This window comes from Streptomyces sp. NPDC002870, assembly GCF_042888505.1.
GTDB lineage: Bacteria > Actinomycetota > Actinomycetes > Streptomycetales > Streptomycetaceae > Streptomyces.
Map to the genome: position 1 here is coordinate 57672 of NZ_JBIAPW010000029.1, position 44274 is coordinate 101945.

Annotated in this window: 43 protein-coding genes; 27 read left to right on the top strand and 16 right to left on the bottom strand. The window is 68.9% G+C overall.

Going from position 1 to position 44274, the window contains the following annotated elements; translation table 11 throughout:
• Nucleotides 1–38 precede the first annotated feature (38 nt).
• Both ACFYWY_RS28545 and ACFYWY_RS28550 read left to right on the top strand, forming a co-directional pair.
• The gene (locus tag ACFYWY_RS28545; protein ID WP_389191014.1) at nt 39–707 is read left to right on the top strand and encodes a DUF1707 domain-containing protein; all 669 of its coding nucleotides are present in this window, start codon (nt 39–41) and stop codon (nt 705–707) included.
• 151 nt (nt 708–858) lie between these two features.
• Nucleotides 859–1212 carry a WhiB family transcriptional regulator gene (locus ACFYWY_RS28550; RefSeq protein WP_389191017.1) on the top strand — a complete coding sequence of 118 codons (354 nt, stop codon included), beginning with the start codon at nt 859–861 and terminating at the stop codon, nt 1210–1212.
• Between the two features lie 130 nt (nt 1213–1342).
• On the opposite strand, the gene glpX is transcribed toward ACFYWY_RS28550, so the two are convergent.
• The gene (gene glpX, locus ACFYWY_RS28555; RefSeq protein WP_389191020.1) at nt 1343–2374 is read right to left on the bottom strand and encodes a class II fructose-bisphosphatase; all 1032 of its coding nucleotides are present in this window, start codon (nt 2372–2374) and stop codon (nt 1343–1345) included.
• A 132-nt stretch (nt 2375–2506) separates the two neighbouring features.
• Between glpX and ACFYWY_RS28560 the strand changes: the two genes are divergently transcribed.
• Nucleotides 2507–3016, top strand: coding sequence for a DUF4245 domain-containing protein (locus tag ACFYWY_RS28560; RefSeq protein WP_389191127.1), 510 nt, complete (start codon nt 2507–2509; stop codon nt 3014–3016).
• A gap of 110 nt (nt 3017–3126) precedes the next feature.
• On the opposite strand, the gene ACFYWY_RS28565 is transcribed toward ACFYWY_RS28560, so the two are convergent.
• From ACFYWY_RS28565 to xseA, 3 genes are all read right to left on the bottom strand, one after another.
• On the bottom strand, nt 3127–3717 hold the full coding sequence (locus ACFYWY_RS28565) for a malonic semialdehyde reductase (RefSeq protein ID WP_389191023.1): 591 nt from the start codon (nt 3715–3717) through the stop codon (nt 3127–3129).
• A 125-nt stretch (nt 3718–3842) separates the two neighbouring features.
• Nucleotides 3843–4097 (bottom strand): exodeoxyribonuclease VII small subunit, encoded by a 255-nt coding sequence (locus ACFYWY_RS28570; RefSeq protein ID WP_389191026.1) that lies wholly within the window; start codon nt 4095–4097, stop codon nt 3843–3845.
• A 10-nt stretch (nt 4098–4107) separates the two neighbouring features.
• Nucleotides 4108–5322, bottom strand: a complete 1215-nt coding sequence (gene xseA / locus ACFYWY_RS28575; protein ID WP_389191029.1) for an exodeoxyribonuclease VII large subunit — start codon at nt 5320–5322, stop codon at nt 4108–4110.
• A 187-nt stretch (nt 5323–5509) separates the two neighbouring features.
• Here xseA and ACFYWY_RS28580 point away from each other — a divergent pair, with 187 nt between their 5' ends.
• Both ACFYWY_RS28580 and ppgK read left to right on the top strand, forming a co-directional pair.
• Complete coding sequence (locus tag ACFYWY_RS28580) at nt 5510–6502, top strand: 4-hydroxy-3-methylbut-2-enyl diphosphate reductase (protein ID WP_389191032.1); 993 nt, start codon at nt 5510–5512, stop codon at nt 6500–6502.
• 30 nt (nt 6503–6532) lie between these two features.
• Nucleotides 6533–7273, top strand: a complete 741-nt coding sequence (gene ppgK / locus ACFYWY_RS28585; protein ID WP_389191034.1) for a polyphosphate--glucose phosphotransferase — start codon at nt 6533–6535, stop codon at nt 7271–7273.
• A gap of 126 nt (nt 7274–7399) precedes the next feature.
• On the opposite strand, the gene ACFYWY_RS28590 is transcribed toward ppgK, so the two are convergent.
• Nucleotides 7400–7870 carry a DUF6542 domain-containing protein gene (locus tag ACFYWY_RS28590; protein WP_389191037.1) on the bottom strand — a complete coding sequence of 157 codons (471 nt, stop codon included), beginning with the start codon at nt 7868–7870 and terminating at the stop codon, nt 7400–7402.
• A gap of 308 nt (nt 7871–8178) precedes the next feature.
• Between ACFYWY_RS28590 and ychF the strand changes: the two genes are divergently transcribed.
• The 4 genes from ychF to ACFYWY_RS28610 all read left to right on the top strand — a co-directional run bounded on the left by ychF (nt 8179) and on the right by ACFYWY_RS28610 (nt 12197).
• Nucleotides 8179–9267 carry a redox-regulated ATPase YchF gene (ychF, locus tag ACFYWY_RS28595; protein ID WP_389191040.1) on the top strand — a complete coding sequence of 363 codons (1089 nt, stop codon included), beginning with the start codon at nt 8179–8181 and terminating at the stop codon, nt 9265–9267.
• Nucleotides 9268–9459: 192 nt separating this feature from the next.
• Complete coding sequence (locus ACFYWY_RS28600; RefSeq protein WP_389191043.1) at nt 9460–10896, top strand: ATP-binding protein; 1437 nt, start codon at nt 9460–9462, stop codon at nt 10894–10896.
• A 283-nt stretch (nt 10897–11179) separates the two neighbouring features.
• Nucleotides 11180–11716, top strand: a complete 537-nt coding sequence (locus tag ACFYWY_RS28605) for an ATP-binding protein (protein ID WP_389191045.1) — start codon at nt 11180–11182, stop codon at nt 11714–11716.
• Nucleotides 11717–11747: 31 nt separating this feature from the next.
• Nucleotides 11748–12197 carry a Fur family transcriptional regulator gene (locus ACFYWY_RS28610; RefSeq protein WP_389191048.1) on the top strand — a complete coding sequence of 150 codons (450 nt, stop codon included), beginning with the start codon at nt 11748–11750 and terminating at the stop codon, nt 12195–12197.
• An 87-nt stretch (nt 12198–12284) separates the two neighbouring features.
• Here ACFYWY_RS28610 and ACFYWY_RS28615 read toward each other — a convergent pair whose 3' ends face one another.
• The 3 genes from ACFYWY_RS28615 to ACFYWY_RS28625 form a co-directional block, all read right to left on the bottom strand.
• Nucleotides 12285–12641 carry a DUF4326 domain-containing protein gene (locus tag ACFYWY_RS28615; protein ID WP_389191050.1) on the bottom strand — a complete coding sequence of 119 codons (357 nt, stop codon included), beginning with the start codon at nt 12639–12641 and terminating at the stop codon, nt 12285–12287.
• Between the two features lie 18 nt (nt 12642–12659).
• Nucleotides 12660–13226, bottom strand: coding sequence for a PaaI family thioesterase (locus ACFYWY_RS28620; RefSeq protein ID WP_389191053.1), 567 nt, complete (start codon nt 13224–13226; stop codon nt 12660–12662).
• A gap of 116 nt (nt 13227–13342) precedes the next feature.
• Nucleotides 13343–13639: a putative quinol monooxygenase gene (locus tag ACFYWY_RS28625; RefSeq protein WP_389191057.1), complete on the bottom strand. Its 297-nt coding sequence runs from the start codon at nt 13637–13639 to the stop codon at nt 13343–13345.
• 114 nt (nt 13640–13753) lie between these two features.
• Between ACFYWY_RS28625 and ACFYWY_RS28630 the strand changes: the two genes are divergently transcribed.
• Nucleotides 13754–14725, top strand: coding sequence for a GlxA family transcriptional regulator (locus ACFYWY_RS28630; protein WP_389191060.1), 972 nt, complete (start codon nt 13754–13756; stop codon nt 14723–14725).
• Nucleotides 14726–14779: 54 nt separating this feature from the next.
• Here ACFYWY_RS28630 and ACFYWY_RS28635 read toward each other — a convergent pair whose 3' ends face one another.
• Together ACFYWY_RS28635 and ACFYWY_RS28640 are read right to left on the bottom strand one after the other, a co-directional pair.
• Nucleotides 14780–15700 (bottom strand): alpha/beta fold hydrolase, encoded by a 921-nt coding sequence (locus ACFYWY_RS28635; RefSeq protein WP_389191063.1) that lies wholly within the window; start codon nt 15698–15700, stop codon nt 14780–14782.
• Nucleotides 15701–15714: 14 nt separating this feature from the next.
• The gene (locus ACFYWY_RS28640) at nt 15715–16947 is read right to left on the bottom strand and encodes a cytochrome P450 (protein ID WP_389191066.1); all 1233 of its coding nucleotides are present in this window, start codon (nt 16945–16947) and stop codon (nt 15715–15717) included.
• A gap of 182 nt (nt 16948–17129) precedes the next feature.
• Between ACFYWY_RS28640 and ACFYWY_RS28645 the strand changes: the two genes are divergently transcribed.
• The 3 genes from ACFYWY_RS28645 (at nt 17130) to ACFYWY_RS28655 (ending at nt 19342) form a co-directional block, all read left to right on the top strand.
• Complete coding sequence (locus tag ACFYWY_RS28645) at nt 17130–18293, top strand: thiolase family protein (RefSeq protein WP_389191130.1); 1164 nt, start codon at nt 17130–17132, stop codon at nt 18291–18293.
• Between the two features lie 141 nt (nt 18294–18434).
• Nucleotides 18435–18884 carry a winged helix-turn-helix transcriptional regulator gene (locus ACFYWY_RS28650; RefSeq protein WP_389191069.1) on the top strand — a complete coding sequence of 150 codons (450 nt, stop codon included), beginning with the start codon at nt 18435–18437 and terminating at the stop codon, nt 18882–18884.
• A 113-nt stretch (nt 18885–18997) separates the two neighbouring features.
• Entirely contained in the window at nt 18998–19342 is a 345-nt protein-coding gene (locus ACFYWY_RS28655) for a hypothetical protein (RefSeq protein WP_389191072.1), read from the top strand.
• Between the two features lie 202 nt (nt 19343–19544).
• On the opposite strand, the gene ACFYWY_RS28660 is transcribed toward ACFYWY_RS28655, so the two are convergent.
• Nucleotides 19545–20648 carry a threonine synthase gene (locus ACFYWY_RS28660; protein ID WP_389191075.1) on the bottom strand — a complete coding sequence of 368 codons (1104 nt, stop codon included), beginning with the start codon at nt 20646–20648 and terminating at the stop codon, nt 19545–19547.
• A gap of 192 nt (nt 20649–20840) precedes the next feature.
• Here ACFYWY_RS28660 and ACFYWY_RS28665 point away from each other — a divergent pair, with 192 nt between their 5' ends.
• Nucleotides 20841–22415: a S8 family peptidase gene (locus tag ACFYWY_RS28665; protein ID WP_389191077.1), complete on the top strand. Its 1575-nt coding sequence runs from the start codon at nt 20841–20843 to the stop codon at nt 22413–22415.
• A 238-nt stretch (nt 22416–22653) separates the two neighbouring features.
• Here ACFYWY_RS28665 and ACFYWY_RS28670 read toward each other — a convergent pair whose 3' ends face one another.
• On the bottom strand, nt 22654–23988 hold the full coding sequence (locus tag ACFYWY_RS28670; protein ID WP_389191079.1) for a glycoside hydrolase family 18 protein: 1335 nt from the start codon (nt 23986–23988) through the stop codon (nt 22654–22656).
• A gap of 207 nt (nt 23989–24195) precedes the next feature.
• Here ACFYWY_RS28670 and ACFYWY_RS28675 point away from each other — a divergent pair, with 207 nt between their 5' ends.
• The 6 genes from ACFYWY_RS28675 to ACFYWY_RS28700 all read left to right on the top strand — a co-directional run bounded on the left by ACFYWY_RS28675 (nt 24196) and on the right by ACFYWY_RS28700 (nt 29268).
• A complete protein-coding gene (locus ACFYWY_RS28675; protein ID WP_389191082.1) occupies nt 24196–24948 on the top strand; it encodes a GntR family transcriptional regulator in 753 nt (250 codons plus the stop codon).
• Between the two features lie 40 nt (nt 24949–24988).
• The gene (locus tag ACFYWY_RS28680; protein WP_389191138.1) at nt 24989–25240 is read left to right on the top strand and encodes a hypothetical protein; all 252 of its coding nucleotides are present in this window, start codon (nt 24989–24991) and stop codon (nt 25238–25240) included.
• Between the two features lie 72 nt (nt 25241–25312).
• Complete coding sequence (locus ACFYWY_RS28685) at nt 25313–25492, top strand: SPOR domain-containing protein (RefSeq protein WP_389191085.1); 180 nt, start codon at nt 25313–25315, stop codon at nt 25490–25492.
• 113 nt (nt 25493–25605) lie between these two features.
• Nucleotides 25606–26028 carry a (deoxy)nucleoside triphosphate pyrophosphohydrolase gene (locus tag ACFYWY_RS28690; RefSeq protein WP_389191088.1) on the top strand — a complete coding sequence of 141 codons (423 nt, stop codon included), beginning with the start codon at nt 25606–25608 and terminating at the stop codon, nt 26026–26028.
• A 124-nt stretch (nt 26029–26152) separates the two neighbouring features.
• Nucleotides 26153–26569, top strand: a complete 417-nt coding sequence (locus ACFYWY_RS28695; protein WP_389191133.1) for an ATP-binding protein — start codon at nt 26153–26155, stop codon at nt 26567–26569.
• Between the two features lie 164 nt (nt 26570–26733).
• Entirely contained in the window at nt 26734–29268 is a 2535-nt protein-coding gene (locus tag ACFYWY_RS28700) for a SpoIIE family protein phosphatase (protein ID WP_389191091.1), read from the top strand.
• Between the two features lie 108 nt (nt 29269–29376).
• Here ACFYWY_RS28700 and ACFYWY_RS28705 read toward each other — a convergent pair whose 3' ends face one another.
• The 4 genes from ACFYWY_RS28705 to ACFYWY_RS28720 are packed head-to-tail and all read right to left on the bottom strand — an operon-like array spanning nt 29377 to nt 33192.
• Nucleotides 29377–30153, bottom strand: a complete 777-nt coding sequence (locus ACFYWY_RS28705; protein ID WP_389191094.1) for a succinate dehydrogenase/fumarate reductase iron-sulfur subunit — start codon at nt 30151–30153, stop codon at nt 29377–29379.
• The gene (locus tag ACFYWY_RS28710; protein ID WP_389191097.1) at nt 30150–32105 is read right to left on the bottom strand and encodes a fumarate reductase/succinate dehydrogenase flavoprotein subunit; all 1956 of its coding nucleotides are present in this window, start codon (nt 32103–32105) and stop codon (nt 30150–30152) included. Before ACFYWY_RS28710 ends, ACFYWY_RS28705 begins: the two co-directional genes overlap by 4 nt.
• A 1-nt stretch (nt 32106) precedes the next feature.
• The gene (locus tag ACFYWY_RS28715) at nt 32107–32928 is read right to left on the bottom strand and encodes a hypothetical protein (protein ID WP_389191101.1); all 822 of its coding nucleotides are present in this window, start codon (nt 32926–32928) and stop codon (nt 32107–32109) included.
• A gap of 9 nt (nt 32929–32937) precedes the next feature.
• Nucleotides 32938–33192, bottom strand: a complete 255-nt coding sequence (locus ACFYWY_RS28720) for a hypothetical protein (RefSeq protein WP_389191104.1) — start codon at nt 33190–33192, stop codon at nt 32938–32940.
• A gap of 320 nt (nt 33193–33512) precedes the next feature.
• Here ACFYWY_RS28720 and ACFYWY_RS28725 point away from each other — a divergent pair, with 320 nt between their 5' ends.
• The 7 genes from ACFYWY_RS28725 to ACFYWY_RS28755 all read left to right on the top strand — a co-directional run bounded on the left by ACFYWY_RS28725 (nt 33513) and on the right by ACFYWY_RS28755 (nt 44138).
• A complete protein-coding gene (locus ACFYWY_RS28725; RefSeq protein ID WP_389191106.1) occupies nt 33513–35678 on the top strand; it encodes an ABC transporter family substrate-binding protein in 2166 nt (721 codons plus the stop codon).
• Between the two features lie 274 nt (nt 35679–35952).
• Nucleotides 35953–37827: a translational GTPase TypA gene (typA, locus tag ACFYWY_RS28730; RefSeq protein ID WP_389191109.1), complete on the top strand. Its 1875-nt coding sequence runs from the start codon at nt 35953–35955 to the stop codon at nt 37825–37827.
• Nucleotides 37828–38225: 398 nt separating this feature from the next.
• Nucleotides 38226–39863, top strand: a complete 1638-nt coding sequence (locus ACFYWY_RS28735; RefSeq protein ID WP_389191112.1) for an ABC transporter substrate-binding protein — start codon at nt 38226–38228, stop codon at nt 39861–39863.
• 170 nt (nt 39864–40033) lie between these two features.
• Nucleotides 40034–40966 (top strand): ABC transporter permease, encoded by a 933-nt coding sequence (locus tag ACFYWY_RS28740; RefSeq protein ID WP_389191136.1) that lies wholly within the window; start codon nt 40034–40036, stop codon nt 40964–40966.
• Complete coding sequence (locus tag ACFYWY_RS28745; protein WP_389191115.1) at nt 40959–41912, top strand: ABC transporter permease; 954 nt, start codon at nt 40959–40961, stop codon at nt 41910–41912. The genes ACFYWY_RS28740 and ACFYWY_RS28745 overlap by 8 nt, the downstream gene beginning before the upstream one ends.
• Nucleotides 41913–41926: 14 nt before the next feature.
• On the top strand, nt 41927–42985 hold the full coding sequence (locus ACFYWY_RS28750) for an ABC transporter ATP-binding protein (protein ID WP_389191118.1): 1059 nt from the start codon (nt 41927–41929) through the stop codon (nt 42983–42985).
• Nucleotides 42978–44138 carry an ABC transporter ATP-binding protein gene (locus ACFYWY_RS28755; protein WP_389191121.1) on the top strand — a complete coding sequence of 387 codons (1161 nt, stop codon included), beginning with the start codon at nt 42978–42980 and terminating at the stop codon, nt 44136–44138. The genes ACFYWY_RS28750 and ACFYWY_RS28755 overlap by 8 nt, the downstream gene beginning before the upstream one ends.
• The last annotated feature ends 136 nt before the right edge of the window (nt 44139–44274 follow it).

Here is a 44274-nt window from a genome sequence, read left to right on the forward strand (position 1 = left end):
ACTAGTCGCGATCTATCGCGTTTCGCTACCCTGGCTCCGTGGACCTCGACAAGCACCCCCAGAAGCCGGTCGCCCACGCGGAACCCGGCGCTGCCATCCGTGCCTCCGATGCCGACCGCGACCGGATCGCGGACATCCTCAGGGACGCCCTGGCTGAGGGCCGGCTGGACGCCGAGGAGCACTCCGAGCGGATCGAGGCCGTCTACCGCGCCAAGACCGTCGGCGAGCTCGAACCGATCGTCCAGGACCTGCCGGCGACCCGGAGGCGACCGGACGCCACCTCGTACGCGTACGGGCCAGAAGAGTCCGCCGGAGCCGCCGGCCCCGCCGACAACCTGATCGCCGTCTTCTCCAGCTCGACCCGCAAGGGCCGCTGGCGCGTCGGCCGCCGCACCAACGCGTTCTCGCTGTTCGGCAACATCGAGATCGACCTCACAGAGGCGCTCTTCGGGCAGCGGCTGACCGTGATCAACGCGACCTCCATCTTCGGCAATGTCGAGGTCCGGGTCCCGGAGAACATCTCGCTGCGCGGCAGCGGCACCGGCTTCTTCGGCAACTTCGAGGTCCTCACCATGGAGGCCGAAGACCCCGAGGCCCCGGTCGTCGTCGTGAACGGCTACTCGGTTTTCGGCAATGTCGAGGCCAAGCCCAAGCGCGGCCGGCGCATCTCCGATCTCCATGACCGCCTGCGCAGACACTTCGGCTGACGGCCGCGCTCCGGAGCGTTTTCCGGCCGCGAGCGCCGGTGCGCAATTCCGTACGTCGGAACTGAGTGCCACTCAGTGAATAGGAGTGCGCACAGCGGGTAGGGAGTGCTGCATCGTCTCTCGCTCGCGAAGCCGTCGTCAGGAGTAGACCGTGCTGCAACTGCCGCAACAGTCCTTGCAGGTCGCCGCCCTTCCGCCCCAGCGAATTCCCGCTCGGGAAGATCAGGCCGGACCCTGGCACGCGGAGGCGGTGTGCCGCCGGGACGAAGCCGGACTGTTCTTCGCCCCGTCCAAGGAGCCAACGGCCGCGAGGCTGGCGCGCGAGGAGGCTGCCAAGCGGGTCTGCGCCCGCTGTCCGGTGATGGTCGAGTGCCGGGAGCATGCCTTGCTCCAGCCCGAGCCGTACGGCGTGTGGGGCGGGCTCACCGCGGCCGAGCGCCGCGTGGTGCTCGCCCGGCGCAGGCGGCGCGAGGTCGAGCTCAAGAAGTCGGCGTCGGCGGCCTGACGGTCCGCGAGGCGTCGGACGCGTAGACACGGGAAAGGGCGCCCCACCGCACCTGGGGGCGCCCCTTCCCGTACCTACGGCCGACTCCTCCGTGCCTACGGTTCCTGCTTCCGGTTCCTGCTTCCCGCTCCTACTTCGCGCGGTCGAAGTCGATGGCGCTGTACGCGCGCAGCTTCGACAGTCGGTGTACCGAGTCGATCTGGCGGATCGTGCCGGACTTGGAGCGCATCACCAGCGACGAGGTGGTGGCGGTCTCGGCGCGGTAGTGGACGCCGCGCAGCAGCTCGCCGTCCGTGATGCCGGTGGCGACGAAGAACACGTTGTCGCCGCTGACCAGGTCGTTCGTGTGGAGCACCCGGTCCAGGTCGTGCCCGGCGTCGATCGCGCGCTGCCGCTCGGCCTCGTCCTTGGGCCAGAGCTTGCCCTGGATGGTGCCGCCGAGACACTTTATGGCGCAGGCGGAGATGATGCCTTCCGGAGTGCCGCCGATGCCCATCAGCATGTCGACGCCGGTGCCTTCGCGCACGGCCATGACCGAGCCCGCGACATCGCCGTCCGAGATGAACTTGATGCGCGCGCCGGTCTCGCGGATCTCCTTGACGATGCCCTCGTGGCGGGGGCGGTCCAGGATGACGACGGTGACGTCCTCGGGCGAGGAGTTCTTGGCCTTGGCGACCCGGCGGATGTTCACCGAGACGGGGGCGTTGATGTCGACGAAGTCGGCGGCCTCGGGACCCGTGACCAGCTTGTCCATGTAGAAGACCGCGGACGGGTCGAACATGGTGCCGCGGTCGGCTGCCGCGAGGACGGCGATGGCGTTCGGCATGCCCTTGGCGTTGAGCGTGGTGCCGTCGATCGGATCCACGGCGATGTCGACCTCGGGGCCGGTGCCGTCGCCGATCCGCTCGCCGTTGAACAGCATCGGGGCTTCGTCCTTCTCGCCCTCGCCGATGACGACGATGCCGTTCATCGAGACGGTGGAGACGAGGGTCCGCATGGCCTTGACAGCTGCGCCGTCCGCGCCGATCTTGTCGCCGCGGCCGACCCACCGGCCCGCGGCCATGGCGGCGGCCTCGGTGACCCGGACGAGCTCCAGGGCCAGGTTGCGGTCGGGGGCCTCGGGGGAGACCTCAAGCTGGGACGGCAGATTGTGCTCGGTCATCGGAGCGCACCTTTCTGTACGACGACGGCCGGAAAAGAGGGTGATGCGACTCTATCCGCCCGTCGACAGATTGAGCAGAGGGGGCCACGTTTGAGCACGCCACCTTGATGCGAATATGGGGGCGTGGCAGGTATGCGAGGCAGACAGACGGTGCGCGACATGATGCTGTCGATGGCGGTCATTGGGGCCGTCGTCGCAGTGATCTACATCTTCATTCCGCACAATGACAAGGCCGACCCGATCAAGGCGGTCGACTACCGGGTGGAGTTGCTGACGGCACGGCGCGCGGCGCCGTACCCGGTGGCTGCGCCACAGGGCCTTGCGAAGGGGTGGAAGCCGACGTCCGTCTCGTACAAGGGGACCGACGGCAGCGCCTGGCACCTCGGCTTCCTGGACCCGGACGGTGAGTACGTCGCGGTCGAGCAGTCCACGGCGCCGGCCGGCAAGTACATCCCGCGGGTCAGCCAGCAGGCCACGAAGACGAACCGCACGCAGCAGATCGCGGGCGCGGCCTGGGAGCGCTGGGAGGGGCCGAAGTACGACGCCCTGGTGCGTCACGACAAGGGTGCGACGACGGTCGTCACAGGCACGGCATCGCCGCAGCGGCTCGCGGAGATGGCGGCCGCGCTGCGTACGTCATGACGTCGTGCGAAGGCCGCCGCACCCGGACCGGGTGCGGCGGCCTTCGCACGATGGCTGCGTGATTGCTGCCCGACGGCCGTCTGACGGCTGCGAGACGGCTGCGTGACGGCTCAGACGGCGGTGATGACCTCTTCGTACGCCAGTCGCGGGGAGCGCGGGAACGGGGTGTCCTCACCCGGCTTGCCGATGTTGACGACCATCAGCGGGGTGTGGTCGTCGTCCAGGAACTCCTTCTGGACGCCCGCGAAGTCGAAGCCGGTCATCGGACCCGCGGCCAGACCGGCGGCGCGGATGCCGACGATGAAGTACGCGGCCTGCAGCGCGGCATTGAGACCGGCGGCCTGCTCACGGGCCTGGCGCTCGGCGAAGAACACGTCCTTGGCCTGCGGGAAGTGCGGGAACAGGGTCGGAAGCTCCTCGTGGAACTCGTTGTCCGCGGCGAGGATCGCGGTCAGCGGCGCGGAGGCGGTCTTCGCCTGGTTGCCCTCGGCCATGAGGCCGACCAGGCGCTCGCGGGCCTCGTCGGAGCGGACGAGGACGACACGCAGCGGGCTCTGGTTGAAGGCGGTGGGTCCGAACTTGACGAGGTCGTAGATCGCCTGGACCTGCTCATCGGTCACCGGTTCGTCGGCGAACGTGTTGGCGGTGCGGGCCTCGCGGAAAAGGAGGTCCTGGGCGGCGGAGTCGAGGGCGAGAGTCATTGCTGACGCACCTTCCGGGGCATACGAGCGGGTCATTACGGCGGGTGTAACCGCACCCCGGTAGGTTAAATTTCAACTACATGCCGAGAGTGATCCGACTCACAGGAAAAGGGCCCCTGACCTGCTCAGTCCTCGGCGGCTCGGGCGGCGCCGGCACCGGCACCGGCCTCGCGCTCGCCCTCGGACAGCGCCGCGTCGAGCCGGGCCCGGGCGCCCTCCAGCCAGCGACGGCAGACCTTCGCCAGCTCCTCGCCGCGCTCCCACAGGGCCAGCGACTCCTCGAGCGTCGTGCCGCCCGCCTCCAGGCGGCGTACGACCTCGATCAGCTCGTCCCGCGCCTGCTCGTAGCCGAGCGCGGCCTCGTCCGTGTTGGCAGCCATGCGATCCACCCTATGTGTGAGGTCCGACAACGACGTTCAGCTCGCCCTCCGAGACCCGCGCGCGCAGCTCGTCGCCCACCGCGACCTCCTCCGGCGAGCGGACGACCGCCCCGTCGGCCCGCTGCAGCACCGCGTACCCCCGCTCCAGGGTCGCCGCCGGCGACAGCGAGACCACCCGGGCCCGGGTGTGCGCCAGCTCCGAGTCCGCGCGGTCGAGGAGGTGGCCGAGCACCCGCCGGCTGCGGGCCACCAGCGCGTCCACCTCCGCCTCGCGCTCGTCCACCATCCGGTGCGGATGCTCCATCGACGGGCGGGCCAGCGCATGGGCAAGACCCCGCTCCTCGCGGTCGAGCAGCCCTTGGACGGAGCGCAGCGCACGGTTGCGCAGCTGCCGCACCCGGTCCAGCTCCTCGCCGACGTCCGGCACCACCTTCTTCGCCGCGTCCGTCGGCGTCGAGGCCCGCACATCGGCCACCAGGTCGAGCAGCGGCGAGTCCGGCTCGTGTCCGATCGCCGACACCACGGGCGTACGGCACTCGGACACCGCGCGGACCAGCTGCTCGTCCGAGAACGGCAGCAGATCCTCCACGCTGCCGCCGCCCCGCGCCACGATGATCACGTCCACGTCCGTGAGCTCGTCCAGCTCCTTGACCGCCTGGACGACCTGGGTCACCGCGTGCACCCCCTGCACGGCGACATTGCGCACCTCGAAGCGGACGGCCGGCCAACGGCGCCGTGCGTTCTCCAGGACGTCGCGCTCGGCCGCCGATGCCCGCCCGCACACCAGCCCCACCCGGTGCGGCAGGAAGGGCAGCGACTTCTTGCGCTCGGCGGCGAACAGCCCCTCCGCGCCCAGGGTCCGCTTCAACTGCTCCAGACGAGCCAGCAGTTCGCCGATCCCCACCGGCTTTATCTCCACGGCCCGCAGCGACAGCTGCCCCCGCGGCGCGTACCACTCCGGTTTGGCGTGCACGACTACGCGTGCGCCCTCCCCCACGACGTCCGCGACCGCGTCGAAGACCTGCCTGAAGCAGGTGACGCTCACGGAGATGTCGTACGAGGGATCGCGCAGGGTCATGAAGACGACCCCGGCGCCCGGCCGCCGCGAGAGCTGGGTGATCTGCCCCTCCACCCAGACGGCGCCGAGCCGGTCGATCCACCCTCCGATGAGCCGTGACACCTCGCCGACCGGCAGCGGAGCTTCCGCGGACGTATTGAGAGCCATACGGGCGAGCGTATCGGCCGGGTGCGACAACGTGGCCCATGCCGACGGTGATACGTGACCGCGCCCGCGGGGGCCTGCCCCCGCGCCTACCGCTTCCGCGGCGGAAACAGCGGCCAGTTCGCCATCGGTCTTCCCCTGAAGCCTCCCTTGAAGGGGGGATCTCTCGCCCCGTCCGGGCGGCCTTACGATGGGGGGCATGACTGCTACGACTCCCGCCCGACGCGTCCTGCTCGCCGCTCCCCGTGGCTACTGCGCGGGCGTGGACCGTGCCGTGATCGCCGTGGAGAAGGCCCTGGAGCAGTACGGGTCGCCGATCTACGTCCGCCACGAGATCGTCCACAACAAGTACGTCGTACAGACCCTGGAGAAGAAGGGCGCGATCTTCGTCGACGAGACGGCCGAGGTCCCCGAGGGGTCCATCGTCATGTTCTCCGCGCACGGCGTGGCGCCGATCGTCCATGAGGAGGCGGCGCAGCGCAAGCTCGCGACGATCGACGCGACGTGCCCGCTGGTCACCAAGGTCCACAAGGAAGCCGTGCGTTTCGCGGACGAGGACTACGACATCCTGTTGATCGGCCACGACGGCCACGAGGAAGTCATCGGCACGTCCGGCGAGGCCCCCGACCACATCACGCTTGTGGACGGCCCCGAAGACGTCGCCAATGTGTCCGTGCGGGACGAGTCGAAGGTCGTCTGGCTCTCGCAGACCACGCTGTCGGTCGACGAGACGATGGAGACGGTGGACAAGCTGAAGGAGAAGTTCCCGCAGCTGATCTCGCCGCCGAGCGACGACATCTGCTACGCCACGCAGAACCGCCAGATCGCGGTGAAGCAGATGGGCGCGGAGGCGGATCTGGTCATCGTGGTCGGCTCCAAGAACTCCTCGAACTCGGTGCGGCTGGTCGAGGTGGCGCTGGGCGCGGGAGCGGGCGACGCCCACCTGGTGGACTACGCGCAGGAGATCGAAGAGGCGTGGCTGGAAGGCGTCTCTACCGTCGGCGTCACGTCGGGCGCGTCCGTGCCCGAGGTGCTGGTCGAGGGCGTACTGGAGTGGCTTTCGCAGCGCGGCTTCGAGGACGTCGAGATCGTGAAGGCGGCGGAGGAGTCGATCACCTTCTCGCTGCCGAAGGAGCTCCGGCGCGATCTGCGCGCGGAGGCGGCGGAGCTGTCCGGGAAGTAACTGTCAGGGGCTGCCCGTAACGTTGTGTCCATGAACGTGTTCGGAGTGGACATCGGCGGATCCGGCATCAAGGGCGCACCTGTGGACCTTGAGCGCGGAGACCTGGCGCACGAGCGCCACAAAGTTCTGACCCCGCACCCGGCGACGCCCCACGCGGTGGCGGACGGCGTGGCCGAGGTGGTCGGCAATTTCGGCTGGTCGGGCCCGGTCGGCATCACCTTTCCCGGCGTCGTCACGGGCGGCGTCACGCGTACGGCGGCGAATGTCGACGAGGGCTGGGTCGACATGGACGCGTCGAAACTGCTGGGCGACCGCCTCGGGGGCCTGCCGGTGACGGTCCTGAACGACGCGGACGCGGCGGGCGTCGCGGAGATGACGTTCGGCGCGGGCCGCGGCCGCAAGGGCACGGTGATACTGCTGACGTTCGGCACGGGCATCGGCAGCGCGGTCTTCATCGACGGCCGCCTGGTGCCGAACACCGAGCTCGGCCACCTCGAACTGCACGGCCACGAGGCGGAGAAGCGCGCGTCGACGAAGGTCAAAGACGACCATGACATGAGCTGGGAGCAATGGGCGCACCGGGTGCAGAAGTATCTGGCGCACGTGGAGATGCTGTTCTCGCCGGAGCTGTTCATCGTCGGTGGTGGGGTGAGCCGCAAGGCGGACAAGTTCGTGCCGCTGATCGAGGGGATCAGGGCGGAGATCATCCCGGCGGAGCTCCGGAACAACGCGGGGATCGTGGGCGCGGCGATGGCGGCGGCGGGGAGCTAGCCGGCGCGGAGGCAGGGGCGAGCGTGCGGCGCCGGACGTGCGGCACGTACGCCGGCCCGCCCCGGCCGGTCGCCGGCGCGGGTCTGTGCGGCGCGGGTCTGTGCGGGCGCGGACGTCGGCCGTGGTCTAGCCGCGGCGCTGCGGAGTGGCCACGCGGGGGCGGCGTTGGCGGCGGGTCATTATGCGGATCTTGCGTACGCACGTGATGAGCCCCGCGATCAGCGTGCCGCCGTACAGCCAGCCGGCGTGCACCGCGAGTGCGGTGACCACCGCCATCGTCTGGCCGCCGAAGCCACCCGTGCCGCCGGAGATCGGCACGATCCCGACCGCGAACGCGATCGGCACGCTGACGGGCGCGGTGACCAGGTCCGCATCCCGCACCCACAGCGCAGTCAGCGCGCTGACGGGCAGGAACAGCAGCCCGTACACCACCACGGAGCCGCCGAACAGCAGCCAGTCCAGGCAGCCGAGCGTGAACATCGTGGCGGCTCCGAACAGCCCGCCGCCGAGACCGGTCAGCCGGGGCTTGGGCAGTCTGCGCAGAGCGAGCACCACCGGCGGCACGGTGCGCGCGGGCCGGGCCGCGACCCGGTACACGGGGGGGCCTTCCGCCAGAGTGCCGTCGGCGAGCGCGCTCTGAGGGGAGAGGGGGACTTGGGGAGGGAGAGGGGGCTGCGGCCGCTGTCGGCGCTGAGATTGACTTGTCCTGGGCTGCTCCACCCGAACAAAGTAGGTCGGGACCGGGGAGGAATCAGGCGTGGGACACGCCCTTTGGCTGACCTTGGCCCTGAGTTCGACTCCCGGCTCCCGTCGATGCCCGGCTTGACCCGCCCGTAAACTGGGGGATCGGCCCACCTCCGGGCCGTACGGCCATCAGCCAGACCTCACTCCAGGAAGTCGCCAACGTGTCGCTCACGATCGGAATCGTCGGCCTGCCGAATGTCGGCAAGTCGACCCTTTTCAACGCCCTGACCAAGAACGACGTGCTGGCGGCCAACTACCCGTTCGCCACCATCGAGCCGAACGTCGGCGTCGTCGGCGTCCCCGACGCCCGCCTCGCCAAGCTCGCCGAGATCTTCGGCTCGCAGCGGATCCTCCCGGCGACGGTCGACTTCGTCGACATCGCGGGCATTGTGCGCGGCGCGAGCGAGGGCGAGGGCCTGGGCAACAAGTTCCTGGCGAACATCCGTGAGTCCGACGCGATCTGCCAGGTCATCCGCGCCTTCAAGGACGAGAACGTCGTCCATGTCGACGGCAAGGTCTCGCCGAAGGACGACATCGAGACGATCAACACCGAGCTGATCCTCGCCGACCTGCAGTCGATCGAGAAGGCGGTCCCGCGCCTGACGAAGGAGTCCCGCCTCCAGAAGGACAAGGTCGCGGTCCTGGCGGCGGTCGAGGAGGCGCAGAAGATCCTCGAGGAGGGCACGACGCTCTTCGCGGCGGGGATCACCGCCGGCACGGAGAAGGGCCGTCTGCTGCACGAGCTGCACCTGCTCACCACCAAGCCCTTCCTCTACGTCTTCAACGTGGATGAGGACGAACTGGTCGACGAGGACTTCAAGAACGAGCAGCGCGCCCTGGTCGCCCCGGCAGAGGCGATCTTCCTGAACGCCAAGATCGAGTCCGAGCTGATCGAGCTCGACGACGACGAGGCGCTGGAGCTCCTCCAGTCGATGGGCCAGGAGGAGCCGGGCCTGGCGACGCTGGGCCGCGTCGGCTTCGACACGCTCGGCCTGCAGACGTACCTGACGGCGGGCCCGAAGGAAACCCGAGCCTGGACCATCAAGAAGGGCGCGACGGCTCCCGAGGCGGCCGGTGTGATCCACACAGACTTCCAGAAGGGCTTCATCAAGGCGGAGGTCATCTCCTTCGCCGAACTGGTGGAGACGGGCTCGGTCGCGGAGGCCCGCGCGAAGGGCAAGGCGCGCATGGAGGGCAAGGACTATATGATGCAGGACGGCGACGTGGTGGAGTTCCGCTTCAACGTGTGACGGGTCTTGTTGCGCGACCCTCCCGAACTGGCAAACATGCAGGTCAGATGGGGTCGGCTCTTCCGGGAGCCGGCCCTTTGCTATTTCCCGTGCGCCCTCCATGCCCGCCTTCGCACTCCATCCCGTAACGAGGTGAAGTAAGATTCAATCTACGTAATAATCTATCTACGTTTATTGTCCTGGGGTGTGGTCATGGAGTTCCAGGGTCGGGCCGGAGATCTTGAACTGCTGGCCGAGCAGTACCGGACAGTGGCCGAGGGGGCTGGAGCCACTCGGGGGCGCGCTGTGATCATGACGGGTCGGCGCCGAGTAGGGAAGTCGCGACTGGTCCAGGAGTTCTGCGACCGTTCGGGAGCGCCGTACGTGGTGTTCCAGGCCACCCGGGGGCGTAACCCTGTGACGGAGCGCGCCGACTTTGCCGCGACCCTCGCGCAGTCGCTACTACCGGGGGCGGAGCTGATCGCCGGCCTCCAGGCGCAGGACTGGAACCAGGCCCTGCGCTCGCTGGCGCTCGCGGTACCCGATGACTCACCCAGCATCGCGGTGATCGACGAGGTGCCTTGGCTGGTCGAGCAGGATCAGGAATTCGAGGGCGCACTCCAGACCGTCTGGGACCGTCACCTGTCTTCCAAGCCTGTGCTTCTGCTGCTGGTCGGCAGCGATGCATCGGTGATGGAGGCCCTGCAGTCGTACGGACGCCCGTTCTTCGGCCGGGCGGCGAAAATGACCGTACATCCCCTGAATCTGGCCGACGTGCAGGCCATGACCGAGCTCGACGCCGCAGGGGCCGTCGACGCTCAGTTGATCACTGGCGGATTCCCCGAGATCGTGCAGTCATGGCGGCCGGGAATGGGGCGTACGGCCTTCTTGCAGGCTTCGGTCGCCAATCCTCTCTCGCCTCTGCTGGTGGCCGGCGAGCTGTCCCTGCTGGGCGAATTCCCCGAGGCTTCGCACTCACGGGCCGTACTGGAAGCGGTCGGCAACGGTGAGCGCACATTCAGCGCAATCGCAGCCCAGGCCGGCGGCGCCAGCGCGCTGCCGTCCGGCACGCTCTCCCCTCTACTGGCCATGCTGCAGGCCAAGCGAGTCCTGGCCGCCGATCTCCCCCTGTCCGCCAAGCCGGACAGCAAGAACAAGCGCTACCGGATCGCCGACCCGTATCTGCGGTTCTGGCTGGCTTTCCTGGCACGCGCGATCCCACTCATCGAGCGTGGCCGCGGTGACTTGGCACTGGAACGCATCGAGCGGTCATGGACCACTTGGCGCGGGCGAGCGATCGAGCCACTGATCCGCGAGTCCTTGCTGCGTCTGATGCCCAACGATGAGTGGCCCGAGACCGAGGCCGTCGGCGGTTGGTGGAACCGTCAGAACAACCCCGAGATCGACCTCGTCGGTGCAGACCGCGAGCCGGTGGCCCGGCAGGTGCACTTCGTCGGGTCGGTCAAGTGGCTGGAGACCCAGCCCTTCGGCCGTCATGAGTACGACGCCCTGGTACGCGACATGCTCGCCGTCCCCGGCACCGCCCCGGATACTCCACTGGTCGCGGTCTCCCGTTGTGGGGTGGCCGATGATCTGCCGCTCACCGCGCACTGGGGGCCGGAGGACCTCGTACGGGCGTGGCAGCCCTGACAGTCGCGGAAGCCGAGGTCTCTCACCTCGCGAGTGCCCCTGGAACCACGGAGCTGCTTGAGGTCCGCGCTGTGAACGGGTCCGCGGCGGCGATGCGGCTAAGGCCGGCGGTGGTGCTGAACGTCGGGCGAGCCCGGTGTTCAGATATATGGACGGCATGTGGAGTGCTTACAAAGAGCAGAATCCATCTCTAATCTTGACTTACTCCAGAACAGGAATACGCTGGGGACAAGAAGCCCAAATCACGCAAAACGGGCTTCCAGTCCAGTGGAGGTGCACCAACATGGGTCCCCTGGAAGGCCCGGGCGATCAGCGCAGCGAGCAGGCACGCGCACGGCGGGAGCCGTCGGGCGGCGTGGCCGGCGCGGTGCTGTTGGACCAGGAGCAGGAGCCTGCCTGCCCACCGTCTCCCTGGCAGCAGGGCGCGGGTGTGTCCTCGTGGCCGCTGCCCTGGACGCCGACCGCGGTCGCCGACGCGCGCCGCGTCATCCGCGGCGATCTGATGGCCGCATGGGTCCCCGCCACCCTGGTCGAGACGGCGGAACTGCTCGTCAGTGAGCTGGTCGGGAACGCCCTGCGCCACGCGGTGGGGCCGCTGCGTCTCTCCCTGGTGCTGGCCGACGTCATCCTCTGCTCGGTCGGGGACGGCAGCAGCGTGCTGCCGCGACTGCGGTCTGTCGCGCCCGACGACGAGTGGGGACGCGGTCTGGCACTTGTCGAGGCCCTGTCCCGAAGGTGGGGCTGCTACCCGACCGCCCATGGGAAGATCACTTGGTTCGAGCTGGGCCCCTCCGGCGACCGCACCTGCTCCCCGGTGTGATGTGCCACGAGACAGCGGGAAGGCGGCGGCCATGAGCGAGGCCGGGCAGGAACCGATGGCGCGCGCGGCGTCCCGGCTGCGTGAAGCGGGCCTGCGGGTGACCGCGCAGCGCATGGCCGTGCTGACGGCGGTGGAGGCGCTGGCTGAGCACCCCGACGCGGACTCGGTCCGGTCCCGGGCGCGCGAGGTGACCGGCAGGCTTTCCCTCCAGGCGACGTACGACGTGCTGCGCGCGCTGACCCAGGCGGGCCTGACCCGATGTACCCAGCTCGCCGGCCATCCCGCCCGCTACGAGATCGAACGGGGCGACAACCACCACCATTTCGTCTGCCGGGAGTGCGGCGACGTGGCGGACGTGGAGTGTGTGATCGGGGCGGCCCCGTGCCTGGAAGCCCGCCTGCCCGCCACGTACAGCGTGGACGAGGCGGCGGTGACGTTCTGGGGCCGCTGCCCGGCGTGCGCGGACGGCCCGTCCGAATGAGCCCTGCCCGCGGCCCGGGATCCCGGCTCCGGGCCACCGCCTGAGACCGACGCGGGCGGGCCGGGCAGCCTCCTCGCACACCTCAGGCTATCGGCGCCGATGCTGTTCAGACTTGCGGGACTTTGCTGTGCGCGGCTCGTCCGCGTCCGCGAGTTCCGCGAGCACCTCCGCGTGGCAGCGTTCCGGGACGCACCAGCAGCCGAGCCGGCGGCCGCGCAGGGACGGGAGGTGGGCGAGGAGGTCGGGGCGGGCCAGTAGATACGCGCGGTACTTTTCGACGACCTCTTCGCGGGTGCCGTCAGGGCCCGGGCGGAACGGGCTGGCCAGGGGAGAGGCTTCGAGGTGCCAGCCGCCGCGGTGCATGGCCCGGCCCACGTATACGACGTCCGCGTACTCGGGGTCGTCGCGGTGTCCCTTGAGGTTGACGACTGTCGTCCTGTCCATGTGCTGGATCCTCCAGCCTCAGGCCGCGCCCGGCAACGTGAAGACCGCGCAGGTCGTCGTGGCGTGCGCGTACAGCTTGCCGTCGGTCGCGCCGACCACGCGTGCCTCGGCGGTCGCGGTCGTACGGCCCGCGTGGATGACGGTGCCTTCGCTGCGCAGCGGCTGAGTGTCGGCGTACACGGGGCGGACCAGGTTCACCCCCAGCTGGATGGTGGCGTAGGCGCGGCCCGGCGGAAGGGTCGTCATCACCGCGCTGCCGAGCGCGGAGTCGAGCAGCGTGGCCAGGAAGCCGCCGTGGACGGTGCTCATCGGGTTGAGCAGGTGTTCTCCGGGCTCGCCCTCGAAGACGGCCCGGCCTTTCTCGGCCTCCACGAGCCGGAAGCCGAGCGTGCCGCAGATCGGTGCCTGCGGGAAATGGCCTTCCAGTCCGAGTCGGAGCAACTCCAGGCCGGAGCGGCTGCCGGCGTCGGCGTAGCTCGTCGGCAATGCCCAGGTGTGGGTGCGCGAGCGGGTCGTGGTGGCGCCGTCCGCGGCGGGTGTCGTGGTGGTGCCACCTGCGGCGGAAAGGCTCGTGGGCCGCGTCATGGTGTCGTCTCCTCGGGTGGTTCCAGCTGATCTGTGGTGCGGGGAGCGGTCTCGCTCCCCGGGTCCCGCGGGCCGCAGCTCGTAGCTCGCGGCCCGCGGGACCCGCCACCGGGCGGTCAGGGAAGCTTGACCGCCAGGAGGTCCACCGGGCGGATGTCCGGGGCCGAGCTCAGCATCGTCTCCGCCGCTTCCATCAGCGCCGCGGCGATCCGGCCCTGCAGATGACCGGACCGTCCCTGCTCGTCCTCGAACGTGTCGAAGACGCCGAAGGTCGTGGCGCTCTCCCGGAACGCGAACCAGGTGACGGTGTGCTCCTCCTCGCGGGCGAGCTGGAGCGCGTCGCGCAGCATCACCTCAACCTTGTCGGCGTACTCGGGCTTGGCCTCGATGCGGGCCAGCAGGCCGATGTTCATGGTGAGTCACTCCGTAGGTCGGCGTCGGTGTCCCCCGTCCCCGTCGTTTGGGGACACCAGCAAACCTAGGGCGGTGATCAGCGCCTTCCCAGTGTCGTAAACGACTCTTCGGATATGGTTTCCGACATGGACGTGGCGGTGCTGGTCTACGACGGCGTGTTCGACTCCGGACTCTCGGCGATCCTCGACGTGCTCGACGCGGCGAACGCCATGCGTGGTGAGTTTCCACAGCCGCCGCCCGCCTGGCAGGTCACCACCGTCGGTTTCCGCCGACGTGTCCACACCGGCGCGGGGCACGTCGTCACCACCGAGCCGGCCGCCGAGGCCCGGAAAGCGGACCTGCTGCTGGTGCCGGCGCTCGCAGAGCGGCGGCCGGACGCGTTGCTCGACCATGTCTCCGGCTCCGCGTCTGCGGCTGTGCGGACGCTGGTGGCCGACACCCGTGAGCAGGGCACACTCGTCGCCTCGGCCTGTACGGGAACCTTCCTGCTGGCCGAGTCGGGAGTGCTCGACGGACGGAAGGCGACGACGAGCTGGTGGCTGGCACCCGTCTTCCGTCAGCGCTACCCGGCTGTCACGATCGACGACACCAGGATGGTCACCACATCGGACGGTGTGATGACGGCCGGAGCGGCCTTCGGACACGTCGATCTGGCACTGGCCATCGTCCGGATGAGCAGCCCGGCCGTGGCCGACCTCGTCGCCCGCTACCTGGTCGTCGACGAGCGCCCTTCGCAGTCCGCGTACACCATTCCGAGCGCGCTCGCGCAGAGCGATCCCCTCGTTGCCGCCTTCGAGCGCTGGGCCAGGCTGCACCTGGAGGAGCCGATCAGCGTCGTCGACGCGGCGCGCTCACTGGGCGTCAGCGAACGCACCCTTCAGCGGACCGTACGCCGCGTGCTCGGCACGTCTCCCGTGCGATTCGTCCAGGACCTGCGGGTCGAGCAGGCCTCGCACCTGCTGCGGACCACCGGCCTCTCCCTGGACTCCATCGCCCGCAAGGTCGGCTACGAGCACGCGAACACTCTGCGGGTCCTGCTGCGCGAGCGCACCGGCAGTACGACGGGCGCACTGCGCGGCCGTTGACGAACGCGCCAACTCGCCAACACCTCAACGCTCCAACACGCCAATCGCCAAGACCTAGCCGAAGAACTCCAGAAGGGCTTTCGCGACCGTCTCCGGCTGCTCCTCCACGAGATAGTTCCGGCTGTCCTTGACCTCGACCACCCGTACGTCCGTCCCCTGCGCCGGCAGGACCTTCCGCATGTACGCGAAGAAACCCCCGTACGCCAGGCCCAGCATCGGGACCTGTACCTTGCCGTAGCCGTTGAAGTCCGCGATGTCCTGCTGGTACGTCTGGAACCAGCCCTTGCTGGCACGGATCGCGTCCTCGGAGGAGTACGCCTGGGCGTAGATGTCCCGGTCGCGGTCGGTGATCGCGTCCGAGTTCACCAGGCTGAGGCCGAACATGTAGTCGATCAGAGGGCGGTAACGGCCGGTCAGGACCTCTTCCGGGAAGTCCGGGACCAGGTTGAAGGCGAGCCACCAGCGATGCGGGCCCGGGTCGTCGGGGCGGGGCATGATCGGGAAGCTGTAGTAACTCTCGTCGATATGAGTCGTGTTCAGCATGGCCAGTTTGTTGGTCGCGCCCGCGTGGTTGACGGCGTAGGCGAAGGCGACCATGGAGCCGATGCCGTGGCCCGCGATGTGGATTTTGTCGTGGCCGAGATGGCGGGCCAGTTCGCGAATGTCCCGGGCCATCGACTTCTTCTCGAAGCCGGTCTCCGGCTTGTCCGAGCCGCCCATGCCCCGGATGTCGACGGCGATCACCCGGTAGCGGGCCGCCAGCGCGGGCATGACCTTGCGGTACTCCCACCAGGTCTCGGGCCAGCCAGGCAGCAGGAACAGCGGTTCGCCCTCGCCGCCGGTCACGTAGTGCAGGCGGACTCCGTTGACTTCGGCGTGCCGACTGGTGAAGTCGCCCAGGGATGCGGCGAGTTCAGCATCGGTCGTGTGCGTCGTGTGCGTCGTGTGCGTCGTGTGCGTCGTGTTCGGCGGCACGTGGCTTTCCCCCGTCAGGCAGTCGTCACCGGCAGGCGGTCGTGTCCCCGCTGCACCAGTTGGTCGCGGAAGGTCGGTTGTTCCGCGAGCGTCAGCTCGGGGAACCGACGCAGCAGTTGCGGCACCACCGTCTCCGCGGACATCCGGGCCAGCGCGGCGCCCAGGCAGTAGTGCGCACCCGCGCTGAAGGTCAGCGGCTGGTTGTCAGGGCGGGCCGGGTCGAAGACGCCGGGGTCGGTGAACCGGCGCGGGTCGCGGTTGCCCGCGCCGATGATCAGAGTCACCGGAGTGCCCTCGGCCACCCGCACGCCGAAGTACCACATGTCCCGTGCCGCCACGCGGTTCAGCGCCTGCACCGCCGGTTCGAAGCGCAGGGTCTCGTCGACGAAGCCCGCCACCGACCGCGGGTCCTCGCGGAGCCGGTCCGCGTGCTCGGGATGTTCGAGGGCGAGGCGCACCATATTGCTCAGCAGGTCCTGAGGCGCCTCTGCGGCGGCGACGAGGAGCAGCATGAGGTTGGCGACGAGGTCCTCCTCGGTCAGCTCGCCGCCGGTGTCGCGGGCGCGGACGAAGGCGCTCGTCAGGTCCGGGCCCGGAGCCGCGCGGCGCTGGGCGACCAAGTCGTAGAAGTACTCCGCCAGTTGTTCCATCGCGGCGTCCCCCGGCTCCAGCTCTGCGAGATCGCCGATGGGGTCGAGCGCGGTGGTGATGTCCCCGATGATCCCGCGCATGCCCGCCTGGTCCTTCTCCGGGATGCCGAGCAGTTCGCCGATGACGGCGGTCGCGAAGCGGAAGGAGAACTCGGGGACGAGGTCCACGGGCCTGCCGTCGGCGCCGAGTTCCGCGACATGCTGTACGGCGTCGTCCGCCAGCCGGTCCACCATGGGCCGCCAGTTCGCGACGCTGCGGGCGGAGAACGCGCTGCCGAAGAAGCGGCGCAGCCGCTCGTGGTCGGGCTCGTTGGAGAACAGCATGTTCTTGGTGAGCCAGCGCCAGGACGCGTGCTCGCGCCAGCCCGGCATCTTGCCGTCCTGGACCGCGCCGTCCGTGGACAGCAGATCCGGCTCGCGCAGTGCGCGGGCGCATTCGGTGTAGCCGGTGGCGAAGAGGTGGGCGCCGCCGATGTCGACCAGCGATCCGTGGGCGCGCATCTCCTCGTACAAGGGATACGGATTCTGTTTGCCCCCGGGGGTCAGTAAGCGGCCCATGATGTCCAGGGGGTCGGCCATGGTGTCGGTCTGACTCACTCTCGCTCCCGGTTCTGTGCGGTCGAGGAGGTGGTGGCCTGGTGGGTTGGGGTATCCAACCTTCTGGCGGCGACGACGATAACAATCATCAGTTGGAATTGACAACCCTCTCGGAGGCGCGGCAGTGTTGAGTCAGTAGGTTTGAAGTTCAAACCAAGAAAGAGACTGGGGAGGTTGTCGTGGTGCGGGACGCGGTGATCGTCGAGGCGGTTCGTACGCCGGTCGGCAAGGGCAAGCCGGGAGGGGCGCTGCACGAAGAGCGCCCCGTGGACCTGCTGGCTCGCACACTCGCGGCGCTCGTGGAGCGGGCCGGGATCGATCCCGTACTCGTCGACGACGTCGTCGGCGGCTGTGTGACCCAGGTCGGGGACCAGTCGCTCAACATCACCCGGAACGCGGTGCTGGCCGCCGGCTTCCCCGAGAGCGTGCCGGGCATGACCGTGGACCGGCAGTGCGGCTCGTCGCAGCAGGCCGCGCACATCGCGGCGCAGGGTGTGATCAGCGGTGCGTACGACATCGCGATCGCGTGCGGCGTGGAGTCCATGTCCCGGGTGCCGATGGGGTCCAACGTGCTGCCGGGCAGTGACCCGTTCGGGCTGAGGCTGGGCGAGCGGTACCCGGAAGGGCTGGTCGGGCAGGGCATCAGCGCGGAGCTGATCGCCGCGCGCTGGAAGATCTCCCGTGGGGAGCAGGACGCCTTCGCGCTGGAGTCGCACCGGCGGGCCGCGGACGCGTGGGAGCGCGGTGAGTTCGACCGGGAGGTCGTCTGGGCCGGGCAGCGGGACGAGACCGTACGGCCGGGAACCTCGGCCGAGGTGCTGGGCGGGCTCAAGCCGGCGTACTACGACCCGGCCATGGAGCAGCGGTTCCCCGAGATCGGCTGGCAGGTCACGGCGGGCAACAGCTCGCCGGTCAACGACGGCGCCGCGGCGCTGCTGATCATGGGCGCGGATGTGGCGGAACGGCTGGGGCTGCGGCCGCGGGCCCGCTTCCACTCGTTCGCGGTGGCGGGGGACGACCCGCTGCTGATGCTGACGGCGATCATGCCGGCGACCGAGAAGGTGCTGGCCAGGGCGGGGCTCGGTATCGAGGACATCGATCTGTTCGAGGTGAACGAGGCCTTCGCGTCGGTGGTGCTCGCGTGGCAGCGGGAGACGGGCGTGGACGCGGACAAGCTGAATGTGCGGGGCGGCGCGATCGCGATCGGGCACCCGCTGGGCGGCAGCGGGGCGCGCATCATGACGACGCTGCTGCACAACCTTGAGGACCGGGGCGGGCGGTACGGGCTGCAGACGATGTGCGAGGCGGGGGGACTGGCCAACGCCACGATCATCGAGCGCGTGTGAACCGAGCGTTGTGAGCGGTGACGGGGGTGACGGCGGTGACGGGCGGTGACGGGTGGCCCGGGTCCCGGGTGTGGCGTGGGCAGCCCGTCGCGCTCTGGCTGAACGTTTGGATTCGCAACCGACCGACCTAGAATGAAACGCATGTCCAAGAGCATCCAGCCCCGAGAGTGCTCCATCGCCGACGCGCTCGACCTGGTCGGCGAGCGGTGGACGCTGCTCGCGGTGCGCGAACTGAGCCACGGGGTGCGGCGCTTCGACCAGATCGTCCGCAACACCGGGGCGTCCCGCGACATCCTCACGGCGCGACTGCGCAAGCTGGAGGCGGCGGGGGCGGTCCGCCGCAAGCAGTACAACGAGCACCCGCCGCGCTACGAATACCACCTGACGCCGGCGGGCCAGGAGCTCGGAGACGTACTGCTCGCGCTGATGAAGTGGGGCGACCGGCACCTCAACTCCGATGATCCGCCGCTGAAGTGGCAGCACAGTTGCGGCGAGACGCTGGAGCCGGAGTTGATCTGCGCGCACTGCGGCGAGCCGGCGCGCAAGGGTGTGCACTCGCCGACGGGCCGCGGGGCGCTGCCCGCCGGCTGACCTGCCGGTTTCTCCGGGTAGCCGAGCGAGGCGAAGTCCTCGGCGACGGGCCACGGACCGTATGTCCCGGAACCGCCCCAGTCGCCTCTGCGTCCGGGGCGGGTATGGGGACTATGGGGACAGGTATCGAACGCACGCGTGGCTGGGCCGGATGTCTGGCTGTGGTGGCGGGGTTCTGCACCGGGTTCTTCGTCTGGGTGTCGGGCGCCGAGCCCGGGCTGCGGGGCGCCTTCGAGGGGGAGCGGGACTGGAGCCTGCTCTATGCCGAGGGGCCGCTGATGGTGTTCGGGGTGCCCGCCCTGGCGCTCGCGGCCTGGGCGCTGGTGGGCGGGGTGCTGAGGGCGCGGGACTCGGTGGCCGCGGTGGTGGTTGTGCTCGTGCTGGCCGGGGCGGGGTGGGGATGCCTGGAGTGGCTGGAGATGCGGACCGAGCCTTTCACCGAGAGCTACGGGTGGTGAAACGGGGGGTGTAGGGACAGGCTTGCGCGAGAGGCTCATCGAAGGGCCGTACTGATCCGGCCAGGCCGGGCCCGCCTGGCAGTGCCGGCCAGGCCGGGCCCGCCTGGCAGTGCCGGCCTGGCAGTGCCCGCCTGGCAGTGCCGGCCTTGGCAGTGCAGGACGGGCGCAGGACGCGGCTGCGGTCCGTGCGCCAGGTCTGAAGCTACGACCCGGGCGCCAGGCCAGTCTTCAGGCCCGCCCCGCAGAGCGGGACCACGGAGGTGCGGTCGGTCCAGCCGCCCGCTGCCGCCCAGCATGCGACGCCGGTCGACTCGACGAACAGCCCTTGGGCAGCCAGATCCAGCTGGGCGGCACGGATCTGATCCTCCGTCACCGTGAGGAATGTGCCGCCGGATTCCCGTACGGCCCGCAGGATCTGCCGGGCGCGGGGAGGACGGGGGATCGCGATGCCCTCGGCGAGCGTCGGCCGCGGCGGCGCGACGTCGTCGAGCAGATCCTCGGCGCCGGCGTGGAAAGCGGCCGCGAGCGGGGAGACCGTCTCGGCCTGGACCGCGATCAGTGCGGGACGTTCGGCGATCAGGCCGCCTGCGTGGAGCTCGCCGATGGCGAGGGCCGCGCCGAGGAGAAGGGTGCCGTTGCCGACGGGGACGACGATCGCCTCGGGGAGCGTGCCGCCGAGGTCCTCCCACAGTTCGTAGACGTACGTCTTCGTGCCGTGCAGGAAGTACGGGTTGTAGACGTGGCTCGCGTAGAACGTGCCGGGAATGTCGGCGGCGGCGCGGGCGGCCCCAGCGGCGGCCTCGCGGTCGCCCGGGACGAGTTCGAGGTGCGCGCCGTGCGCCCGGATCTGCTCCACCTTCTTGGCGGAGGTGGCCTCGGGGACGTACACGGTGCAGTCGAGACCGGCGCGCGCGCAGTACGCGCCAATCGCCGTGCCCGCGTTGCCGCTGCTGTCGGCGATCACCCGCCGCGGCGCGAGCCGGCGGGCCAGCTCCGCGAGCAGCACCGCGCCGCGGTCCTTGAAGGAGAGCGTCGGCATCAGGAAGTCGAGCTTGACCCAGACGCTTTCTGTGAGCTGTACGAGCGGGGTGCGGCCCTCGCCGAGGGAGACGGCTGGTGCGGAGATCGGCAGCGCTTCGTGGTAACGCCACAGTGAATTGACCCTGACTGACGCCGACAGGGACTCGAGGCCGACTGGTGCAGCGGTGAAGTCCAGATCCCAGGGGCCGCGGCAGGACGGGCAGCACCAGGATGCCGATTCGACGGGGGCGCTGGTGGCGCAGTCCGGACACCGGTACGAGCTCATGGGTCGTCAGCATGGCAGTTGTGTGGCGCATGTGTTACACCACTCCCCGGACTCTTGTGTGATTCCTATGGATCCGCCAACCTTTCGCTCGGCAGGCAAGACGAAGGCACGACAGATTCAACTGTCAGGCGTTGTCATGGGCCTGCCGGTATCCCCCACAGAAGCGCACCACCAATGAGGAGGACCCCTCACATGTCAGTGATGCGTAATTCGCGTCGAAGACTTGCTGCTGCCAGCGCGATAGCCGCCACCGCGCTCACGCTCGGCGCGGCTTCGGCCCTCACGGCCAACGCGGCCGAGACGGCCCCTGAAGGCGTCATTCAGAACGCAGGCGCACCCGGAGTCATCAAGGGCAGCTACATCGTCACCCTCGACGAGTCGGCGCCCGAAGCGGACTCCAAGGCAGGCAAGGCGCTCGCGGCCGAGTACGGTGCGAAGATCAAGAGGACGTACGAAGCCGCGCTGAACGGCTACGCCGTCGAGCTCTCCGAGGCGCAGGCGAAGAAGTTCGCCGCTGACCCGGACGTCGCGTCCGTCGTGCAGAACCGTGTCTTCAAGGCGACCGGAACCCAGCCGAACCCGCCGTCCTGGGGTCTGGACCGGATCGACCAGCGGACCCTCCCGCTGAACCAGAGCTACACCTACCCGGACACCGCGGGCGAGGGTGTGACCGCGTACATCATCGACACCGGTGTACGGATCACCCACAGCGACTTCGGCGGCCGGGCGTCGTACGGCTATGACGCCATCGACAACGACAACACCGCGCAGGACGGCAACGGCCACGGCACGCATGTGGCCGGCACCGTCGCCGGTTCGTCCTACGGCGTGGCCAAGAAGGCCAAGGTCGTCGGCGTCCGCGTGCTCAACAACCAGGGCTCGGGCACGACCGCGCAGGTCGTCGCCGGCATTGACTGGGTGACGCAGAACGCCGTCAAGCCGGCGGTCGCCAACATGAGCCTGGGCGGCGGCATCGACACCGCCCTCGACACGGCAGTGCGCAACTCCATCGCCTCCGGCGTCACCTACGCGGTCGCGGCGGGCAACGACAGCTCCAACGCCTCCAACTACTCGCCCGCGCGCGTCGCGGAGGCCATCACCGTCGGCTCGACAACCAGCACCGACGCCCGCTCCAGCTTCTCCAACTTCGGCAGCGTGCTGGACATCTTCGCCCCGGGCTCGTCGATCACCTCGTCCTGGAACACCAGCGACTCGGCGACGAACACGATCTCCGGCACGTCGATGGCGACCCCGCACGTCGCGGGCGCGGCGGCGCTCTACCTCGCCACCAACAAGACCGCGACCCCGGCGCAGGTGTCCACGGCCCTGACCACCGCCGCGACGAGCGGCGCGGTGAGCAACCCGGGCACCGGTTCGCCGAACCGCCTGCTGTTCGTCGGCAGCGGTGACACCCCGCCCCCCGGCAAGAGGTTCGAGAACACCGCGGACTTCGCGATCAGCGACTTCGCCACCGCCGAGTCTCCGATCGCCGTCAGCGGAGTCACCGGGAACGCTCCGGCCGCCCTGCAGGTGCCCGTCGCCATCCAGCACACGTACATCGGTGACCTCCGCATCCAGCTGATCGCGCCGGACGGCACCGCGTACACGCTGAAGGCGTACGGCGCCGGCGGCAGCACGGACAACATCAACACCACGTATACGGTCAACGCCTCGTCCGAGGTCGCGAACGGCACGTGGAAGCTGCGGGTCAGCGACAACGCGGCACAGGACGTCGGCAAGATCGACTCCTGGGCGCTTCAGTTCTGAGCCGTGCGGTTCGAGCTGCGCAGCCGTGTGCCGCGCAGTCCTGAAAGCTGAGTGAGACGGAGGGGGCGGTCGCTACGGCGGCCGCCCCCTTCGACGTATGATCCGCGCCTGTTCGTGTGATCTCGACCGTCCCGACGGGCAGAGTCGGCTGTCCATGTGGCCGAGCCGGACGGGGGATTCACCGACGACCCCGCCCGGCAGCCCAGGCGCCGGACCCGCCCGGCTTCCGCTCCGTCCGCTAGCGGCGCGAGAGCCCGCGGTCGACGGCGTTCATCAGCTCGCCGTCGGCGGTGTCCCCGTCCAGGGACCAGAACATCGCGCCGCCCAGACCCCGTTCACGGATGTACGAGGTCTTGGCGCGCAGCACCTGCGGATCGTCGTACGTCCACAGGGTGGTGCCGTCGAAGAGCCAGGCGTGGCCGCCGCGCCGGTCCCGGTGGAGTGTGTACGTCCCCGAGTCGGCCAGCTTCTTGAGGGCCTTGTAGTCCTCGTAACCGGCCGCCCAGGTCGCGGGCGCGGGCGCCGCCGCCGGCTGGCCCATGCCGTCGCCGCCGCCTGTCACGCCCGTCCAGCCCTGTCCGTAGAAGGGCATGCCCATCACCAGCTTGCGGGCGGGCGCGCCGCGGCGCTGCCAGTCGCGGACGGTCTGGTCGACGCTGAAGTCACCGCGTGCGTACAGCGCGGACTGCTGGGCCGTGGTCTTCTCGCCCGAGACATGGAAGTCGTAACCTTGGAGGTTGACGAAGTCGAGATCACGCATGATCTTGCGGACCTCGAAGCCCGCGTCGATCTTGGCGGGGGCGGTCGGGACGAAGGCGGTCAGCTCGTAGTGCTTGCGCCCCTTCTTCCCGTGCGCGTCGAGCTGCGTCCTGAACTCCCGTACCAGCGCGGTGAAGTTCTGCTTGTCCTCGGGCCGGTACACGGTGTCCGTGTCGCCCGCCGAGCCCGGCCACTCCCAGTCGAGGTCGACGCCGTCGAAGAGCCCGGCAGCCGCGCCCTCGCCGCCGCGGGCTCCGTCGACGGGCAGATTGCCCTTGATGTAGAGGTCGATGCAGGAGGAGACGAACGCCTTGCGGGAAGCCGGGGTGCGGGCGGCGTCGGAGAAGTGGGTGGACCAGCTCCAGCCGCCCAGGGAGATCAGCACCTTGAGGCCGGGATGCTTGGCCTTGAGCTCGCGCAGCTGGTTGAAGTTGCCCGCGAGCGGCTGCTCGGCGGTGTCGGCCACACCGTCCACGGAGTCGGCGGCGTCCAGCGGGCGGGCGTAGTCGGCCCAGGCGTCCGCCTCGCCGGGGACGCTGCCGGTGAAGCACTTGCCCTCGGAACTCACGTTCCCGAAGGCGTAGTTGATGTGGGTGAGCTTGGCCGCCTGGCCACTGGTGTCCATGTCCTTGACCTGGAAGTCCCGGCCGTAGACGCCCCACTGGGTGAAGTAGCCGACGCGTTTGTACGAGGGCTTTCCGTACTGGTCGTGCCCCGGGGTGGCGGTGGCGGCGGGCGCGAGGGCGGCGAGGAGGGAGAGGGAGCAGGCGGCAACGGCCGCCCTGGCAAGGGATCTTCGGCAGTTTCGACGCATGGCCAGCAACGTATTGGTCTGGACCATTGCGGTCAATGGGTCGGCTCGGATTGAGGCCCGGCGGGGCCGGGTCCGCCAACCCGTACCTGCGGTAAGTGCCTGCTTAAGCGCAAGTCATCACTTCGAGTGAAACTCTGGCCCACGCTTGCGGTCAACAACCCACGGTTGCCAGGCTGTTGCTGTCTGTCAACCTGTTGGGAGTGGCCAGTGACATTCGGTGAGCAGCCCGCCTATCTGCGCGTTGCGAGTGACCTCCGACAGCAGATCGTCAACGGCTCGCTGCCGCCGCACACCCGCCTTCCCTCGCAGGCCCGCATTCGCGAGGAGTACGGAGTCTCGGACACCGTCGCCCTGGAAGCCCGCAAGGTCCTGATGGCAGAGGGGCTGGTCGAGGGTCGCTCGGGCTCGGGCACATATGTCCGTGAGCGGCCGGTTCCGCGCCGGATCGCCCGCTCCGGCTATCGGCCGCCGTCGGGCGCCAACCCTTTTCGCCAGGAGCAGGCCGAAGACGGGGCCCAGGGCACCTGGGAGTCGAGCAGCGAGCAGGAGGTGGCGGGCCCGGAGATCGCGGCCCGGCTCGGCGTCGAGATCGGCGACCGGGTGATGCGTACGCGCTATGTGTTCCGCGACGCGGGCGAGGCGATGATGCTCTCCACGTCCTGGGAGCCGATCGAAGTCACCGGGCGCACCCCCGTGATGCTTCCGGAGGAGGGCCCGCTCGGCGGCTGCGGCGTCGTCGAGCGGATGGCGGCCATCGACGTCGTCGTGGACAACGTCGCGGAGGAGGTCGGCGCCCGCCCGGGGCTTGCGGAGGAGCTCTTGGCACTCGGCGGCGTACCGGGCCATGTGGTGATGGTCGTCGAGCGGACCTACTACGCATCGGGACGCCCGGTCGAGACGGCGGACATCGTCGTCCCGGCGGACCGCTACCGGATCGCATACCACCTGCCGGTGAAGTGACCGGTACGGGAACAGGGCGTCCGGCCCCCGCGATCACGAGTTGACGCCCGCCCGTGGCGCCGGCTCCGGCTACTTCGGCTCCACGCTCACCTACGTCATCTGCGCCTCGTTCACCTTCGTCTTCCTCGCGCTCGAAGGCTCGATCACGGCGCAGGCCATGGCGGCATGGACGCAGACGGTCTGGATCATCCGGGGGCCGGAACCAGCCAGAAGGGACGCATCCAGACGGGTGCGTCCCTCTTTCTTATCTCTTTGTGTAAACCCGTATCCGCTGAGTGAAGGTCAGGCGTAGGCTCGGGCATATGCGTAGTGCGGTTTCCTGGCGATCGTTACAGACCTGCAGGCCGGCCGAGGGAGGGGCGCGATGAACGACGGTGGCGCTGTGCTGCCCTGGCTCGTCATACGGCGGGACGACAACGGCAACCGCTATCGCGTCGGCAGATACGCCACCAAGGACGAGGCGCAGCAGATCGCCGACACGCTCGACGGCCGCGGACACAAGCAGCTGTACTGGGTCGAGCGTATCGGGCAGACGGCGCGCTAGCCGTCCGCATCGGCCGGCCCGCGCCGTCCGGCCCGGCCCGCATCGGCCGACCCGCATCGGCCCGACCGGACCGACGGGCGGGCCGCGGGCGGGCGCGAAGTACGCTCCGGCGCATGAACGAGCGTCGTGTAGTGGTGGTGGCCGGAGCCGTGTTCGACCGGGGGCGGCTGCTCGCCGCTCGCCGCAGCGCCCCCGAAGAGCTCGCCGGCCGCTGGGAACTGCCCGGCGGCAAGCTGGAGCCGGGCGAGAGCCCTGAGCAGGCGCTGGTGCGTGAACTGCGCGAGGAGCTGGGCGTCGAGACCGAGCCGCTGGCGCGGATCCCCGGTGAGTGGGCGCTGGGACCCGGCCGTGTACTCCAGGTATGGACGGCCCGGCTGCTCTCCGGGGAGCCCCAGCCGCTCGAGGATCACGACGCGCTGCGCTGGCTGGCCCCGCACGAGACCGATGCCGTCGACTGGCTCGACCAGGACCGGCCCGCCGTGGCCGAGGCCGCGCGACTGCTGCGCGAAAGCGAGCGGGACGGCGCGCGCGACTGACGCATACGCCGTTCGCACCACGGTGCACCCATTGCTGCCCTTGCCGCGATACCTCGCCCCGAATATCGGGTATGTGCTGATTAACCGTCCGAAACAGGGCGTAGGTCTGCTGCCGGTCCGGGAAGTGAGCGGTGTGATCGACACCGAAGGCGAAGTCGCCGAGTGGTCCTTCCCTGGCGAGCCCGACGCTGTGCGTGCCGCCCGGCACGTCGTGCGCGACACCCTGCGCGCCTGGGGACTGGACGCGGTCATAGGTGATGTCACCGAGCTCCTGGTCAGTGAGCTGGTGACCAATTCTCTACGGTATGCATCGGGTCCGATCGGGGTCCGGATGGTCCGCCCCGAGCGTGGCGACACCGCCCCCAGCCTGCTCGTCGAAGTCTCCGACCCGCTGCCGGACGCCCCCACCGAACGCGCCGCAGAGCCAGATGACGAGGGTGGACGCGGGCTGCAACTGGTGGCTTGTACTGCCCGCCGATGGGGCACCCGGCGCGGGAGAACGGGCAAGACCGTGTGGTTCGAGCTGCCCCTCACTGGTTAGAAGTGTGAAGGGACAACGATCACGTGAAAGGGACGATCGCGCAGGGCCCGGCTCAAAATGAACGAGACCGTGCTGTGATCGTGAACGCCGTGTCGGTCAGGGCCGTAGTGCTGAATACTGCGGTCATGGCCGGTCCGGTGCGGTGAGCTGGAGGGGACGGTCGCGTGAGCGAAATACCTGGGACGGCGAGCGGTGTCGTATGGCAGAGCAGCCCGCCTGGCTCGATCTATGACTACATCAAGGTGGCCTCTTTCTCGATCGGCCCGGACGGGCTGGTCGACCAGTGGAGTCGGCGTGCCGTAGATCTCTTCGGCATCACTGCAGACGAGGTCAGGGGCAAGGACCCGGTCGAAGTCTTCATGCCCGCCGAGCTGCGGCCGCGTGGCCGCCGCCAGGTGTCCGAGATCCTTGATGGCAAGGAATGGACCGGGCTGGTCCCCTTCCGCATACCGAGGCAGCGCGGTGCGCACGGCGTCGCCGAGGTTTATGTGATGCCGAGTGAGACGGAGAGCGGCGAGAAGGCTGCGCTGTGTATCGTCGTGGACGTACGCGCACTGCGCCAGATCGAGACTGATCTTGCCGCTTCGCAGGCTATTTTCGGCCAATCTCCTTTCGGCTTCCTCCTGTTCGGCACGGACCTCACCGTGCAGCGCGCCAACCAGCGCTTCGCCGCCGTCTTCGGGGGCGCCGCCGACGACCACCGCGGACGCACCGTCCACGACTACCTCTCCCGCCCCGAGGCCGAGCGGATGAACGCATCGCTGCGCCGGGTCCTGGAGACCGGCGAATCCGCCATCGATCTCCAGATCGTCGGAGCGGCGCCGGGCAGCACGGAACGCAGGCACTGGTCGATCAACCTCTACCGGGTGCACAGCGGATCCGGCCGTCCCATCGGCGTCGCCGGAATCGGCACCGATGTGACCCGCCGCCAGAACGCGGCCCGCGAGGCCGCCAGCGCCCGCCGCAACCTCGCCCTCCTCAATGAGGCGAGCGCCCGCATCGGCAACTCCCTCGATCTGGAGACCACCGCCCGCGAACTCCTCGACGTCGCCGTCCCCGGCTTCTGCGACCTCGCGGCGGTCGACCTCTATCAAGGGCTTCTCACCGGTGACGAGGCTCCCCCCGGCAGTGCGGACGGCAGCGCCGAGCTGCGCCGGGTCGCCTTCGCCAGCGCCGTCTCCGACGCGCCACTGGTCGCCATCCCGGGCAGCGGCCACAACGCGAGCACCCCCACCGCGGTCGGCGAGGTCCACCGCTATCCCTTCAACTCGCCCTGCGCCGGCGCCCTGCGCACCGCCAGGGTCCAGTCGATCCCGGGCGAGGAAGGCACGCTCGTCCAGTCCACGCTCGCGGTGCCGATGGTCGCGCACGACACCGTCGTCGGCCTGGTGCAGTTCTCCCGTACGAAGGGCAGCGAACCCTTCGGGGAACGGGACCGGGCGCTCGCCATCGAGCTCGCCGCCCGCGCCGCCGTCTGCATCGACAACGCCCGGCTCTACCGCAGGGAACACGAGCGCGCGCTGATCCTCCAGCGCAGCCTGCTCCCGCCCGGAGACCCGGAGGCCGCCGGCCTGGACATCGCTTGCCGCTATCTCCCGGGCAATACGGCGACCGAGGTGGGCGGAGACTGGTTCGACGTCATCGAACTACCGGGCCACCGCACCGCCCTGGTGGTGGGCGATGTCATGGGGCGAGGGCTGCGGGCCGCGGTCGCCATGGGTGAACTGCGCACGGCTGTAAGGACCTTGGCGCTGCTGGACCTGGAGCCGGCCGAAGTGCTCTCCGCGCTCGACGAGATCGCCCGCGGCCTGGGCAGCCCGAGCGGAGCGCAGCAGGCCTCACGCGTCGCCCACAAATCCCGCGAGGCCGACCTCTCCGAGGTCTATCTCGCCACCTGTGTCTACGCCGTCTACGACCCGGTCACCCGCCGCTGCACCTTCGCCAACGCCGGCCATCTGCCGCCTGTGCTCGTCGAACCGGGCGAGGAGGCGCTGCTGCTCGACGTGCCGCCGGGGATGCCGCTCGGGGTGGGCGGCGAGCCCTTCGAAGAAGTCGAGGTCGAGCTCCCCGAAGACGCGCTGCTCGCGCTCTACACCGACGGGCTCGTCGAATCCCGTGACCACCCCCTCGACGAGGGCCTGCGCGCCTTCCGCGCCGCGCTCACCGATCCCGTACGTCCCCTCGAAGACGTCTGTGACCATGTGCTGAACACCCTCGACACCCGGCACGGCGAAGACGACATCGCGCTCCTGATGGCCCGCATCCAGGGGCTGCCCGTCGACGCCGTCGGCGACTGGCGGCTGCCGCGCGAGCCCCGCTCGGTGGGCCGGGCCCGCGAACTGGCCCGTGCCCAGCTGGTCGCCTGGGACCTCCAGGCGCTCGTCGACACGGTCGAGCTGCTGGTCAGTGAGCTGGTCACCAACGCGCTGCGGTACGGCGAGGGCGAGATCCGGCTGCGCCTGCTGCGCGACCGCACCCTGGTCTGCGAGGTGTGGGACTCCGGCCTGGTCCAGCCAAGACGGCGACGGGCGCGCGACACCGACGAGGGCGGCCGTGGACTGCAGCTGGTCGGCCTGCTGAGCGCGGCCTGGGGCTCGCGCCGGACCCCACGCGGCAAGACGGTCTGGTTCGAACTCGCCCTGCCCGACGGGGACTCGACGTCCGAGCCCACTGTCGAGCAGCTGCTCAGTATGTTCTGACGCCGCCGAGCAGGCCGGCGGCCCGGGCCGTAAGGCCCGGGCCGCCGCCGGCGCGGCCACGGCGCCTGCTCTTCTTCCACGAGGACGACATCGGCCACTGGGAGAACGCTAGTCCTCCGCCCCCCGCCGCCCGATCTTGTTGCCCAGCCACACCAGCGGGGCGTACTTCCGGTCCACCGCGCGCTCCTTCAGCGGGATCAGCGCATTGTCGGTGATCTTGATGCCCTCGGGGCACACCTCCGTGCAGCACTTCGTGATGTTGCAGTAGCCCAGACCGTGCTCGTCCTGGGCGGCCTTCTTGCGGTCCAGACCCGCCTGCGCGGCCGCGTCCAGCGGGTGCATGTCCAGCTCCGCCACCCGCATCAGGAAGCGCGGACCGGCGAACGCCGCCTTGTTCTCCTCGTGGTCGCGCACCACATGGCAGGTGTCCTGGCACAGGAAGCACTCGATGCACTTGCGGAACTCCTGCGAGCGCTCCACATCCATCTGCTGCATCCGGTACTCGCCCGCCCGCACCCCCGGCGGCGGCACGAACGAGGGCACCTCGCGTGCCTTGGTGTAGTTGAAGGACACATCCGTCACCAGGTCCCGCACGACCGGGAACGCCCGCAGCGGCGTCACCGTGATCGTCTCCTCGCGCGTGAAGACCGACATCCGGGTCATGCACAGCAGCCGCGGCCGGCCGTTGATCTCCGCGCTGCACGAACCGCACTTGCCCGCCTTGCAGTTCCAGCGGACCGCGAGATCGGAGGCCTGGGTGGCCTGGAGGCGGTGGATGATGTCGAGGACGACCTCCCCGTCATTGACCTCGACGGCGAAGTCCTCCAGCTCCCCGCCGTCCGCATCACCGCGCCAGACCTTGAAGGACGCTGTGTAGCTGCTCACTCGTAGAGCTCCTCTTCGGCGAGGTACTTGACCAGCTCCTCCTTCTCGAAGAGAGCGAGCAGGTCGGGACGGATGGGTTCGGTCGTCTTCCGTACGAGCGCGATCTGGCCGCGCACCGGGTCGGTGGCCGCCAAACCGCCGGTGGGGTCGACGAGTTGGCACAGCAGATTGGCCCGCCGCCACTCGCGCTCCATGGCCGGGCAGTCCTCGCGGGTGTGCCCGCCGCGGCTCTCCGTGCGCTCCAGCGCGGCCCGCGCGATGCACTCGCTGACCAGCAGCATGTTCCGCAGGTCCAGCGCGAGGTGCCAGCCGGGGTTGAACTGCCGGTGCCCCTCGACCCCGGCGCGCCGCGCCCGTACCCGAAGACCCGCCAGCTTCTCCAGCGCCTGCTCCATCTCCGCCCCGCGCCGGATGATGCCGACCAGGTCGTTCATCGTCTGCTGGAGCTCCTGATGGAGGGTGTACGGATTCTCCGGCGGCTTCCCGGTCTCCTCGCCCGGCTGCGGTCCCTCGGCGCTGAACGGACGCAGCGCCTCCGCCGCGGCCTCGTCGATCTGCCCGTCGTCCACCGCCGGGCGGTCGCTGAGCCCCTGCGCGTACTCGGCCGCGTGCAGACCCGCCCGTCGTCCGAAGACCAGCAGGTCGGACAGCGAATTCCCGCCGAGCCGGTTGGAGCCGTGCATGCCGCCCGCGACCTCGCCCGCCGCGAACAGGCCGGGAACCCCGACCGCGGCCGCGGTGTCGGACTCGACGGCGATGCCGCCCATCACGTAGTGACAGGTCGGTCCGACCTCCATCGCCTCCGCCGTGATGTCGACGTCCGCCAGCTCCTTGAACTGGTGGTACATCGACGGCAGCCGACGCCGGATGACCTCGGCCGGCATCCGGGTCGAGACATCCAGGAACACGCCGCCGTGGGGGGAGCCGCGGCCGGCCTTGACCTCGGAGTTGATGGCGCGGGCCACCTCGTCGCGCGGCAGCAGCTCGGGCGGACGCCGGTTGTTGTCCGGGTCCTCGTACCAGCGGTCGCCCTCCTCCTCCGACTGCGCGTACTTCTCCTTGAAGACGTCGGGAATGTAGTCGAACATGAACCGATTGCCCTCGGAGTTGCGCAGCACACCGCCGTCGCCGCGCACCGATTCGGTGACGAGGATCCCCTTCACCGAAGGCGGCCAGACCATCCCGGTCGGATGGAACTGCACGAACTCCATGTTGAGCAGCGGTGCGCCCGCGAGCAGCGCCAGCGCGTGCCCGTCGCCGGTGTACTCCCACGAATTGGATGTCACTTTGAAGGACTTGCCGATACCGCCGGTGGCCAGCACCACGGACGGGGCCTCCAGCACGAAGAAGCGCCCGGACTCCCGCTCGTAACAGAACGTCCCGGAAACCTTTTCGCCGTCCTTGAGGCTGTGCTCTTTCAGGACGCGGGTGACCGTGCACTCCTGGAAGATCTTCAACCGGGCTTCGTAGTCGCCGAATTCTTTCTGGTCCTCCTGCTGCAGCGAGACGATCTTCTGCTGGAGCGTACGGATCAGCTCCAGGCCGGTCCGGTCGCCGACGTGCGCGAGCCGCGGGTACTCGTGCCCGCCGAAGTTGCGCTGGGAGATCTTCCCGTCGGCCGTGCGGTCGAAGAGTGCGCCCCAGGTCTCCAGCTCCCAGACCCGGTCGGGCGCCTCACGCGCGTGCAGTTCCGCCATCCGCCACTGGTTGAGGAACTTCCCGCCGCGCATGGTGTCGCGGAAGTGCACTTCCCAGTTGTCCCCGGGGTTCACATTGCCCATGGAGGCGGCGATGCCGCCCTCGGCCATCACGGTGTGGGCCTTGCCGAAGAGGGACTTGCAGATGACCGCCGTGCGCGCGCCCCGCTCGCGCGCCTCGATGGCGGCCCGCAGGCCCGCGCCGCCCGCACCCACCACCACGACGTCCCACTGCTGTCGTTCGAGTTGCGTCATGTCAGAACAACCTCGGATCGTCGAAGGCACCGGACGCGACGAGATAGACGTAGAAGTCGGCGAGCGCGACGCTGAACAGCGAGGTCCATGCGAGCAGCATGTGACGGTCGTTCAGCTTGCCGACCCAGCCCCACAGGCGATAGCGCACCGGGTGTTTGGAGAAGTGCCTCAGCCGGCCGCCGATGATGTGCCGGCAGGAGTGGCAGGAGAAGGTGTACGCCCAGATCAGCACGATGTTGACCAGGAGGACGAGGGTGCCGAGGCCCATATGGCCCCACTCGTAGTGCTCGTCGCGGAAGGCGAGCACGGTGTCGTACGTGAGGATTCCGGCGACCGGAATCGCCGCGTAGAAGAAGTACCGGTGGATGTTCTGCAGGATCAGCGGGAAGCGGGTCTCGCCGGTGTACTTCTTGTGCGGCTCGGCGACCGCGCAGGCCGGGGGCGATGCCCAGAAGCCCCGGTAGTAGGCCTTGCGGTAGTAGTAGCAGGTCAGCCGGAAGCCGAGCGGGAAGATCAGGATCAGCAGGGCCGGGGACAGCCCCCACCAGCTGCCGAAGATCTCCCAGTTGGGGCCGTCCCGCATCGGCGCGCAGTTCTCCGCGAGGCAGGGCGAGTAGAACGGCGAGACATACGGCGCCGCGTAGTAGTCGGCATTGGCGAATGCCCGCCATGTCGCGTAGACGATGAAGGCGAGCAGCCCGGCGGCGGTCACGGCGGGCGACAGCCACCAGAGGTCGGTGCGCAGATGGCGCGGTCCGATGGTGGCGCGGGTGGCGCCGTGCACGCCCGTATTGACTTGTGGTGGTTCAGTACCTGTGGCCAACGAGGTCTCCTAGGGAGCGTGCCGGTCTCGGACGCCCAGGCCCTCGTCGTCCGAATCCGTCCACAGCGCGTTGTTGTACGGGACGTCGGGGATGGTGACCAGCTCGGGGCGGCCCGGTGTCTTCGTGCCCGGTGTGATCGGCTCGGCACTCGTGGCCGGGCCGGCGCCACGCAGCTGATCGACGGTCTGCTCCAGCTCTCCGACACGCTGGACCAGCTCGTCGAGGCGCCGCTGAATCGCCGTCAGGTCTTCCTGCTGGGACATGGCTTGTCCTCACTTCCGCAGGGTGCGGTGGCATGGCTCATGCGCCTGCGAGTGTCGCGCGTCACGTCCCCGCTTGTGAAGGGACGTGCAGGGATTCCCGGCGCATGCGCTTTCAGCGCGCCCCTTGTGTTTCGGATATCACTACCCACATTTTCTCCCTTTCGGTACCACTGTGCCCGGTTCTGCGTTGGGCCGCACGGGTGACCTTGCTGTTGGTCGCGCCGTGTCGCCGCCGCCTGTCGCGCACCTTCCCCTTCAGTGGATGGGAATCGGTGTGATCATCTCCAAAATCCGCAAAATTGGACGAAGAGGTACAAGTGATGTCCAAGGTCGACGCACCACGCGGGAGGGCATGCTCCCGGATGCTCCGCTCTGTCGCGCTGCTCACCAGCGGGGTCCTCGCTCTGCCCGCACTGTCGGGCTGCAGCTCGGACGAGCCCGACATCGGCAAGGCCGCGGCCCAGGACATCGCGCCCGCCGGACGCGATCTGGTCGCCGACGGAGGGACGCTGCGCTGGGCGGTCGACGCCTCGCCCACCACGCTCAACGTCTTCCAGGCCGACGCGGACGCCGCCACTACGCGTATCGCCGGGGCCGTGCTCCCCTCCCTGTTCACCCTCGACCAGAGCGGCCGTCCGCAGCGCAACCCCGACTATGTGGAGTCCGCCGAGATCGTCAAGCGCGAGCCCAAGCAGGTCGTGCTCTACAAGCTCAACCAGGAGGCGGTGTGGAGCGACGGCCGGGAGATCGACGCGGCCGACTTCGTCTCCCAGTGGCGCGCGCTGAGCGGCAAGGACTCCGCGTACTGGACCGCGCGCAACGCCGGCTACGAGCGGATCGAGAAGATCGAGCGCGGCGCCAACGGCCTCGAGGTCAAGATCACCTTCAAGAGGCCGTACGCGGACTGGCAGTCCCTCTTCACCCCGCTCTACCCGAGGGAGGTCACCGGCAGCCCGACCTCCTTCAATGACGGGGCCCGCAGCACGCTCAAGGTGATGGCCGGCCCGTTCCAGCTGAAGGCCGTCGACCGCGTGTCGGGCACGACCACTCTCGTACGCAATCCCCGCTGGTGGGGGGAGCGGGCCAAGCTGGAGCGGGTGGTGCTGACCGCCGTGCCGCGCGACCAGCGCGCCGCCGCGCTGGCCGAAGGCAGCCTCGATCTCGCTGAGGTCGACCCCAGCACCGCGGACCGGATGGCCCTCGTGGCACGGGACAAGAAGAGCGCGGGCGGCCAGCAGCTCGCCCACGGCTATGTGCTCCGCAAGTCGCTGGAGCCCGTATACACCCAGCTCGCGCTGAACGGCGAGAAGGGACCGCTCGCCGACGACCGGGTGCGCCGCGCTGTGGCCCGGGCGCTGGACCGCAAGGAACTGGCCGAGACCGTACTGGCCCCGCTCGGTCTGCCCGCCGCCCCGCCCGGCAGTCATCTGGCACTGGCCGGGCAGCGGGCGTACGCCGACAACAGCGCGGCGCTCGGTGAGCAGGACACCCAGGAGGCGCAGGCACTGCTGGCCGACGCCGGCTGGACGCGCGCCGGAGCACGCATGAAGCCCGACCCGGCCAAGGCGGGCGGCGAGGGCGACGGCGAAGGAACGCAGTCGCCCAGCCCGGCCGAGCCGAAGAAGGCCGAGCCGAAGAAGGCCGAATCGAAGAAGGCCGACAAGGCTTCCGCCGAAGGGCTCTACATCGTCGGCGACGACAAGCCCGGCAGCGGCGGCCACGGCCCCGAGTCCGGCAGCAGCGCTACGCATGTCCTCGCGCCCGCCCCCGCCGCGGCCCTCCAGGGCATGGCCCTGCAACGCCAGGCCGAGTCCCTCGACGACGACCCCGCGACCAGACCCCGGACGAACGCCGCGAAGCAGCGGGGCGAAGTCGCCGGAGCGTACGCCCCGCGCGGCACGGCCGCCCCCGCCCGGGCGGCCGGCCCGGTCGGCAAGGACGGCAAGCCGCTCACCCTCCGCTTCGTCCTCCCCGCGGGCCATGGCTCCGAGGCGCTGCGCACCGTGGGCGACAAGATCGCGCGGATGCTGAACCGCATCGGTGTGCGCACCGAGATCACCAAGGTCGCCGACGAAAGCTACTTCAAGGACCACATCGCATCGGGCGACTACGACCTGGCGCTGTACTCCTGGCCCGCCACCGCCTTCCCGGCGACCGACGCCCGACCGATCTTCGCCAAGCCCGTGCCCGCCTCCGACGGTTCACTGCTGGTGGAGCAGAACTACACCCGCGTCGGCTCCGACCACATCGACCAGCTCTTCGACCGGGCGGCCGCCGAGCTGGACGAGGACGCCTCCCGCGACCTCGTGCGCAGGGCCGATGCCCGGATCTGGGCCGCGGCCGGATCCATCCCGCTCTACCAGCGCCCCGAGCTGGTCGCGGCCAAGCCCGCGGTGGCCAACGCGGGCGCCTTCGGCTTCGCGGCACCCCGCTATCAGGACATTGGCTTCAAGAAGCCCAAGGACACCAAAACTACCAAGAAGTAGCAGGTCAGAACCTCAGAACTGGCTCAAGTCCCTTGCCCGCCGGCGTCGCCGGCGGGCAAGATCGTGACCACCCTTGACCCGGGCTTTCGACCCGCTCCACTGCACACCGCAGCACACCCCCAGCGCTCCACGATCCCCTTCCCGATCGGGCCGGGAAGCCCCCGACGCGTCGGCCCCGTACCATAGGACTAGCCGTGGCGTGTCCGCCCGGCGGGCGGACGAGGCTACGACCGTCAGACGCCTGATCCCACGATCGAGAGAAGCGCTAGTCAGCATGCCCACGCGCCACGACATCCGTAACGTTGCCATCGTCGCCCACGTCGACCACGGCAAGACCACCTTGGTCGACGCCATGCTGAAGCAGGCGGGCGCTTTCGCCGCGCATGCCGCCGAGCACCTCGACGACCGCATGATGGACTCGAACGACCTGGAGCGTGAGAAGGGCATCACGATCCTGGCGAAGAACACCGCCGTGAAGTACCACCCCAAGGCCGGCGGGGACCCGATCACCATCAACATCATCGACACCCCCGGCCACGCCGACTTCGGCGGCGAGGTGGAGCGCGGTCTGTCCATGGTGGACGCGGTCGTCCTGCTCGTCGACGCCTCCGAGGGCCCGCTCCCGCAGACCCGCTTCGTGCTCCGCAAGGCGCTGCAGGCCCGGATGCCCGTCATCCTCTGCATCAACAAGACGGACCGCCCCGACTCCCGGATCGACGAGGTCGTCAATGAGACCTACGACCTGTTCCTGGACCTGGACGCGGACGAGGAGCAGATCGAGTTCCCGATCGTCTACGCCTGCGCCCGTGACGGCGTCGCCTCGCTGACCAAGCCGGAGGACGGCACCGTCCCGCCCGACAGCGAGAACCTGGAGCCGTTCTTCAACACGATCCTCGAGCACGTCCCGGCCCCGGAGTACGACGAGGCCGCGCCGCTCCAGGCTCACGTCACCAACCTGGACGCCGACAACTTCCTCGGCCGTATCGCGCTCTGCCGCGTCGAGCAGGGTGAGCTGAAGAAGGGCCAGACCGTCACCTGGATCAAGCGTGACGGCTCGATGTCCAACGTCCGCATCACCGAGCTGCTGATGACCGAGGCGCTCACCCGCAAGCCCGCCGAGAAGGCGGGCCCGGGCGACATCTGCGCGGTCGCCGGATTCCCGGACATCATGATCGGCGAGACTCTGGCCGACCCCGAGAACCCGATCGCGCTCCCGCTGATCACGGTCGACGAGCCCGCGATCTCGATGACCATCGGTACGAACACCTCGCCGCTGGTCGGCAAGGGCGGCAAGGGCCACAAGGTCACCGCCCGCCAGGTGAAGGACCGCCTGGACAGGGAGCTGGTCGGCAACGTCTCGCTCCGCGTCCTGGACACCGAACGCCCCGACACCTGGGAGGTCCAGGGCCGTGGTGAGCTCGCGCTGGCCATCCTGGTCGAGCAGATGCGCCGTGAGGGCTTCGAGCTGACCGTCGGCAAGCCCGAGGTCGTCACCAAGCAGGTCGACGGCAAGACGCACGAGCCGATCGAGCGCATGACGATCGACTCTCCCGAGGAGCACCTCGGCGCCATCACGCAGCTGATGGCGACCCGCAAGGGCCGTATGGAGACGATGACCAACCACGGCTCGGGCTGGATCCGCATGGAGTGGATCGTGCCGTCCCGCGGACTCATCGGCTTCCGTACGGAGTTCCTGACCCAGACCCGCGGCACGGGCATCGCGCACTCCATCTTCGAGGGCCACGAGGCCTGGTTCGGCGAGCTGCGCACCCGTAACAACGGCTCGCTGGTGGCGGACCGTTCGGGCTCGGTGACGCCGTTCGCGATGATCAACCTCCAGGAGCGCGGTGTCATCTTCACCGAACCCGGCACCGAGGTGTACGAGGGCATGATCATCGGCGAGAACTCGCGCGCCGACGACATGGACGTGAACATCACCAAGGAGAAGAAGCTCACCAACATGCGTGCGGCTTCCGCGGACACGACGGAGAACGTCGTCCCGCCGCGCAAGCTCTCCCTGGAGCAGTCGCTGGAGTTCTGCCGCGACGACGAGTGCATCGAGGTGACCCCGGAGACGGTCCGTATCCGCAAGGTCGTCCTGGACCAGAAGGAGCGCGGCCGCACGGCTTCCCGCGCCAAGCGCAACTGACGCCCCATCACTGACGGTCCGGCCCCTCGCAGAAACTTGCGGGGGGCCGGACCGTTCGTCAACTCGTTTTCCTGGCCCGAGTGTCCGCATATCGGCTAGCGCTCTCCGGAACATGTGTTAACGGTCCGTTTCGCGGGTGTCTGTCTGTGCTCGCTTTGTCCGGATTTCGGGCTGACAGGGTCCGGCGATGTTGTCAAAACGAGACCCTTTAAGTGTGGTTTACGGCTCGGGCGTACTCAATAGTTGGCTCCATTGAGCTCGGGTCAATGGGTCACGCGCTGTGGGGAGCGCCGACTCACGAGCACACTCGGGGTACTTGACGTGTTCGCTGTCAGGGGTGTCAGCGCGCGTAGATGTACCTCTCTTGTAGTGACAAGTGGACTCATGAGGAGGAACCCATGCGCGGTGCCAAGAGCGCCAAGTGGGTAGCTGGTGCGGTAATCGTCGCTCTGGCAGCGACCGCCTGTGGTGGCGGTAGCGACAGTGGCTCCGACGCCAAGGGTGAAGTGGACCCGAACGGGATCTTCTCCATCGAGCTGGGTGAGCCGGAGAAGCTCCTGCACACCGGCGACACGATGGAGTCCAACGGCTCCGCCGTCATGGCCGGCCTGTTTTCGACCCTGGTCGACTACAAGGCCGACGGCTCGCTGGAGATGATCAACGCCGAGTCGGTGGAGACCACCGACTCCAAGACGTGGACCGTCAAGCTCAAGAAGGGCTGGACCTTCCACGACGGCACCCCGGTGACCGCCAAGTCCTATGTGGACGCGTGGAACTGGAACGCCAACATCAACAACGCCCAGGGGCTGTCCTCCTGGTTCGCGGACATCAAGGGCTTCGACGCCCTGCACCCGGAGAAGGAAGGCGCCAAGCCGACCGCCGAGGCCATGGAGGGCCTCAAGGTCGTCGACGACACCACCTTCACCATCGACCTGAAGAGCGCGGTCCCGGCCTTCGGTCACAAGCTCGCCTACATCGTCTTCGCCCCGCTGCCGGCGTCCTTCTACAAGGACGCGAAGGCTGCGGGCGAGAAGCCGGTCGGCAACGGTCCCTACAAGTTCGACAGCTGGGACCACAAGAAGCAGATCAAGATCGTCCGTTACGACGATTACAAGGGCCCGAACAAGGCGAAGAACGGTGGTGTGCTCTTCAAGAACTACACCACCCTCGAGGCCGCCTACGAGGACCTGAAGTCCGGCAACGTCGACGTCCTGCGTCAGATCGGCCCGAAGGACCTCCCGGTCTACCGCGCCGACCTCGGCGACCGCGCCGTCGACCAGGCGTACTCCGCGATCCAGACGCTGGCCATCGCCTTCTACGCGGACCAGTGGAAGAAGCCGAAGCAGGTCGACCCGAAGGTCATCCAGGGTCTGTCCATGGCCATCGACCGCGCCACCATCACCAAGACGGTGCTGCAGGGTACGCGTGAGCCGGCCACGGGCTGGGTCGCCAAGGGCGTCGTGGGATACCAGGACAACGCCGCGGGCGACGTCACCAAGTTCGACCCCGCCAAGGCCAAGGAGCTCATCAAGGCCGGCGGCGGCGTCCCGAAGAACGAGATCTTCATCCAGTTCAACGCGGACGGCGGCCACAAGGAGTGGGTCGACGCCGTCTGCAACAGCATCACCCAGGCGACCGGCGTCAAGTGCACCGGTGACAGCAAGCCGGACTTCCAGGCCGACCTGACCGCTCGTAAGAGCCAGCAGGTCAAGTCGATCTACCGCTCCGGCTGGGTGCTGGACTACCCCGTCAACTCCAACTTCGTCAGCGACCTGTTCCGTACGGGTGCTGCGGGTAACCAGGGCGGATTCTCCAACAAGGCGCTCGACGCCAAGATCGCGGCTGCTGACAGCGCCGCGACGCTTGACGACTCGGTGAAGCAGTTCCAGGCCATCGAGAAGGACCTGGTCAACTACATGCCGTCGATCCCGCTCTGGTACTACAAGGTCAACGCGGGCTACTCGGAGAAGGTCTCCGGCGTCAAGTACGGCCAGGACGGTGACCCGATCCTGACTGGCGTCGAGGTCAAGAAGTAATCGCCCAGGCGTAGTCCGAAAGCCGTTGCGGGGCTGACGTATCGCCAGCCCCGCAACGGCGCCTTACGCAGCGGCTGGGGGGCCCTTCCACGACATTCGCGTACCCATCGGGGCGCGGTTGCCGGGGGAGGGCCCGTCGGCTGCGGCTGTCACATCTCAACGGAGGCATGATGGGGCGCTATGTCGCACGACGACTGCTCCAGATGATCCCGGTATTCCTCGGGACAACCTTTCTGATCTTCTTCATGGTCTACAGCCTGCCTGGCGACCCCGTGGCGGGGTTGTTCGGCGACAAGGGCGTCGACCCGGCGACCCTCGCGGCGAAGAGACGTGAACTGGGGCTGGATCTCCCGATCTGGGAGCAGTACTGGAACTACATGACCAATATCGTCCTGCACTTCGACTTCGGTAACCAGATCCGCAATGGGCGGCCGGTCACCGAGGTGCTGGGCGACGCGTTCCCCATCACGCTGCAGCTTGCGGCGCTGGCTTTCGCCTTCGAGCTCATCTTCGGCATCGGCCTCGGTGTCATCGCCGGTCTGCGGGCCGGCCGCCTCGCCGACAACGCGATCCTGATCTTCACGCTGCTGATCATCTCGATCCCGGTCTTCGTCCTCGGCTTCATCATCAAGATGGTCTTCGCCTTCGAGCTGGGCTGGATGGCGCCGAACGTCAGCAACGAGCAGAAGTGGTCCGAGCTGATCGCGCCGGCCATCGTGCTCGGCGGCCTCTCGCTCGCGTACGTCGCCCGGCTCACCCGCACCTCGATGGCGGAGAACCTGCGCGCCGACTACATGCGCACGGCCGTGGCCAAGGGTCTGCCCAGGCGCCGGATCATCGGTGTCCACCTGATGCGCAACTCGATGATCCCCGTCGTCACCTTCCTCGGCACCGACATCGGCGCCCTGATGGGCGGCGCGGTCGTCACTGAAGGCATCTTCAACGTCAAGGGCATCGGCGGCGTCATCTACGAGTCGATCAGCCGACGTGAGGGCACCACCCTGGTCGGTCTCGTCACCGTCCTGGTGCTCGTCTACCTCGCCACCAGCCTGCTCATCGACCTGCTGTATGCGGTCCTGGACCCGAGGATCCGTTATGCCTGACGTGACCAAGACCGCGGCTGCCGCGACCGAGGACGCCATCGCGCCGCCCTCCGCCGCCGCGCCCGCGCCCCAGAAGCCGGACAAGGCGCGCAGCCTGTGGGGAGACGCCTGGCAGGACCTCCGCCGCAACCCCTACTTCCTGGTCGCGTCCGTCCTGATCTTCTTCCTGCTGGTCATCACGGCCTTCCCGAGCCTGTTCACCAGCGCCTCGCCCACGGTCGGCGACCTGGTGAACCACTACCTCGGCAAGCCGGAACTGGCCAGCGTCGGCTCGGAGGGCTGGCTCGGCTATGACGGTCAGGGCCGCTCCGTGTACGCCCGCCTCATCCACGGCACCCGTGCCTCCGTCATCGTCGGCATCTGCGTCACCCTGATCGTCACCATCGTCGGTGGCATCACGGGCATGATCGCCGGCTACTTCGGCGGCATCACGGACGCGATCCTCTCCCGGATCACCGACATCTTCTTCGGTATCCCGTTCCTGCTCGGTGCCATGGTCGTGCTGCAGTCCTTCACCGAGCGCACCATCTGGGTGGTCGTCTTCGCCCTCGCGTTCCTCGGCTGGACCCAGATCACCCGCGTCATGCGCGGTGCGGTGATCACCATCAAGCAGGCCGACTACGTCCACGCCGCCAAGGCCCTCGGTGCCGGCACCACCCGGATCCTGTTCCGGCACATCCTGCCGAACGCCATGGCCCCGGTCATCGTCGTCGCGACCATCGCGCTGGGCGGCTACATCTCGGCAGAGGCGACCCTGTCGTACCTGGGTCTGGGCCTCTCCTCGCCCATCGTTTCCTGGGGCGTCGACATCTCCACCGGTGTTCAGCAGATCCGTACGGCGCAGCACATCCTGCTGTACCCGTCGATCATGCTCAGCATCACCGTTCTGGCGTTCATCATGCTCGGCGAAGCAGTTCGCAACGCCCTCGACCCCAAGCTGCGCTGAGGAGGGCGTAAGACATGACCATCATCGACAACACCGCGTCTGTCCCCGCCCCGCGCGACGGCAACGACTACGAGGGCTCCCTGCTCGAAGTCCGCGACCTGCATGTGGAGTTCCACACCCGTGATGGTGTGGCCAAGGCGGTCAACGGCGTCAACTACAGCGTGAACGCCGGTGAGACGCTCGCCGTGCTCGGCGAGTCCGGCTCCGGCAAGTCCGTGACCGCGCAGGCGATCATGGGCATCCTCGACATGCCGCCCGGCAAGATCCCGCAGGGCGAGATCTTCTTCCGCGGCGAGGACATGCTCAAGATGTCCTACGAGGAGCGCAGGCAGATCCGTGGCCGCAAGATCGCCATGATCTTCCAGGACGCGCTCTCCTCGCTGAACCCGGTCCTCACCGTGGGCTACCAGCTCGGCGAGATGTTCCGTGTCCACCAGGGCCTGTCCAAGAAGGACGCCAAGGCCAGGGCCATCGAGCTGATGGACAAGGTCAAGATCCCGGCCGCCAAGGCCAGGGTCAACGACTACGCGCACCAGTTCTCGGGCGGTATGCGCCAGCGCATCATGATCGCGATGGCGCTCGCCCTGGAGCCGGACCTGATCATCGCCGACGAGCCGACGACCGCGCTGGACGTCACCGTCCAGGCCCAGGTCATGGAGCTGCTCGCGGAGTTGCAGCGCGAGTACAACATGGGCCTGATCCTGATCACCCACGACCTCGGCGTGGTCGCCGACGTCGCGGACAAGATCGCGGTCATGTACGCGGGCCGGATCGTCGAGACCGCCCCGGTGCACGAGCTGTACAAGCGCCCCGCGCACCCGTACACCCGCGGCCTGCTCGACTCCATTCCGCGCCTGGACCAGAAGGGCCAGGAGCTCTTCGCCATCAAGGGTCTGCCGCCCAACCTGCTGCGCGTTCCGTCCGGTTGTGCGTTCAACCCGCGCTGCACCAAGGCGGAGGACATCTGCCGCTCCGAGATCCCGGCACTGCTTCCGGTCACCGAGCAGGACGGCACGGAACTGGTCGGCCGCGGCAGCGCGTGCCACTTCTGGAAGGAGACGATCCATGGCTGAGCTCAAGAAGTCCGACGCGACCCCGTCGGAGGACTCTGACGCGACCCCGAACGTCTCCGAGGTGGAGACGGTCGACGCCGCCACCGAAGCCGAGGCGGTCGCCGCCATCGACGCGCCCGTCTCGCAGGGTGAGCCGATCCTTCAGGTCCGCAACCTGGTCAAGCACTTCCCGCTGACCCAGGGCATCCTGTTCAAGAAGAAGGTCGGCGCGGTCAAGGCCGTCGACGGGATCTCCTTCGACCTCTACCAGGGCGAGACCCTCGGCATCGTCGGCGAGTCCGGCTGTGGCAAGTCCACCGTCGCCAAGCTGCTGATGACGCTGGAGACCGCGACCGCCGGCGAGGTCTTCTACAAGGGCCAGGACATCACCAGGCTCTCCGGCCGTGCGCTCAAAGCCGTACGCCGCAACATCCAGATGGTGTTCCAGGACCCGTACACCTCGCTGAACCCCCGTATGACGGTCGGCGACATCATCGGGGAGCCCTTCGACATCCACCCGGAGGTGGCGCCCAAGGGCGACCGCCGCCGCAAGGTCCAGGAGCTCCTGGACGTCGTGGGCCTCAACCCGGAGTACATCAACCGGTACCCGCACCAGTTCTCCGGCGGTCAGCGCCAGCGCATCGGCATCGCCCGCGGCCTGGCGCTCAACCCGGAGATCATCATCTGTGACGAGCCGGTCTCGGCCCTGGACGTCTCCGTCCAGGCGCAGGTCATCAACCTGATGGAGAAGCTGCAGGACGAGTTCAACCTCTCCTACATCTTCATCGCCCACGACCTGTCGATCGTCCGGCACATCTCGGACCGGGTCGGCGTCATGTACCTCGGCAAGATGGCCGAGATCGGTACGGACACGCAGATCTACGACCACCCGACGCACCCCTACACCCAGGCGCTGCTGTCGGCGGTCCCGGTCCCCGACCCGGAGGCCCGCGAGGGCCGCGAGCGGATCATCCTCACCGGCGACGTCCCGTCTCCGGCGAACCCGCCGTCCGGCTGCCGTTTCCGCACCCGTTGCTGGAAGGCCGAGGCCAAGTGCGCCGAGGAGATCCCGCTGCTTGCGGTCCCGGAGCGCTTCAAGGGCGCGGACACGCCGGCGGCGCACGAGTCCGCGTGCCACTTCGCCGAGGAGAAGGACGTCGTCCACGCGGCGTAGTGCTGCTCCGTACGTGAACGGGGGCGGGGGGGGGGCCCCCCCGCCCCCGCCCCCCCCCCCCCCCCCGCCCCCCGGGGGGGGCGCGGGGGGCGGGGGGGGGGGGCCCCGGCGCCCCCCCCCCTGTTGGGGGTGTTTT

What these genes read in the sequence shown, in the direction of transcription:
- ACFYWY_RS28580 (WP_389191032.1), top strand. Translation starts at nt 5,510, where the DNA reads ATGGGGGGCATGACTGCTACGACTCCCGCCCGACGCGTCCTGCTCGCC.
- ACFYWY_RS28685 (WP_389191085.1), top strand. Translation starts at nt 25,313, where the DNA reads ATGAACGACGGTGGCGCTGTGCTGCCCTGGCTCGTCATACGGCGGGAC.
- ACFYWY_RS28750 (WP_389191118.1), top strand. Translation starts at nt 41,927, where the DNA reads ATGACCATCATCGACAACACCGCGTCTGTCCCCGCCCCGCGCGACGGC.
- ppgK (WP_389191034.1), top strand. Translation starts at nt 6,533, where the DNA reads ATGAACGTGTTCGGAGTGGACATCGGCGGATCCGGCATCAAGGGCGCA.
- ACFYWY_RS28615 (WP_389191050.1), bottom strand. Translation starts at nt 12,641, where the DNA reads ATGGACAGGACGACAGTCGTCAACCTCAAGGGACACCGCGACGACCCC.
- typA (WP_389191109.1), top strand. Translation starts at nt 35,953, where the DNA reads ATGCCCACGCGCCACGACATCCGTAACGTTGCCATCGTCGCCCACGTC.
- ACFYWY_RS28655 (WP_389191072.1), top strand. Translation starts at nt 18,998, where the DNA reads ATGGGGACAGGTATCGAACGCACGCGTGGCTGGGCCGGATGTCTGGCT.
- ACFYWY_RS28710 (WP_389191097.1), bottom strand. Translation starts at nt 32,105, where the DNA reads ATGACGCAACTCGAACGACAGCAGTGGGACGTCGTGGTGGTGGGTGCG.
- ACFYWY_RS28755 (WP_389191121.1), top strand. Translation starts at nt 42,978, where the DNA reads ATGGCTGAGCTCAAGAAGTCCGACGCGACCCCGTCGGAGGACTCTGAC.
- ACFYWY_RS28720 (WP_389191104.1), bottom strand. Translation starts at nt 33,192, where the DNA reads ATGTCCCAGCAGGAAGACCTGACGGCGATTCAGCGGCGCCTCGACGAG.
- ACFYWY_RS28605 (WP_389191045.1), top strand. Translation starts at nt 11,180, where the DNA reads ATGGGTCCCCTGGAAGGCCCGGGCGATCAGCGCAGCGAGCAGGCACGC.
- ACFYWY_RS28650 (WP_389191069.1), top strand. Translation starts at nt 18,435, where the DNA reads ATGTCCAAGAGCATCCAGCCCCGAGAGTGCTCCATCGCCGACGCGCTC.
- ACFYWY_RS28565 (WP_389191023.1), bottom strand. Translation starts at nt 3,717, where the DNA reads ATGACTCTCGCCCTCGACTCCGCCGCCCAGGACCTCCTTTTCCGCGAG.
- xseA (WP_389191029.1), bottom strand. Translation starts at nt 5,322, where the DNA reads ATGGCTCTCAATACGTCCGCGGAAGCTCCGCTGCCGGTCGGCGAGGTG.
- ACFYWY_RS28725 (WP_389191106.1), top strand. Translation starts at nt 33,513, where the DNA reads ATGTCCAAGGTCGACGCACCACGCGGGAGGGCATGCTCCCGGATGCTC.
- ACFYWY_RS28690 (WP_389191088.1), top strand. Translation starts at nt 25,606, where the DNA reads ATGAACGAGCGTCGTGTAGTGGTGGTGGCCGGAGCCGTGTTCGACCGG.
- ACFYWY_RS28670 (WP_389191079.1), bottom strand. Translation starts at nt 23,988, where the DNA reads ATGCGTCGAAACTGCCGAAGATCCCTTGCCAGGGCGGCCGTTGCCGCC.
- glpX (WP_389191020.1), bottom strand. Translation starts at nt 2,374, where the DNA reads ATGACCGAGCACAATCTGCCGTCCCAGCTTGAGGTCTCCCCCGAGGCC.
- ACFYWY_RS28560 (WP_389191127.1), top strand. Translation starts at nt 2,507, where the DNA reads ATGCGAGGCAGACAGACGGTGCGCGACATGATGCTGTCGATGGCGGTC.
- ACFYWY_RS28600 (WP_389191043.1), top strand. Translation starts at nt 9,460, where the DNA reads ATGGAGTTCCAGGGTCGGGCCGGAGATCTTGAACTGCTGGCCGAGCAG.
- ACFYWY_RS28665 (WP_389191077.1), top strand. Translation starts at nt 20,841, where the DNA reads ATGTCAGTGATGCGTAATTCGCGTCGAAGACTTGCTGCTGCCAGCGCG.
- ACFYWY_RS28570 (WP_389191026.1), bottom strand. Translation starts at nt 4,097, where the DNA reads ATGGCTGCCAACACGGACGAGGCCGCGCTCGGCTACGAGCAGGCGCGG.
- ACFYWY_RS28735 (WP_389191112.1), top strand. Translation starts at nt 38,226, where the DNA reads ATGCGCGGTGCCAAGAGCGCCAAGTGGGTAGCTGGTGCGGTAATCGTC.
- ACFYWY_RS28745 (WP_389191115.1), top strand. Translation starts at nt 40,959, where the DNA reads ATGCCTGACGTGACCAAGACCGCGGCTGCCGCGACCGAGGACGCCATC.
- ACFYWY_RS28625 (WP_389191057.1), bottom strand. Translation starts at nt 13,639, where the DNA reads ATGAACATCGGCCTGCTGGCCCGCATCGAGGCCAAGCCCGAGTACGCC.
- ACFYWY_RS28630 (WP_389191060.1), top strand. Translation starts at nt 13,754, where the DNA reads ATGGTTTCCGACATGGACGTGGCGGTGCTGGTCTACGACGGCGTGTTC.
- ACFYWY_RS28610 (WP_389191048.1), top strand. Translation starts at nt 11,748, where the DNA reads ATGAGCGAGGCCGGGCAGGAACCGATGGCGCGCGCGGCGTCCCGGCTG.
- ACFYWY_RS28660 (WP_389191075.1), bottom strand. Translation starts at nt 20,648, where the DNA reads ATGAGCTCGTACCGGTGTCCGGACTGCGCCACCAGCGCCCCCGTCGAA.
- ACFYWY_RS28620 (WP_389191053.1), bottom strand. Translation starts at nt 13,226, where the DNA reads ATGACGCGGCCCACGAGCCTTTCCGCCGCAGGTGGCACCACCACGACA.
- ACFYWY_RS28740 (WP_389191136.1), top strand. Translation starts at nt 40,034, where the DNA reads ATGGGGCGCTATGTCGCACGACGACTGCTCCAGATGATCCCGGTATTC.